The organism is Bacillus sp. PSXD-155 (assembly GCF_049310765.1).
In the GTDB taxonomy this organism is placed as follows: domain Bacteria; phylum Bacillota; class Bacilli; order Bacillales; family Bacillaceae_G; genus Bacillus_A; species Bacillus_A cereus.
In genome coordinates this window covers 288,358-345,813 of sequence record NZ_JBMOWC010000004.1, presented here as the reverse complement: position 1 = coordinate 345,813, position 57,456 = coordinate 288,358, and the positions used below count along the sequence as shown (strand labels likewise).

Sequence of the window (57,456 nt, the reverse complement as noted above, 5' to 3'; positions counted from 1 at the left end):
AATTAGGGAAACAAAAAAGTTGGCATTTTGCTCATAAAAAAGTGGATTCATGTCTTGCCTTTTATGAAGCGGAATCAACGTATCATATGCACGGTAAAGAATTGTTATATAGATGGTTCAAACGTCAAAACTTTCAGGTGGATATTGAGTACTACCTTCCGGAAATTAAGCAACGACCAGATATTTTTGTAGAGAGGGCGGGCAGAAAAATTGCAATTGAATACCAATGTGCAAACCTTGCTATAGAGCAGCTGTACAAAAGAACCTATTCATATTGGCGAGCTGGTATACAGGTCATTTGGATCGTTGGTGGAAATCAATTGAAAAAGCAATCGGCATATTGGATGAAATTCTCCTCACTTATGGCTTTCTCCTTACAATCTTATCCTCAACCATTTCTTATTTTCTTCTGTTCGAAAGAGAAATCATTTATGAAATGTGCATTTGTCACTCCATTTTCTACAAACATCTTTTTCGCGCATACTGTATATTTACCAATCGATAAAACTACTTTTGAAATGCTTTTTTCTCCCGTTCCTTTCGAGAAAGAGATACTAAGGGAAGAGTGGAAGAAGAGAAAGAACTACTTCCGCAAAAATGCCCTGCCGATTTGGAATTATAATTATAAGTCATTATTACGCCTCTTATATCAATTTAAATGTACCCCAGCGAGTTTTCCTTCTGAAATTGGTGTTCCACTCCCTTCTGGATTTGCTTTTCAAACAAACCCATTTATATGGCAAGCTTTTCTATATATGAAGTGTATAGGGGGGTTTGCAGTAGGAGAGTGTATTTCTCTTCAATATGTGTGTAGTTATGTAAAAAGGTATACGAAAAGGCGGATACTTCCGTACTTTTCACAGCACACATGGAAAGTGGCAGTTACTGAATATATGACATTTTTATGCTATATAGGTGTATTGCATAAAGCGGGAAGTTATACGTACCGAAAAATAAGGGATGTAGTGATGTTAAAAACAGAGGAGGAAATTATGAAACATGATGAGATTTGCTTAATACATGCGCTATCTTTATTTGAGGCAAATTTTAACATGAGAGGAGGAAAAGGGGATATAATAAAGAATGATTGTGAAGGAATTACATAAGAAAAAACGAATTGTACTTAAGTAGAGATATTTAAAGGAGGGCTTAAAGAATGTCTGAACAAAACAAAGCGAAAGCATTACCAGATCGCAACGAGATTGAAGAAGCAAGTACGTGGCGATTAGAAGATATTTTCCAAACGGATGCAGAATGGGAAAAAGAATTCCAGGCTATTAAAGAGCTATTACCGAAGTTAACTGAATTTAAAGGGAAACTTGGTGACTCTGCGGACAATTTACTTGAGGCATTGCAATATGAAGATGAAATTTCAATGCGATTAGGTAAGCTATATACATATGCTCATATGCGTTACGATCAAGATACAACAAACTCTGTATATCAAGCATTAAATGATCGTGCAACAAATTTATATTCACAAGTATCTAGTAGCACAGCGTATATTGTGCCTGAAATTTTATCAATTTCAGCAGATACACTGCAAACATTCTTGAAGGAAAATAGAGATTTAAGTGTATATGAACATGCATTAGAAGAAATTACACGTCAACGCCCGCACGTATTATCAGAAGCTGAGGAGGCTTTATTAGCGGAAGCATCTGAAGTAATGAGTTCATCAAGCAATACATTCGGTATGTTGAATAACGCGGATTTAAAATTCCCATCTATTAAAGGTGAAGACGGAGAAGAAATAGAAATTACACATGGCCGTTACATTCAGTTTTTAGAAAGTGATGATCCTCGTGTTCGCGAAGATGCATTTAAAGCTGTATATGAAACGTATGGGAAATTTAAAAATACATTCGCAAGTACGTTAAGTGGAGCAGTAAAACGTAATAATTTCAATGCGCGTGTTCGTAAATATGATTCTGCTCGCCAAGCTGCACTGAGCAATAATAATATTCCGGAAGCAGTATACGATCAACTCGTTGAAACGGTAAATGATAACTTACATTTATTACACCGTTACATCGATATTCGTAAGCGTGCACTAGGACTTGATGAGCTTCATATGTATGATTTATATACACCACTTGTACCAGAAGTGAAAATGAATGTGAAATACGAAGAAGCGCAAGACCTTTTATTAAAATCTTTAAACGTACTTGGTGATGAATATGTTGATATTTTGAAAGAGGCATATGAAAATCGCTGGGTAGATGTGTATGAGAATAAAGGAAAACGAAGCGGGGCATACTCATCTGGTGCATATGGAACAAATCCGTATATTTTAATGAACTGGCATGATAATGTAAATAACTTATTTACACTTGCTCATGAGTTTGGTCATTCGGTGCATAGTTACTATACAAGAAAAACACAACCACACGTATATGGTGATTATTCCATCTTCGTAGCAGAAGTGGCATCTACTTGTAATGAAGCGCTTCTAAATGATTATTTATTAAAAACGACAGAAGATAAGAAAGAGCGTCTATATTTATTAAATCATTATTTAGAAGGATTCCGTGGTACTGTATTCCGTCAAACGATGTTTGCAGAGTTTGAACATATTATTCATAAGAAAGTACAAGAAGGACATGCTGTTACGCCAGATATGCTAACGGAAATCTACTATGATTTAAATAAGAAATATTTCGGTGACGCTTTAGTAATCGACGAAGAGATTGGTTTAGAATGGTCTCGTATTCCACACTTCTACTACAACTATTACGTATATCAATACGCAACAGGATTTAGTGCAGCGACAGCTCTATCTAAACAGATTTTAGAAGAAGGACAACCAGCAGTAGAACGTTATATTAACGAGTTCTTAAAAGCAGGAAGCTCTGATTATCCAATTGAAGTGCTGAAAAAAGCAGGAGTAGATATGGCATCTCCTGAACCAGTAAAAGAGGCGCTACAAGTATTTGAAGAGAAATTAAATGAATTAGAAGCATTATTATTTGAAGAAAAGTAATGAAAAAAGACGAGGGATTGTATCCTCGTCTTTTTTTTGAATAGATTAAATGTCGATATATGTCGAAAAAACAAGGTGGATTTCTTTGTTTTTCTAACTGAAAGGATAGTTTTACGGCTGATTTTTGAAATTAAAACCCTTTGAATCGTTTTTTATGATTGAAATAAGAGAGAGTGATAACAATGATTCCGAATAAAAGAGGTAAGGCAATAATTTTAGGAAAAGCTTGTAGTAGAGAGAGGATGTACAAGAAAAAAGAAACGATGACAGCTAGAAAGAGAAGAGCAATATAAGATTTTTTCATAAATAAACCCCCTAAATGACCTTTTTTATAGCTTATTCAAAAATGAAAACGTTTAGAATGTGACAAAAGTGTGAAATTCGACAAAAGGGGTTGTCATCTGACGTCGAATCTTGTAATATAATAAGCGTGAACGAATTCACATACAAACATATACCCCTTTGTTTGAACGTGAAAATTTCTCCCATCCCCTTTAATATTTTTATAAGCCGTAAAGAAGAAGACCTGGTGTTTACACCAGGTCTTTTTCTTTTGCTATCCATTTCCAATAACGTTCGCATTTTACTTCAATCATTTGTACTTTTCGTTTCAGTTGTAATTTTTTAAGTTCGCGCTCAATTTCTTGTTGCGGACAGTCATAAATAAATGCTACTTCTTTTGAAGATATAAATTGTGTTGCTTCTAGTAGTACTTCTAAAGGTGGTAATGGTTCTGGCTCAATTTCACATTTTACAAGTTCTTTCAATAATTGTACGTATACATCGTAGGAATAATTTCCAGCGATTTTAATACCTTCTTCATCTGAGTTCGCATGAAAAAAGACGAGGGAGGGTATTTCTGTAATATGCATTTCATTCGTGAATTTCAAGTCACATTGGAAAGCTTTTTTTGCACTAGCAGAATGTAGATCTTTTTTAAATTCTTCTACATCAATATTGCTATCTTTCGCACATGCAAGTAATAGTTCGCAGTCAGGGTTTGATACATTTTCAAGGAAAATGTATTCTTGGAGTTTTCGCAAAAACTTCGAACCTGCTTTTCGGCCTTGCAACTCCGCTGCCTTAATTGCCATCGAAACTAAATATGGTGTTGACGATGCTTCTTGCATATGTACCTTTCCATCACATGAAAAACCTTGTAAACTTGTTGTCTTTTCCCACACAAATCGAATATTAGCAGGTTTATTCCATTTGTGTGAGGAAGCGTTCGTTCCATCCACTTTTCCTGTTACGATATGACGAATAGAGAAGTATTTCCCGTATTCAAGCCATAGTTTAATAATAAAAGGCTCAATTTCCCAGCAATCTTTACAAAGTGGATCAATAAATAAATATGCTTCTACAGACTTATGCTCACATGCGGAAGGAGATGGCATATTTATATGCTTTGCTTCCTGCTTATCCATTACACTTCACCTGTTTCGTTTGGAGTATTAACCATATGCTGAGCGGTTAATGCTAAACGTTCAAAGACAAACTCTCTTATATGACCATGCACTCCAGTATCATCCATTGCTTGCTCCATGCATGATAGCCAAGCCTCTGCTCGTTTTGGAGTAATCTCAAACGGAAGATGGCGTGCTCTTAACATAGGATGACCATGTTCTTCAGTGTACAAATTAGGACCACCTAAATATTGTGTTAAAAATTGCTTCTGCTTCCTAGCGGTTTCTGTTAAATCTTCCGGGAAGATGGGAGATAAGTCAGGGTGTTTACTGACATAGGAATAAAATGTATCTACTAATATTGCAATGCATTGTTCACCGCCAATTGCTTCAAATGGTGTCATCGGTTGCTTGCTCATCCTTTATAAACTCCTTTTTCCATGAAATGTATATCTATTGTAGCAATGGAATGTTCGAGAGGGCAAATAAACAGCCTTCTCAAAGATTCTTTGCTTATTCAACGGGTGTAAACTTTTTTAGTCAGATGTATCCACTAGTGAAACATATTCACTAGTGGAATTTTCACTTTAGCGTGCTTTGTTTTGTTTGGCAAGGAAAAAGCGTTTTACTTTGTTATTTGTATGGCGAACAGGTATGTTATGTTGCGTTAATAAATGAATAAATGCAGCTTTTCCTGTTTCTTCATCTTGTACTTCAAATTCAATTTCATAATCATCGTGATTGTAATAGAAACTATGATCAAAGACAAGCGTTCCGCCTTTAAATAATGTTTCTGCTCTTTCTGTTGTTAAACTACCCATATATGTTAAAGCAGAAACAGGAATTTGTAATTTGTGTAATTGATCTACTACTGCTCCTTGAATGATTGTGTTTGTTTCCATCATCATTTTTGCTTCGTCTTCTGTTACGACTTGATGCGTTTCTAATAAACCGATTTCTGCAGGTTGTTTCAACGTTAACGTATAAGTTTCTCCTTTATGACGAATACGAAGTGCAGAGCCAGCTTCTTTTAACGAGAAGTCAGGTGTTTCAAAGTAGTGATTCACTTGTTTCGTAAATGCTTCAATAGAAAACGATTTACATAATGTATCGAATTCTTCTTTTGTAACGATATTTTTGAATTCAATTTCAATTTCTTGTGTCATTGTATAATCTCCTTTTGAAAAATAATTCTTTACACATTATCGCTTTTTCATAAATTTGGTTCAATGTTTTATTTGTTTGCGTCCATGTTATGATACAATAATACTGTTAAGTAAGACAGGAAGTTGAGATGGAGGAGTTAGAGCATGCAAAATAAAATCCAAGTTAAGAGCGTAGAAAAGAGAGAGAATGCTCTTATTTTTTGTGCGGAAAATAGTGAAATAGAGGTAAAGGAGTTAAGTGCACGTAATCATGTACTTGTAGACTCAGACAATTTATCATTTTTATATATCTTAGAAAATGAATCATCTTTCATTTATGTAAGTATTCCGCACACATGCTGGGAAGCAATGCATGAAGCGATGAATAACGATGTGGTTATGTTCGTTAGCGTGAATGACATTGAAATGGAATTAGAAGGATTAAAAGAAGAAGTAGAATATTTAGTTGAAAATATTGAAGGTAATGCAAATTACGGAGAAGAATTAGTAACTGCTGTAGAAAAAGTATTTCTATAAGCAAATGGATTGATTTTGGTGGTGGTTGAAATGAATCGAAATTGGGAAGAATTTTTAGCACCTTACCACCAAGCGGTGGCAGAGCTGAAAGTGAAACTAAAAGGAATGCGTACTCAATTTGCAATGTTAACAGAGCATTCTCCAATTGAGTTTGTAACAGGAAGGGTAAAGTCGGTTGCAAGTATTATTGATAAAGCGGAGAAGAGAAATGTACCGCTAGACCGATTGAGAGAAGATATGCAGGATATTGCTGGGCTTAGAATGATGTGTCAATTTGTTGATGAGATTAAGCCTGTTGTAGAATATCTTCGAAAACGAAATGACTTTGAAATCGTGGAAGAACGTGATTATGTCACGCAAAAGAAAGATAGCGGTTATCGTTCTTATCATGTTGTCATTAGTTATCCTGTTCAAACGATTCAGGGTGAACAAAAAGTATTGGTAGAAATCCAAATACGCACGCTAGCAATGAACTTTTGGGCAACAATTGAGCATTCTTTAAATTATAAATATAGTGGACGTTTTCCTGAAGATATTAAAATACGCTTGCAACGTGCAGCTGAAGCGGCGTTTTTATTAGATGAAGAAATGTCTTCTATTCGTCTTGAAATTCAAGAAGCGCAAAAGGCTTTTTCAAGAAAGCAAGAAACGAAAGATTCCGAATCATAAACTAAAGGGTGTTGGGCGATGAAATTTACAATTATGTCAAAGGGAGATCAATCATCAGATACACTGGCAAGCACGATGAAAGAGTACTTGCTAGATTTTGGATTTATAATGGATGAAAAGGAACCCGATATTGTAATTTCTGTTGGGGGAGATGGAACGCTTTTGTATGCGTTTCATCGTTATTATAATCGATTGGATGAAACAGCATTTGTTGGTGTACATACAGGACATTTAGGTTTCTATGCAGATTGGTTACCGACAGAAGTAGAGAAATTAGTAATTGCGATTGCAAAAACACCATTCCAAGTGGTGGAATATCCGCTTTTAGAAGTTATTATTCGCTATGTGAATGGAAGTAAAGAGTCACAGTATTTAGCGATGAATGAGGCGACTGTAAAAAGTGCAGAAGGTACATTAGTAACAGAAGTAGAAATACGCGGAGAATATTTTGAAACATTCCGCGGGGACGGCCTTTGTATTTCTACTCCTTCAGGAAGTACTGCGTATAATAAAGCGCTTGGCGGAGCAATTATTCACCCATCTATTGAAGCGATTCAAATTGCAGAAATGGCGTCCATTAACAATCGTGTGTTTCGTACTGTAGGATCGCCACTCGTATTGCCGAAGCATCATACATGTGTGTTAAAGCCGGCTGCAGGAATGAACTTACAAATTACAGTGGATCATTTAACAATGGTCCATCAAGATGTGAAATCAATCCAGTATCGCGTAGCAAACGAGAAAGTACGATTTGTTCGTTTCCGCCCGTTCCCGTTCTGGAAACGAGTTCGTGACTCGTTTGTTGCAGATAAATAGAAAGGGTTATATATTTGAACAGATTTACATTGAAATGGGATATAGGGCTGGCTGAAGAGGGAACTTTAGTTAGGGAATTTTTGAAAACGAAAGGTATTTCTAAAGCCGCTTTAACGGATATAAAGTTTCACGGCGGGGCAATTGAAGTAAATAGTCAACATGCGAGTGTTCGTCATCAGTTGCGCGCTGGTGAAGAATTAAGTGTCTTTTTTCCAGTGGAGGAAAGAAGTGAAGGGATGATGGCAGAAGATATCCCTTTATGCATTGTATATGAAGATGATGCGGTTCTTATCATTGATAAAGAGGCGAACATGTCAACGATTCCGTCTAGAGAACATCCGACAGGGAGTGTTGCCAATGCGATTTTATCTCATTATGATAAGCAGCATCTGGCAAGTACAGTGCACATTGTAACACGGTTAGATCGTGATACTTCAGGGCTTATGCTTATTGCAAAAAATCGTTTCGTGCATCATCTTTTATCTAAGCAGCATCAACAAAAAGCTGTGAAACGAACGTATGAAGCAATTGTTCACGGTGAGATGGTAGAACGAGAAGGAATGATTGATGCACCAATTGGTCGGAAATCTGATAGCATTATTGAGCGAACGGTTTGTGAGGATGGACAAAGGGCGGTTACTCATTTTAAAGTAATTGATAGTACATATGATAAGACACATGTAGCGCTGGAGCTTGAGACAGGAAGAACGCATCAAATTCGTGTGCATATGGCTCATATAGGACATCCATTACTTGGTGATAACTTATATGGAGGAAGAAGGGATGAAATGAAACGGCAAGCACTTCATAGTAAATCTTTGACGTTTTATCATCCTATTTTAGAGAAAGAAATGTCTTTCACTATAAAAATTCCAAGCGATATGCAAGAGTTACTTAGGGATGCTTAAAAAGGGAACAAAATTCTTATATTATAAAGAATTTTGTTCCCTTTTTTCTTAGCGGAATAATATTAAAATTTGGTTTTCACCCGTACGCTTTATAACGAAAAATCCACTTTCGGCTTTTGTAGCAATGCCATTGTCATTTGGACGACAATATCCATGAGTTTCGCAAGTGTTGTCATCACGTACTAACATTTGCCCAATTAATCCGACAGGAAGCCACTCGGCGCGATCTTTTCTTGCTACATATTTGCAAGCTGGATCCCATTCTGTATTTAAAAGAGGTTGTATTTCTTCTGTTTCCGTCCATACATATTGGCGTTTCCCAAAGTTATCTGTTTTATAGCGTTTTTGCCAACTTAAAGCCCCGCTATTTCCTATAAGTGCAGGGGTTGCACTAGATATTCCTAAAATGAATGAATCGTGTGAAGTAGCTATCCGAATTTTTTCTTCGCTACTAAATGTAACGAAATAACCGATATCAATAGGTTTATAGTCTTCTGTTTCAAACATTTGTGCAAAATCCGTTCCGCTTGCATTGTAAGACGCGCCCTCAATGTACATTTCTCCATTATGGGCAAGCCATTTAGCACCGATATTATGGTCGGTGTCGTTTACACCATTTGCAATAAACCAAGAATAAGCTTCTTCTGCAGTGCCGAAGCGCCCCATAATATGGCTACCTGCAAAATGAGCTGTTGATGTATGATGACCTTCCGCATGAGAAGAGGAGCCGTTAGCGATAGTTGCGGTTCCTTCTGCGTGTGCTGCTTCGCCTAAAGCAGTCGTCTGTTTACCCTCTGCATGAGAATAAGCACCGCCTGCTGTCGTTTCACTTCCCTCACTATGCGAACTATGTCCAGTTGCTTTTGAGTTTGATCCTTCTGCATGAGAGAAAGAACCTTTTGCGTGCGTTAATAAGCCTTCCGCATGTGCTGCCATGCCTTCCGCATGAGAGTGAAGCCCCTCCGCATATGCATATCGGCCGCCCCTTTTAACTTTTGTATTTTCAGGTGTAGGTGTCTCAATTATGAGTGGTTTTTCAGTTTGTATATCATTCGATGAAGCTAATGCTTCTTTTATTTTTTTTACTTTGTTTATAATAGCAGCTGGAATTTCTGGTTCCACTTTTTTATTTATTGCTACAGAAATATTTTCTTCCGCCTTTTCTTCTGTTTGGTTAGAATGTAGTACCTGTTCATCTTGATTTGAGAGCTGTTTATTTTTTTGTTGCATCTTTATTTTTTTACGATCGATTATGCGGCTCATCACAGCATTTTCTAAAGAGACATATGTTGGTTTTACTTTGCTTTTTTTTGATGACTCTTGTTCTTCCAGTTCTTCTATCGCTGCAGCTCGAATACTACACCAGTTGTTAATTCCGTACATGGGCAGATATAAAGGGGGAAATTTTCTTTTTTGTTTAGAAGATTTTTTCTTCATTCTGTCACCTCCTGCGACATTATATGTAGGGTAATTAAAAAAAGATGCACTTTATTGCATCTTTTTTTAATTACTTTACCTAGTTTTATATGAGATCTGCCTAAATAATGCTAAGTAAGGTAGTTATGAAATTGGACGGAATTTCTCAGCGACAAAAGGTAACGAAGAAGGGACAGAGATAGTCTCCATTTCAGGATAACGTAATCCGGTTAATTTGCCACCAAATACAGCACCAGTATCAATATTGACTGTCTGATTGACGAATCGAGGTTCTGCTACTGGTGTATGTCCATATACAATCCAAGCTTGCCCCTTGTATTCTTGCGCCCAATCACGACGGACAGGTGAGCCATCGGCATGCTTTTCTCCTGTAATATCGCCATATAATACAAAGGTTTGTACTTTTTTATCTCGTCTTCCTATGTAATCTTGCCGAATCCCAGCGTGACATACGATTACTCTTTTTTCATCTAGTATGTGGTAGAGCGGTGATTGTTCATAAAGAGTGGTAAACTTTTCTTTTATAATGTTTTGCTTATGAGAAGGAAGTGCTTCATATTCAGCAACAGTTGTTTCAAGTCCGTGAGCGACTGTTACATTACGTCCAAGGAAAAATCGATATAGTTTATTACAGTGATTTCCAGGAGCGTAATAAGCTTCTTTTTTATGTATGACAAGTTCCCATACAATTTCGATCATACGTAATGAATGAGGACCACGGTCTGTAATATCGCCAACGAATGCAAGTTTACGTTGGTCAGGGTGAACCGGTAGACCGCTACTCCAGTTATATCCTAGCTTCTCTGTTAAATTTTGAAACTCTTGGAAGCATCCATGAATATCTCCTATAATGTCATATTTCATATTTAAACCTCCATCGTATTTTTCATTAGTATATCTAAAAAAGGATAGAGATAAAAATATAGCGTTTTTTTGTTGTTCATTTAAACATAAAGATTTTCGTTCTTGAGCGAACATTTAAAATGAATCCAATCGCAATCATGTATGTAAGTAGTGAACTTCCTCCGTAGCTCATAAGAGGTAATGTTATCCCTGTAATGGGAAGTAATCCGATTGTCATCCCGATATTTTGGAATACTTGGAAAGTAAACATTCCGATTGTACCAGCGCAAATGTAACTACCGAAAGGGTCATTACTTTCTAAAGCGATATGAATCATTCGAAAAATGAGTAAGAAAAAAAGTGAAATAATGACACTTGCGCCTAGAAATCCAAATTGTTCAGCGACATTAGTGAAAATAAAATCTGTATGTGGTTCTGGAAAATATACTTGTCCATTTTCCCACCCTTTTCCTTGCATTTCTCCGGATCCAGTCGCTAAGAATGCTTGTCTTAATTGATAGCCTTGTGCATCATATTTGTAAGGTGCTAACCATCCGTAGAAGCGATTTAGTTGATATTCTTTTAAAATGTGTGCTTTAAAGAAATCTGTGTAAGTAAAAAAAATATATATTAATGTAGATCCAGCGACGAAAGTACCTGAAACTAATCCGAAAATAAAACGCCATCGTATGCCAGAAACTAGTATCATTGCTGCAAGCATCGCTGAAATGACCATTGTGTTTCCTAAATCTGGTTCTTTTGCAATAAGTAGTAGTGGTGGCAAACTTGTCGCAAATATTTTTCCAAGTAATAAAAAATCCTCACGCACTGTTCTGGAAAAATATTTCTCATTATGATTTGCTATAATTCGTCCAATGACGATAATTAAAAATAATTTCATAATTTCAGAAGGCTGAAAATTTCCGATGCCTGAGAGCCTGTACCAAGCAGTAGCGCCTTTAATTGTAACGGCACCTGGTACTTGAAGTTCTAGTCCTATAAGTAGTACCATTGCAAAGCTATACAAATACCAAGCAATTTTTTGATAACGATCGAAATCGATAATCATAATAACACCAATGGCTATAAATCCAATGAAGTACCATTGGATTTGCTTTAGTACAAAATTGACGTTTTGTAAAAATGGTGGTAAAGAGGCTTGCGCACTTGCAATAGCACAACAACTAACAATCCCAATGGCAAATAAAATAAATAGTAATACGTAGTCTATTTGATATTGAGAATTTGGATCTTTCAATGTAGGTATTCCTTTCTACTGCTCTTTATAGTAATGGATTTTATAGTATGAGAAAGAATGTATGAACTATACGAATGATTCGCATATAGCCCATACACTTTTGATTTTGCAGAGTAGATTAATTGTTTAACTCTTTAATAATTATATCCAAACAATGGGAAAGACGTACATGTGCGTCAGGAAAAATATCTAGTTGATGAAGATAGTATTTTAAGGAACTTTTACACCATTGGTAAGCACTAAGTAGAGCTGCTCTATAGTCCATAGTATTTTGTAAAAAGCCATATTCTTTTGCTGTTATAACAAGGTGTGTGAAATCTTCACAACCTTGAAGGAGCTTATTGTGTATTTGTTGTCCTGCATGGTAGCGAAATTGACTTAAAGGCTCAGAAATGTATATTGCATTTCCTTTAGAAAGTAAAGAAATCCATGAGGCCATATCAACACTACAAGAATATTGTCGCTCTTTAAGGGTACCAAAAGGATCCGTGAGCAATTCTTTTCGAAACAAAGTAGTTGTAGGCTCACCGATAATGTTGTGCCCGCCCTTTAACATCCAATTACCTAAAAATATTCCGTTTAATGGAGTGTCTTCACTATATAACCTTTGGGTTGGATGGGAATCACCTATTAGATTTCCATGATCATCAATACGTACTCGATAAGAAGTAACAAGAGCAAGATTTTTATTGAGATCTTGCTCAAAATAGGCCATCATTTTTTGTATTTTATGCTTATAAAACACGTCATCGTCCATTAAAAAATTTATATACTCACCATTTGATTTTTCTATGAGCATAAGGTCATTGTGAAATTGTCCTAGAGTAGGGATATTTCGAATGTATGTTATATTTTTATAATTTGGTAAGTATTGTTCGCGTATTAAAGTTTCTGTTTCATCATTTGTGCTGTCATCTCCGATGATGATTTCAATATTTGAATAAGTTTGTGCCAATGCACTTTCTAGAGCGATTTTAAAATAATGAGGCCGATTATAAGTGGGAATAAGGATGGAAACGAGAGGTGGATTTTTTTCATTCATCATACATAACTTCCTTTCAGAAGCTTTTTTTTGTAAGAACAATATCTTGGTAACTTGTATATTCATTTCTGCCGCACCATAAACCGTAATGCGGCTTATTAATTATTTCTAGGCCGTACTTATTCAATAGATTGCAAATATCTGTCTCAGGATAAGCAACTGCAAAATTCGGAATATCTTTATTCACAACGTAGCAATTTTCAATTCGATGATAAAAACCTAATGTACTTTGTCCTGCATTTAAATAATAGGACGATTCAGGATTTATAAGAAAGAATGTAATGAAACATCTCCCGTCTTTTTTTAATACACGTACAATTTCAGATACGTAATGTTCTAATTCTTTTGGGAGAAGATGCGTAAATACAGAAGTTAAAAAGATAAAATCGAATGTCCCGTCTTCATAGGGAAAACGATATTGAGAGGCATCTTCTTTTCCTTCTGGATTATAGAATTGATTGTATATGTCAACATGTTCAAAGTGAAAATTATTACGCATAGTTGAAATGTTATTTTGACACCAAGTAATTCCATCTTTAAACAAATCAAATCCATAATACGCTCCATCATCATTTAAGTAATTCAATAATGGTACAGCCATTCGGCCGACGCCGCAGCCTACATCTAATACTTTTTCATTTGATTTTAAAGCGCCAATTTGAATAAAATGCTTTAGGAACTCTTTTCCAACTTTTTTGAAGTCACCACCTACATATTGGACGAGTTCAGGAGGGGGGAGTAAAGTCATTTCTTTGTTAAGTTCGCTCATGAGTATACCCCTTTCTTGTATGAGAAGATGCAGTAAATCTATTAATAAAATTTTCAATTTTTAGTGAGAGAACACAGGAAAACAATTGTTATATGTAAGGAGATTCCGAAAAAGAATACTTAATTGGATTAGAAGTGAGAGAAGGATGAGTGAAAATAGAATCCCCTATAGATTAAATCTTTTTTTATTCTTTTCTCCAATAAACGCCAAATACATCAATTTTAGTAATAGGGGCTTTTAAATTTCGTTGGTTTCTAAAGTCTGTCACAGCCTCAGCGCATGGCGGTAGCCCGTAGTCATCGATAATTATATAGCCACCTTTAGAAACTTTATCATATAAGTTCACGAGACCATCCATTGTGGATTCGTACATATCACCATCAAGCCGTGCAATTGCTATTTTTTCAATTGGTGCTGTTGGTAAAGTATCTTTAAACCAGCCTTTTAAAAATTTTACTTGATCATTTAGTAAATCATATTTTTTAAAATTCTCTTGTACTTGTTCCAAAGAGACGCGTAAGTAATCGAATGTGTGTAAATAATCACCGTAATCTTTTGGATATTGTTCTAGATTCGGTGCTGGCAAACCTTCAAATGAATCTGCGACCCACACATTACGATTCGTAATGTTGTTTGCTTGTAAAAAACCATTCATAAAAATGCATGATCCTCCGCGCCATACACCTGTTTCAATAAAATCTCCTTCTATATTTTCACGAACAACGGTTTCCATTGCCTCTTGTAATTGGTTCATACGTTCTCGACCAATCATGCTATGTGCTGCTCTTGGCCAATCCATTCCATCATGACGTTCACTTTTTGAAACATTTGGTTTTACAATTTTTAAGTTATGGTTTTCAGCATATTGCTTAATGAATAAAGGGAGGGGGACTGTAACTGGTTCGAATTCTAGTTCTTTCGAAATATGTAGAGATGCGGGTAAGTATGCCTCATATTCCAACCAGATTTCAAATAAAATTGTCTTCTTTAGCAATTCGAGATAAAGCTGAACAGCAGATTTACTTTCCATATTTGTGCCTCCTGCAAAATGTCATACAACAATATGATTATGTAGATAGTGAATGTTTCATGATTGAATTTAAAATTGAAAAAGCAGTAAAACTGATAACAGTTCTACTGCTAAGTAAAAAATTAAGCAACTTTTTCAATAATAATGGATGCACTCGTGCCAAGAGCTAATGATAGCCCAAGCCCTGTAACAATTACTTCAACTAATGATGGAGTTGTCGTAATTTGCGTAATTGCTTGAATAACGATAGGTGCTCCGAGTGAGATTAAACTTGATCCAGTACCTGGTACAGGTACTCCATTCACTTGGATTGTAAGACCTCCTAATAGACTTGCTGTTGCAGTGTTAGCGATAACGGTGATTTTATAGAATCCAGTTTCACTAATTACGAAAGTATCAGCATCTAATTGAGAAATTGCTGTACCAAACTGAGATCCAACAGTATTAAATGGTACTGGATCATTAATTCCTAGATCTAAAGAAATCCCACCGGAGTTAAATGCGTATAGTCCTGCTGGAAGTCCTAGTCCGGATGGTCCAGTAGGTCCAGTCGGTCCAGTAGCCCCAGTCGGCCCCGTAGGTCCAGTCGGTCCAGTAGCCCCAGTGTCACCAGTTGGCCCCGTCGGTCCAGTAGCCCCAGTGTCACCAGTCGGCCCCGTCGGTCCAGTAGCCCCAGTGTCACCAGTAGGTCCAGTAGCCCCAGTGTCACCAGTCGGCCCCGTAGGTCCAGTCGGCCCCGTAGGTCCCGTAGGTCCAGTCGGTCCCGTAGGTCCAGTCGGTCCAGTTGGCCCGGTAGGTACAGTCGGCCCAGTCGGTCCAGTCGGTCCAGTTGGCCCGGTCGGACCAGTTGGAAGGGTAAACGGTGGTATCGGTGGTAATGTAGGTCCTACAAGATTAGGGTCAAATGCACTAGCTGATAAAGATTCATCGGGATTTAATCCATTTGAATAATTATTATTTGACATAAATTCACCTCCATAAAGCGTTCATTATATAGTAGATGCAAAACCGAAAGAAAATGACACGGACATTTGAATTATTGAAAAGAAATCTAAAACTACTTGAACAATTTAAAAAAATGGAAAGTTTAGTATGTGTATAACATATGATTGATTTGGAAGAGGGTGATTATGTTGAACAAGCAAGGAATTACAATTAGTTTATGTATGATTGTTCGAGATGAGGAGGAGACAATAGCACGTTGTTTAGACACAGTTGAAAAAATTGTGGATGAAATTATAGTAGTTGATACAGGTTCCGTCGATCGAACGAAAGAAATCGTAGAGAAATACACTTCTAACATATATGATTTCCAGTGGATCGATGATTTTGCAGCAGCAAGAAATTATTCTTTTTCAAAAGCGACGCAAGAGTATATATTGTGGCTAGATGCAGATGACGTATTATTAGAAGATGCTCAAGAAGCATTGAAACTTTTAAAAAGAGAATTAGATCCTAAAATTGATGCTGTTTCGATGCCTTATCACCTTGCAATGGATTCTAATGGGAAACCTTTATATTGTACAAAAAGAAATCGACTTGTAAAGCGTGAAAAACAATTTCAATGGTTTGGAAAGGTTCATGAGTATTTAGCTATTTCTGGAGAGATTTTTAGTAGTAATGTTGCTATTACACACAAAAAAGAAAAAAAAGTAACAGATCGTAATTTGAAAATTTTTCAAAATACTGTAGCTGCAGGTGAAGAATTAAGTCCGAGAGATTTATTTTATTACGCAAATGAATCTACGGATAACCAAAAATATGATGATGCAGTTCTTCTTTATGAAACATTTCTTAATCAAGACGAAGGATGGTATGAAGAAAAAATTTATGCATGTGGTAAGTTAGGAGATTGCTATGCGAAGCTCGGAATGTGGGAGAAGGCAATCGAATCTTGTGTGAAGTCGTTTCGGTATGACGTCCCTAGAGGAGAAAATTGTACAAGAATAGGATATATATATATGGAACAAGAAAAATATAATGAAGCGATATTTTGGTTTAAACTTGCAACAGAAGTACCGATGGCAACGGAAAGTCCTTTCCATAGTCCAGCTAGCTACACATGGCTACCCTATTTACAAATGTGTATTTGTTATAGCAGGTTAGGAGAGCAAGATAAAGCGTATTATTACAATGAATTAGCTGCTTCTTATGTTCCGAATAATGCTGCAATTGAATATAACCGTAAATATTTTCGGGGGGTTTTTGATAAACCATATAAAGAGTAATGGGTTTCGTTTTTTAGAAATGATTTATCTTTATTCTAACTCTAATAGATTGGTTATATATTAGAGTATCGGTAACGTAACCAATATAAATAAAAGATTTTATACTGCTATTTGTGGGCTAATAATCAGTAGGGGATGAACAAAATCTGCACTTTATAGAATTCATATGAGATTTATATTTCAAATTCAAATTGCATAAGGAGTGTGTGAAATGAATCGTGAAAAAAGCTCTTTATATGAAGAAAAATCCGAACATTATTATAATGCAGCAAATCCGAATTTATTGAAGCATATAAAAAAGGAATGGAAAGAAGTTCTTGATATTGGTTGCTCGGGTGGTGCATTGGGAGCAGCTATTAAAGAAAACGGCACACGTGTATCAGGAATTGAGGCATTTCCAGAGGCAGCAGAACAAGCGAAAGAAAGACTTGATCATGTTATTTTAGGGGATATAGAAAAAATAGAACTTCCTTATGAGGAGGGGCAATTTGATTGCGTCATATTTGGAGATGTATTAGAGCATTTATTTGATCCGTGGGCTGTGATTGAAAAGGTTAAGCCATATATAAAGCAAAATGGTGTAATTTTAGCAAGTATACCGAATGTTGCTCATATTTCAGTATTAGCGCCTTTACTTGCGGGAAATTGGACGTATACAGAATATGGTTTATTAGATAAAACACATATTCGTTTCTTTACATTTAATGAAATGCTAAGAATGTTTTTAAAAGCAGGATATGTTATTAGTAAAGTAGATCGTGTATATGTTGATCATAAAATGTATGAACCGCTTATTGAGGAGCTATATGGAATTTGTAAAAAATATCGTCTTGGAAGTGGCTTCATGGCTGAGACAGTTGTATTTCAGTATATTATTGAAGCTGAAAAATCACAATTATGAGTGCTGCAGACAAAACAATATTATTTGTTACATGTATAAATGATCGGAAATTGTATGCAAACTGCGTGCGACATATATTGCAATTGTTAGTACCACCAGGGTATATTGTCCAATTCATGCCGATTCGGAATGCGAAAAGTATGACGAGTGGATACAATCAAGCCATTTCGCATCCAGCGAAGTATAAAGTTTATTTACATCAAGATGTTTTTATTATAAATAGGGCTTTTTTATATGGATTACTTCAATTATTTGAGGAACATGAACACCTTGGGATGATCGGGATGGTTGGAGCGCAATATGTTCCTCCGACTGGTGTATGGAACGAAGGGCGTGGCATTGTAGGAAAGGTCATTGGTTATATGAATGATTTGTTTTATATGGCAAGTTTAGAACAACCGTATCATGAATCAAAAACATTTATTCCTGTAGAATGTATTGATGGTTTATTAATGGCGACACAATATGATGTTCCGTGGCGAGAAGACTTATTTGACGGATTTGATTTTTATGATGTATCTCAATCATTTGAATTTAAAAAAGCAGGATATACAGTTGGTGTACCTGTACAGCGCGATGCTTGGTGTATCCATTATCATTTTGATGTGAATATGACGAACTATGAAAAGTATCGGAAAATATTTGTGGAACACTATATGTCAGATGTAAATAAGGAAGAATAAAAGGGGGGACAAAAATGAGAGATCATACAATATTAGTCGTTGTTTGTGTAAATAATGAGGAGCTTTTCAAACAATGTGAGAGCCAAATAAGAAACATTTTTGTTCCCCCAGGTTATGTCGTGCAAATTTTTCCGATACGAGATGCACAAAGTATGGCAAGTGCATACAACCGAGCCCTTTCATATCCAGCGAAATACAAAGTGTATATACATCAAGATACATATCTTATTAATCGAGACATGTTTTCTACACTTATATCTCTTTTTAAAGAAAATGAAAAGCTTGGTTTAATAGGAGTCGCTGGAGCTCAGTTTTTACCGAATAACGGGATATGGTGGGAAGGAAAAAATTTAGTAGGGAAAGTGATTGAGTATAGAAGACAGAATTATCAATTATTAAATTTAGATCAGGTTTTTTATGGTAATCAACCATTTTTGTCAGTTCAGGCAATTGATGGTTTATTCATGGCAACGCAGTATGATATTCCGTGGCGAGAAGATTTGTTTCAAGGGTTTCACTTTTATGATGTGTCACAGTCTTTAGAGTTTCAAAGGGCTGGTTATTTAATCGGTATCCCAAATCAAGCAAATTTATGGTGTATTCATTACAACGGGGATGAGTTTGATGCGGATACATATGAGAAGTACCGGAAAGTGTTTGTAGAACATTACAAAGATATATTATCTCCATCATAAAGGAGAGATGCAAAGTGAAAGGAATTATTTTAGCAGGTGGTACTGGATCTAGATTATATCCAATAACGAAAGTAACGAATAAACATTTACTTCCTGTTGGTCGGTATCCGATGATTTATCATGCGGTATATAAGCTAAAACAATGTGATATTACAGATATTATGATTATTACAGGTAAAGAGCATATGGGGGATGTTGTTAGCTTTTTAGGAAGTGGTCATGAATTTGGAGTGTCCTTTACGTATCGTGTGCAAGATAAAGCAGGCGGTATTGCACAGGCGTTAGGGCTTTGTGAAGATTTCGTCGGGAATGATCGTATGGTAGTTATATTAGGGGATAATATTTTTTCAGATGATATTCTTCCGTATGTTGAAGAGTTTGCAAATCAAAAAGAAGGTGCGAAAGTGCTATTGCAATCTGTAGAAGATCCCGAAAGATTTGGCGTAGCACATATTCAAAACCGAAAAATAGTTGAAATTGAAGAAAAGCCGAAAGAGCCGAAAAGTTCTTATGCGGTTACGGGAATTTATTTGTATGATTCGAAAGTCTTTTCTTATATTAAAGAATTAAAACCTTCTGCACGGGGAGAACTTGAAATTACAGATATAAATAATTGGTATTTAAAACGAGGGGTACTTACTTATAATGAAATGAGCGGCTGGTGGACTGATGCGGGAACTCATGCTTCGCTTCAAAAGGCGAATACGTTAGCACGGGGTATTAATTTTGGGAAACAGTTTAACGGAGAATAGGTGAGAATATGAAAGTTGTAGAAACAAATTTTACCGATGCAAAATTGTTAGAACCGAGGTTGTTTGGAGACGAGCGTGGCTTTTTTTCAGAGAGCTATAATAAGCAGGTGCTAGAAACATTAGGGATAACGTATTCATTTGTACAGGATAACGTATCTTATTCGGCTAAGGCAGGAACGATTCGGGGACTACACTTTCAAAAAAAACCGAAAGCACAAACGAAACTCATTCAAGTTATGCAAGGGGCAATTTATGATGTTATCGTTGATTTACGAAAAAAATCACCAACATTTAAACAATGGAAAGGATATATTTTAAGTGCAGATAACCATCGGCAGTTACTAGTGCCAAAAGGATTTGCGCATGGATTTTGCACGCTTGTCCCGCATACTATCGTTATGTATAAAGTAGATGAATATTATAGCGCAAAGCACGACTCTGGATTACTTTGGGAAGATAAAGATTTAGCAATTCCTTGGCCAGTAACAGATCCTATATTGTCCGATAAGGATCAGATATTGCCATTACTAGAGGAATATGAAGATAGTTTTTAAGTAGGAGAGTTGTTTATGAATATATTAGTAACAGGTGGGGCTGGATTTATTGGAAGTAATTTCGTTCATTACATGCTACAAAGTTATGAATCATATAAAATTATTAATTACGATGCATTAACATATAGCGGGAATTTAAATAACGTAAAACCTCTTCAGGATCATCCGAATTACTCTTTTGTAAAAGGAGAAATTCAAAATGGAGAGCTATTAGAACACGTTATAAAAGAGCGAGACGTACAAGTAATTGTAAATTTTGCAGCTGAATCACATGTGGACCGTAGTATTGAAAATCCGATTCCTTTTTATGATACAAATGTAATTGGGACGGTCACTTTATTAGAACTAGTTAAAAAATATTCGCATATAAAACTTGTGCAAGTATCAACGGATGAAGTGTATGGCTCTTTAGGGAAAACAGGGAAGTTCACAGAGACAACGCCGTTAGCTCCAAATAGTCCGTATTCTTCAAGTAAGGCGAGCGCGGACATGATAGCTTTATCTTACTATAAAACATATCAATTACCGGTTATAGTAACGCGTTGTTCTAATAATTATGGGCCGTACCAGTATCCCGAAAAATTAATTCCGTTAATGGTTACGAATGCACTGGAAGGAAAAAAACTACCGTTATATGGTGATGGTTTAAATATAAGAGATTGGTTACATGTAACGGATCATTGCAGTGCGATTGACGTTGTGCTGCATAAGGGACGTGTAGGAGAAGTATATAATATAGGTGGCAATAATGAAAAAACAAATGTAGAAGTTGTGGAACAAATTATCACTCTTTTAGGAAAAACAAAAAAAGACATTGAATATGTTACAGATCGTTTAGGGCACGATCGTCGTTATGCGATTGATGCAGAGAAAATGAAGACTGAATTTGATTGGGAACCGAAATATACGTTTGAACAAGGATTACAAGAGACGGTGAAATGGTATGAAAAGAATAAGGAATGGTGGAAACCACTAAAAGACCAGTAAGGGGCATGTTACATGAAAGAGAGGGTTATCATAACAGGAGCAAACGGTCAATTAGGAAAGCAACTATTTGAAGAGTTAAACTCTGAAGAATATGATATATATCCATTTGATAAAAAGTTATTAGATGTGACAAATATATCCCGAATACAACAAGTAGTACAAGAAATAAAACCACATATAATTATTCATTGTGCTGCCTATACGAAAGTAGATCATGCGGAGAAAGAACAGGATCTTGCATATAGAATAAATGCAATCGGAGCTAGAAATGTAGCGGTTGCTTCACAATTAGTAGGGGCGAAGCTAGTTTATATTAGTACTGATTATGTATTTCAAGGCGCTAGACCAGATGGATACGACGAATTTCATAGTCCAGCGCCGATAAATATATATGGAGCCTCTAAGTATGCGGGGGAGCAGTTCGTCAAAGAGTTACATAATAAATATTTTATCGTTCGCACATCGTGGCTATATGGTAAATATGGAAATAATTTCGTGAAAACGATGATGCGATTAGGAAAAGAAAGAGATGAAATATCTGTTGTAGCGGATCAAGTTGGCTCGCCTACGTATGTGGCGGATTTAAATATGGTTATTAATAAGCTCATTCATACTTCTTTATACGGTACATACCACGTATCAAACAGAGGCTCATGCTCTTGGTTTGAATTTGCACAAAAGATATTTTCGTATGCAAATATGAAAGTGAATGTATTACCTGTTTCAACGGAAGAATTCGGGGCTGCAGCTGCGAGGCCCAAATATTCTATTTTTCAACACAACATGCTACGATTAAATGGTTTTTCACAAATGCCTTCTTGGGAAGAAGGATTAGAGCGGTTTTTTATAGAAACCAAAAGTCATTAACAACTTTCTGTTAATGACTTTTTTGTTTGCCTTTAAGCGGTTTTATGGTACTATAATTATAGTATCAGGTACTAATAACAAGTATAAGTATTTCTGGGAGGATATATCATGGAACTATTACAAGGGAAAACATTTGTTGTTATGGGCGTTGCGAACCAAAGAAGTATTGCATGGGGAATTGCTCGCTCTTTGCATAATGCAGGTGCAAAATTAATATTCACATATGCAGGAGAACGTTTAGAAAGAAACGTTCGTGAATTAGCGGACACATTAGAAGGACAAGAATCACTTGTATTACCTTGTGATGTAACGAATGACGAGGAACTTACAGCTTGCTTTGAAACAATTAAACAAGAAGTAGGTACTATTCACGGTGTAGCACATTGTATTGCTTTTGCAAATCGCGATGACTTAAAAGGTGAATTTGTAGATACTTCTCGCGATGGATTTTTACTTGCACAAAATATTAGTGCATTCTCTTTAACAGCTGTAGCAAGAGAAGCAAAAAAAGTAATGACAGAAGGCGGAAATATTTTAACGTTAACATACCTTGGCGGCGAGCGCGTTGTGAAAAATTATAACGTTATGGGTGTTGCGAAAGCTTCATTAGAAGCGAGCGTGAAATATTTAGCGAACGATTTAGGTCAACACGGTATTCGTGTTAACGCTATTTCTGCAGGACCAATTCGTACGTTATCTGCAAAAGGTGTAGGCGATTTCAACTCAATCTTAAGAGAAATTGAGGAGCGCGCACCACTTCGTCGTACAACAACTCCAGAAGAAGTTGGCGATACAGCAGTATTCCTATTCAGTGATTTAGCACGTGGAGTAACAGGAGAAAACATTCACGTTGATTCAGGGTATCATATCCTAGGATAAATATAATATTAATTTTTAAAGGACAATCTCTAAATGCTGAGATTGTCCTTTTTATTTGTTCTGAGAAAGAACGATTTTTAACGAAAGTTCTTACCACGTGATGAATATAACTATAATAGTACACGATTTATTCAGCTACGTATGGAAGTGGGAGGGACGAGTGTGAAGAATAAAAATAAAAGTTCAACAGTTGGAAAACCGTTGTTATATATCACGCAAGTAAGTTTAGAACTTACTGCACCGAAAATAAAAAGGATTATCCTGACAAACTTTGAAAATGAAGATCAAAAAGAGCAAAGTGATAGACAAGAAAATATTGTAAGCAGTGCTGTGGAAGAGGTAACAGAACAAGAACAACAAGAAGAGCAGCAAGTGGAAGAAAAAATAGAAGAAGAAAAAGAAGAACACGCAGAACAAGAAGAGCAAGAACAACAAGAACAACAAGAACCAGTAAGAACTGTCCCGTATAATAAATCATTTAAGGATATGAATAATGATGAAAAAATTCATTTTTTATTAAACCGCCCTCATTATATTCCGAAAGTAAGGTGCAGAATAAAAACAACTACAGTTTCTTATGTTGGATCGATCATATCGTATCGTAATGGCATTGTATCTATTATGCCGCAAAATAGTATGAGAGATATTAGGTTGTCTATAGATGATATCCAATCGATTAGTATGGCTGGCTTTTAAATATGTAAAGGTGGTAGAAAGCTTCTACCACCCCAATAGTTTTTTAGTTTACTTAACGATAGAAACGTCGCGTAAGCATTGAATCGCACAGAAACAGCTTAAATCAACAGTAATGCAAGTAGTTGTAGATATTAATCTTGCATTTGGTACAGCTAAAAACGTACAAATTGGATCGTCACCAGGTGGTACCGGAGAACTGTCACCTAAAACTACAGTTAATACACGTAGTACAGCACAGCTATCGTCATCTACACTTTCCACACGGAAAATTGGAGATCGGCAGCTAGTAAGGCTTGCAGATGGTGCGAATGCTTCAAAAGGTTCTCCAGTTTTTGTGTATAAAATAAAAGGGCGTGTATTAGCTACTGATGCAGTATTGTGTGCACCTAAGAATGGGATTTCACAACCAGATCCACATGTTGTTGTAGAACAATCTTGTAATTCATTGATGAATTTTACAACGTCAACTACACAATGAGAAGAGCCATGGTGTTTATTTTCGTTACAACTCATTAATGTCACTCCTTATCTTCTTGTTTGTATTTACATTAATAAGATATTGGAGTCGAGGAGATTTGGTCACAATCTCAAGACCTTTTTTTTTAAATAGGCGAAAGAGGATAAGGGAAGGTGGAATTATGCTGTTTACAAGCTGGCTTTTATTTTTTATTTTTGCGTTAGCTGCTTTTAGGCTCACTCGTTTAATTGTATATGATAAAATAACAGCTTTTTTGCGAAGACCATTTATTGATGAATTAGAGATTACGGAGCCGGATGGAAGTGTATCAACATTTACAAAAGTAAAAGGTAAAGGATTAAGAAAGTGGATTGGTGAATTGTTAAGCTGTTATTGGTGTACAGGTGTATGGGTTAGTGCTTTTTTATTAGTTTTATATAATTGGATTCCTATCGTTGCGGAGCCGTTACTTGCATTATTAGCCATTGCAGGTGCAGCAGCAATCATTGAAACGGTTACAGGATATTTTATGGGAGAATAATATATTTTCATAATAAGAGAAAAAGCGGAGTTTAAAAGAATGAGGGAACGGAAATAAAGAGTTGTTCATATAGTAAATAGACAGAATTGACAGTAGAGGAGATGTTTGCTGTGAGCAATAATCCAAGGCAAAATTCATATGACCTGCAGCAGTGGTATCAAATACAGCAACAGCACCATGCACAACAACAGGCATATCAAGAACAATTGCAACAACAAGGATTTGTGAAGAAAAAAGGATGTAATTGTGGGAAAAAGAAGAACACAATAAAACACTATGAAGAATGAAACACTCATGTTACTGTGAGTGTTTTTATTATATATAAAAAGCGGTATTTCTGTATTAGAAATACCGCTTTTTACTAGCTAATTTGTGCAACTGTTAATGCTGCTGCACGGATGTCTACAGTTCCAATCAGTTCAACTGGTACAATTTGAATTAAGTCACCAGGGTTTAAGTTAATAAGAATAACACCGCTAGATACATCTACTTCACCAGTACCAATAACGTTAGAACGAACGGCTGTACCTGATCCAGGAATAATGTTAGCTGGCGTACCTAATGATAAGAAGAAACGACCAGCTTCTGGTGCTACAGGTGAGTTATCAAGACTAATCGTTAATGTATAACTGATTTGATAAATACCAGCTCGTAGAATTCGAATGCCATCTCCAACACTTACTGTATCATTTATTACAGGAACAGTAATATTTGGGTTTGGACTTACGCTAGGTAATAATAGTGGTGTAAATAGTGAAGCGAACTGAGGTGCAGACGCGTTGAAAGCAAAACCGAAGGCAGGTAGTGTACTAGCTGGTTTTGCCTCGCAATCAATTTTAGTAAATTCGCAATCAGAAGAGAACATGTTTTTCACTCCTTTATCTGTTTCTACTTTCAGTTAATGAAAAGGACAGGTTCTATGTTCTAGACAAGTTCCCAATTTTAAGAAATTTACATAATAATACTCTTTAAGCATGGATTGGGTGGCAGAATTATCTGCCACCCAATCCATGCTTAACTCATTATTTAGTTTTAAATAGAAACATCTCGTAAGCATTGAATAGCGCAGAAGCAACTTAAATCAACAGTAATGCAAGTGGAGGTTGATATTAGTCTTGCATTTGGTACAGCTAAAAACGTACAGATTGGGTCGTCACCAGGTGGTACAGCGGTACCATCACCTAAAACTACAGTTAATACACGCAATACAGCACAGTCATCATCATCTATACTTTCTACGCGGAAAATGGGAGATCGGCAGCTAGTAAGGCTTGAAGATGGTGCAAATGCTTCAAAAGGTTCTCCAGTTTTTGTGTATAAAATAAAAGGACGTGTATTCGCTACTGATGCATTGTTATGTGCACCTAAAAAGGGAACTTCGCAACCAGATCCACATGTTGTCGTTGCACATTCTTGTAGTTCATGTATAAAACGAACGACATTCGATACACAGTTGAAATCACACTCATGTTGATGATCTTCACAATTGCAGCTCATTATGTTCACTCCTTCTCGTGAGTTCTGACATACACTATTACAATATGAGTGGGATATGGCTGATATTACGTTAATTCTCACGATAAAAACAAGGAATTTATATAGGAGGGATGTACATAACGTGATATAAAAAAAGACACCCTTATTTAGTGGATGTCTTTTCAGGTAAATCTTTTCGCACAGTATATAAAAAACGAGATATTTCTAATTTCTTTCCTCTGAAAAATTGCGGAGAAGAAATGTAAAGTTCTTCTTTCGCACGTGTAATGGCGACATAAAGTAATCGGCGTTCTTCTTCTAACGCTTCAGAAGTTTCCGTAACACGATCATTTGCATCTTTTAAAGAAGAAGTATGAGGCAGGATCCCATCACTCGCTCCAAGTAAAAAGACACATGGAAATTCAAGGCCTTTTGCGTTATGAATTGACATAAGTGAAACGGCATCTTTTTGCGGCATTGTTTTTAATGCTTCCATTTCTTTTTGACCTTGAATCGCCTCGTCAATAAATTGTAAATAAGCTGGAATATCGGTGAAACGAGTTGCAGACTCCATTAATTCTTCCAACATTTCTTCTTGTATGTCTTTATGCATCGTAAAGGAAGAACGATCGTTACTTTGTAAGTACTCTAAATATTTTCCTTTACCATGAATGATTTCTTTTAATGCTTTTTTCGGTTCTAATTCTTTAATAAATTTAATAAAATCGATGCGCTCATTTACCTTTTTCACTTGAAAAGGTTTTAAGCTTGGATTTAATAGTAAGAAATGAAGAAGAGAAGGGAAGCGCCCCTCACCATATTTCCATTGTTCACGTTCAATAAATGAAATACAATCATCACGTCCGATATACATCGTCGGCAATATGTTTGAAAGTGATTCTAGTCGAAACGGCTCAATCACGAGTCTTAAATGATCTAATACAGGCTTGATTAAAGAATGTTCATAAAATGATTGGCTCGCCCCGTGTTTAATAAACGGGACTTTATGAATGGTAAGTTGATCAAGTAACGAACGACTTACAGAATGTGTGCGATACAGTAAACAAAAATCTTTATAGTTTCGGTCACCGCTATCTACTTTTTCTTGAATGAGCTGTAAAATTTGATTTGCTTCATCAAGAGTCGTAGCAGGTCTTGCATAAAAAGGTTGTACACCTTCCTCACGAACGGAGTATAGCTCTTTATCAAAACGTTCTTGATTTAATTTTATAACTTCATTTCCAAGCCCGACGATAAAGGGATTAGATCGATAATTCGTATTTAGTGCAATGATTGTTGTGTTATCAAATTCTTTTGGAAAAGATAAAATAATTTGGTGACTTGCCCCTCGCCAGCCGTAGATAGCTTGATCATCATCACCTGCGATGAATAAATTATTTCTTGGTGTGGCTAACAATTTTACAATTTCATATTGTGCATACGATGTATCTTGAAACTCATCTACTTCAATGTAGTGAAAACGTTGTTGTAATTGAGTTAGTAAAGGAGCATTATTTTCTAACATATAATATGTTTCCAATAAGATGTCATCGAAATCAATATAATTGTATCGTTGTTTTACTTCTTCAAAACGTTCATATACTTCTTTAAATTCTTGTTCCACTGGTGTTTTCGCTTTTACATCTTTCGGACGATTTAATTTGTTTTTCTCAAGTGAAATCATCGCGAGTATCGTTTCCGCATCATAATCGTCTTTTAAACGCAATTCTTTTAAGATTTTCTTTATCATAATTTGTTTATGTTTTTCATTTGCTAAAATTTGCTGATTATACCCTTGACTACGAAGCAATTTTAAGAAAACAGAGTGGAATGTACCAGCAACAACATAGCTACTTGCTGCATGATTCATACCTGGTAACTTCGCAACACGACTTCGGATTTCTTCAGCTGCTTTTTGTGTAAATGTAAGTAATAAAATATTTCGTGGATGAACTTGTTTTACATTTACTAAATAACCAACGCGAGTTGTTAAAACAGATGTTTTCCCGCTTCCAGCACCAGCTAGTGTGAGAACAGGACCTTCTGTTGTGCGCACGGCTTCTAATTGTTTTTCGTTTAAAAAAACATTTTGTTGTTCGAGAGCGCGGAAATAAGCCACATCTACATCTTCTTCCATAATTAAATGGGTAGATGTTTTCGGAATATGATATGTCGCACGCGGAATATCAGCGTGTGTTAATGATTTTTGTGAAAATTTTTCTTGTGTCATATGTTCACCTTCAAAACTATAGCATCAACATTTAACTTTAGCGGAAGAAAAAGAAAATAGCAATGTAAAAAACAGGAGGGGTCACCTCCTGTTTTCAAATTACAATTCTTTTATCATTACAACGTGCGGGATATTTGCTTCCATAAATACATCAGAACTTGTTACATATCCAAGTTTTTTATAGAAATCTTCAGCATGTGTTTGAGCGTGAAGTTTCAATTTTTGTAGCGAATTTTCTTTTGCATACGCTTCAAGAGAATCCATAACAATTTTTCCAATCCCTTTTTTGCGATGGGAATTTAGCACGCAAATGCGTTCCATTTTTCCTATACCATCAAGGATGCGAAAACGTCCAGCACCAACTGGAACATCATTGTCATATATAACAACGTGTGTTGAAGTTTCTTCAAACTCATCGTACTCTTCTTCAGCAGAGACACGTTGTTCATTTACAAACACTTGTTTACGTACAGAGAATGCATCTCTTAGTTGTTCGTCCGTTTGTACAATCTGTGCGTGCAAATTAGTTGTTCCCCTTTCCAAGACGGAATGTTTCGTGTACAGTCCATGTTCCATTTTCTAATTGATATAGAAGATGGAAACGATCAATTGGTTGTTCGTAATAGAAATCTTTCATACGTAATCGGCCCAACACATCAGCATGCTCTGCATCTGATAAGCCTTGTCCGATTGTTAAGTGAGGTACGAAAGCATATTCGCGTTCTTGCGTGAATAACCCGCCATGCATTTCTTCATTTAAGAAAGTAAGTTCAGGTGTTTTTTCTACTTTAAAGTAAAGGACGTTATTAACAGGTGCGAATGAACCAACTTTCCCAACATGAAGGGTGAAAGGGTTCGTTTTACTTGCGATTGTATGTAGCTCGTTTACAATCGATTCTAATTGTTCATCTTGCGCCTCAAAGGGTGTTTTCAATGTAATATGTGGCGGAACTAATGCGTAGTGCGGGTCATAACGTTTACGCAATCCGTTCGCTTTATCTTGAATCATTTTAGATGGAAAAATTACAATGCCTAATTTCATGTTCCAATTCCTCCCTTTGTAAGTCTAGTTAGATTTTGAGATAAATAAATCTCTTTATCTATTATATCAAATTATTCTGAATACTGCTCTCTATTATTTCATTGATAGAATATGAGAGAAGGCTTTCGGTAAATCAGTCTGCCAATATTTCCAAGTATGATTACCTTCAAACTCCTCGTAATGCGTAATGAAATTTCTATCTGTGAGAAGTGTATTTAACTCACGGTTTGGTTCTACGAAATCAGATACTTGTCCATCAGTACGCTTTACAGCCGTTTCTTCTGTACCAATGACGTGATACAGTTCTAATGCTTGTGGATCTTTGAAGTCTTTTGCTAAGTTCATCACTGTCTCATCCACAAATGGTGATTGCATAACGACTTTACCGAATGTATGCGGATACATAAGTGCAGTCATAAAGGAAACTGTTCCGCCAAGAGAATCACCAATTAAAACACGACCTTTTCCCATTTGGTACGTTGGATAATTTTCATCAATATATGGTGCAAGTTCATGAGCAAGGAAACGAATATATGCAGCATTTTTCACTTCACTTGGGAAATATTTTTCTTTACGATCCTGTACATTTTTATATGGAATACCGACAATAATTGTACGGTCAATTTCTTCAGTTTCACGAAGGCGCTCAATTACACGGTGCGCTTTACCAAGCTGAAAATAATCTCTACCATCTTGTGCAATTACAACTGTATGTTTGTGCAGTGGTGTGTAATTTACTGGCAAATAAACGAGAAGCGTAACGTCTTCTTGAAGTGATGCGCTATAAAATGAAATTTCTTCAATTCTCCCTATTGTTTGACTCATGTAGATCCCCCTAAATAAAAATTTACTGTAACGATTGTAAGAGCGACGCTTGTAGTGAAAAAGGAAATAAATATTCACTAATTGGTGCCTTAATTTCTATTTTACCATAATGGTACGAAGAATCTAAAAAATTAGTATTTAAGTTACGAAAGAAAACGGATATAATGAAGTGGGATTTTTGACAGGTGAGAGGGGAGACAGGATTTGAAACAAGAAAAATCAATCGCACTACCATTGGCTATTTCTATAATTGCTATTTCCTTTGCAGCAGTTTTTGTAAAGATGTCCTCAGCACCATCTTCAATATTAAGTATGTACCGCTTATGGATTATCGTACTTATTATGCTGCCTATCGTATGGAAAAAAAGAGAGGAATTTAATAGGATTCAAATGAAAGATTGGTGCTTTTTAATTGGATCTGGTTTCTTTTTAGCACTTCATTTTCTTTTATGGTTTGAATCTTTAAAGCATACAACAGTTGCTAGTTCAACAATTATTTTGGCACTTCAACCGATCGTATCTTTAGTTGGAGGTTTTTTTCTGTTTAAAGAAAGAACAACATATTCAGCCATTGCAACGATGGGAATCGCTATTCTAGGCGTAATGTGCATTGGTTGGGGAGATTTAGGTTTAAGTAAGCAAGCAATTTATGGAGACATATTATCCTTTCTAAGTGTAATAGCAGTTGTCGGTTATTTATTTATCGGGCAAACGACAGTAAAGAAAGTATCACACTGGATTTATAGCTTTACAGTCTTTGCATTCGCAGGTCTTTTTATGTGGATTTATAATGTCATATTGCAAGTACCCTTTACAGGTTATACGAAGTGGGATTGGACCGTTTTTCTTTTACTTGCGGTTGTGCCGACAGTGTCACATGTAATTAATAACTGGCTATTAAATTATGTAAATGCAACGACAATTTCAATGAGTATTTTAGGAGAACCTGTTGGAGCATCTATACTTGCGTTCTTCTTACTTGGAGAAAAATTAAATGCAATGCAAATTATCGGTAGCATGCTCGTATTGTTTGGTGTATCTGTTTTCTTACTGCAGCAACAAAAGCGAACAGCAAAAAATGTCGTAAACGAGCCGGTGTACACACAGGAATTATAGTGTTAGGGGAGAAAAGAGAAGTTGTGATACTTCTCTTTTGTTTTATAGAAATACGGGCGTAGAAGGGGAAGGGAAATGGAGTTTCCATCAAAAAAAGATACATGGTTATATCCAATTTTTTTTATTGTTTTGGGTGCTTGTTTTGCACCAATTTTTGTAGGGAGAGAATATTTTCTTTTGCTTTTTACAATTCCATTAGCAATGTTGTTTAGCTGGAGTTGTTTTTTGGCAAAATATATTGCCCGGGAAGAAATAATTACGATTAGATCGGGTCTCGTTACAAAACGTATTTTTATACGAGATATAAAACAAATTTCAAATACGAAAAATCCAATAGCAGCCCATGCATTATCATTTGACCGACTTGAAATTGTTTACGATACACATAAAACAGAAAGTATTTCTCCAAGAAATAAAGAACAATTTATTAATCTTGTAAAAAGTAAAAACTCAAATATTGAAATCAAGTAAAAGAGTGGCTACAAAGCCACTCTTTTACTTTGGATTTGTCATATAAGGTTGTACATGAATGACACATAGGTCACGGAATTTGCCTTCAGCAGTTGTGACAATTACGACTGCTCTACCTGCGTTTTTTCCAGTAATTATCACGGTGTCGTCTTTTGGATATATGGTGATGATATCAGAATTCATATTTGACCAAATAAGCTCTTTATGCGTTGCTTGTATTGGCAAAATGGAAGCTGATAACACAATGTTTTGTCCCGTTTTTATTTTTAATTTATGTTTTTCCATATGAACACCGATGACTGAAATAACAGAAGGAGCAATTGAAATTTTAAGCGGGTTAGGTTGCATGTTTAAACAAGACGCAGAAGTATTTGTGATAGGTGAAAATTTTCGTGTTTGTTGTTGCTGGAAAGCTGCTAACATGTTGGAGTCCCCTTTCTGTATAAGTGCTGATACTCATACTATAAAGGAGTAGTGTTATGTTAAATTTAACGAAACATAAAGAATTTGTTAAATTTGATAAGAAGATTGTCGAACTGTAAAAAATCTCTGCTGTTATCGTAACAGCAGAGATTTTTTTATAAATTATGACGATGTTGTTTTTCGAAATCCTCAAATTGCTCTTCAACTTCTTTTGAAGGTTGTGTTAGTAAACTAACAATTACGATGGCTAGTAAACTAATAGCGAAACCTGGAATCATTTCATATAAGAAATCTTTTAAGAATTTGAATTGAGTCCATATAATAACAGTAGCGGCACCAGAAATCATACCAGCAAGCGCGCCCCATTTCGTCATACGTTTCCAATATAAGCTTAATAAAATAGCAGGTCCAAATGAAGATCCAAAACCAGCCCAAGCGTACCCAACAAGAGCTAAAATCGTATCATTTTGTTTAAACGCTAAAGCGCACCCAACTAAGGCAATAACAAGCACAGCCATACGACCGACAAATACAAGTTCTTTATCAGATGCAGAACGTTTGAAGAATGTACGATATAAGTCTTCCGTTACGGCACTAGAAGTAACGAGTAACTGAGATGAGATTGTACTCATGATCGCTGCTAAAATAGCGGCTAATAAAAATCCAGTAATAAGTGGGTGGAATAAAATTTTTCCAAGTTCAAGGAAAATTGTTTCTGGGTTAGATAATGTTAACTCTTGTTGTGAATAGTAAGCAATACCAATAAGACCAGTAAACATAGCTCCAACAACAGAGAAAATCATCCAGCTCATACCAATTCTTCGTGCACTTTTAAGTTCTTTTACAGAAGAAATTGCCATAAAGCGTACGATAATATGAGGTTGTCCGACATAACCAAGGCCCCATGCGAATAGAGAAATCATTCCTAAAGTAGAGGCACCTTTAAAAATATCTAGACGTGTTGGATCTACAGATCGAATTGTATCAAATGCAGGTCCAAGTCCGTTCGAATTCATAATTGTTACGATAGGAACAAGAATAAGAGCGACCACCATAATGATTCCTTGTACGAAGTCTGTCCAACTTACTGCTAAGAAACCACCAAATAATGTGTAAGCGACAACAACGCCTGCAACAATGAATAATCCAACATGATAGTTCATGCCAAATGAATTTTCAAATAATACAGCGCCTGAAACTAATCCTGAAGCTACATAAAAAGTAAAGAAAATCATAATAACAAGTCCGGATACTAAGCGTAGCATATGAGATTTGTCGTGGAAACGGTGTTCCAAAAATTCTGGAATAGTAATAGAGTTGTTTGCAATTTCTGAGTAGGTACGTAAGCGAGGAGCGACATAAAGCCAGTTTGCGTATGCGCCTAGTGTTAGGCCGATCGCAATCCAACTACTACTTAATCCAACGCTAAACATTGCACCGGGTAATCCCATTAAAAGCCAACCACTCATATCGGATGCTCCAGCACTTAATGCTGTTACTGCGGGGCCTAGTGTACGCCCGCCAAGCATATAATCTGTTAAGTTGGACGTTCGTTTGTAGGCGAAATAGCCGATTACTAACATCCCGAGCATGTAAATAGAGATAGAAGTTAAAGTTAACATCTGCGTACTCATGTAGTTCCCCTTTCTTTTGTCAGGTCTTTTGATGCGTTATGCATATTTATCCCGCATTAACGGGTAGCAAAACTCCCACCTTAAAATTGGCTGGGCAAGGAAGTTAGGTGGGAGATCAACTGTCCGTAAATGCCCGAATGGTTCAACTAATAATCAGTGGGGATGAACACCCTCTACTGATTAAAGTTTCACTTTATAATCTATCATGATTATTCTGAAAAATCCATATAGAAATACGAATTTTCAGAAATGTAAGCGTTTTTTGATGTCATTTTACTTTTTTAATATATAATATTCATACAAAAAACCTTATTTTTAATAGAGTATTTATTATATTTACATAAAAAGAGGTTGTTTTGTCAATATAATATTGAAAGGAAAGAAAAATAAAATTTTTAAAAAAGTATTGACTTGTGAAAAAAGTCAGGTCTATAATGAGTGCAACTTAAAAAAATGCAAGCGTTGATGAAGAAGAGTACACATGATGAACATGTCAGAGAGCTGATGGTTGGTGCGAATCAGTATGGAATTGATGTGGAATGGGCTTCGGAGCTTCCAAACCGAAACGAAAGAAGTAGGCTTTGGCGACATGATCTCATCGATACAAGAGACACGTATTGTTTTTGATACGGTAAAGTGCGTTACATTTGTAACGAATTAAGGTGGCACCACGGGAGTACCCGTCCTTTCTATAGGATGAGTACTCCCTTTTTGTGTATAAAAAATTAAATAAATGAAATCGTTTAAGTAAGAAGAGTACGTATATTGGAGACGTTACAGAGAGCCGGGAATAGGTGGGAGCCCGGTACGGTGCCATATACGGAATGGGCTTACGAGAGGTATGCTGAACAATTATTTTTAGTAGGCAACCCGGGTTCCGCCGTTACAAGGATAAGGTATAAAATTTGTACCTGAACAAAGCGGGATGCTTTTGCATCCAACACGAGGTGGTACCGCGGTATATTTATCGTCCTCTACATATTTTCGATATGTAGGGGACTTTTTTATTTTTCAGAGTGAGGTGAAGGACATGATGACGAAAGAAGAATTTATAAAACAAAAAAGAGAGAGAAAGACATTTTTAGTAATTACTGAAGAAGAAGGAGATAGCATTACGCCAATTTCTTTATATAGACGTATGAAAGGAAAGAAGAAATTTTTATTAGAAAGTTCACAGCTTCATCAAGATAAAGGGCGTTATTCTTACTTAGGATGTAATCCTTATGGAGAAGTAAAAAGCGTTGGTACGGAAGTAGAACGAACGATTTTCGGGCGAACAGAAAAGTTACAAGGTAACGTACTACAAGTGTTAGAAGAAATAATCGCACCATCACAAGTAGACAGCCCATTTCCATTTTGCGGAGGAGCAGTTGGTTATATGGGATATGATGTCATTCGGCAGTATGAAAACATTGGAGCGGATTTACACGACCCATTAAATATTCCGGAAGTACACCTCTTACTATATCGTGAGTTTATCGTTTACGATCATTTACGCCAAAGGTTGTCGTTTGTATATGTATGCAGGGAAGATGATTCAGCAGATTATGAGGAAGTATACGAAAGGCTACGAGTATACAAAGAGGAAGTGCTACAAGGAGAAGAAACTGAAGTAAATGCAATACAATCCACATTATCATTCACTTCTTCTATAACGGAAAAAGAGTTTTGTGGGATGGTAGAAATGGCGAAAGAACATATAAGAGCTGGAGACATATTCCAAGTCGTACTGTCACAGCGTTTACAAAGTGAATGTATTGGTGATCCATTCGCGTTATACCGAAAACTTCGAATTGCAAATCCATCACCATATATGTTCTATATCGATTTTCAAGATTATGTTGTACTCGGTTCTTCACCGGAAAGTTTGCTATCAGTAAGAGAGAATAAAGTGATGACGAATCCAATTGCTGGTACAAGGCCGAGGGGGAAAACGAAAAGGGAAGATGAGGAAATCGAAAAAGAACTGTTAGGCAATGAGAAAGAGCGAGCAGAGCATATGATGCTTGTAGATCTTGGGCGAAACGATATTGGTAGAGTGAGCGAAATCGGCTCGGTTACGATAGATAAATATATGAAAGTAGAAAAATACTCTCACGTTATGCACATTGTATCTGAAGTTTACGGAATATTGCGGAAACAAATGAGAGGATTTGATGCATTAGCGTATTGCCTACCAGCAGGAACAGTGTCGGGAGCTCCGAAAATTAGAGCGATGGAAATTATAAATGAGCTAGAGAATGAAAAAAGAAATGTATACGCCGGAGCAGTTGGATACGTTAGTTTTTCAGGAAATCTTGATATGGCGCTCGCCATTCGAACGATGGTCGTAAAGGATGAAAAAGCATACGTTCAAGCAGGAGCAGGAGTCGTTTACGATTCAGATCCAGTAGCTGAATATGAAGAAACATTAAATAAAGCGAGAGCGCTTTTGGAGGTTATGAAATGATTGTACTTATCGATAATTACGATTCGTTCACATATAACTTGTACCAACTGTTAGGCGAACATGAAGAAGAAATTGTAGTTGTAAGAAATGATGAAATAACGATAGAACAGTTAGAAGAGATGAATCCAAGAGGAATTGTACTTTCACCAGGACCAGGAAAACCAGAGGATGCTGGCATTTGTATCGACGTCATCCGCCATTTTTATAAGAACGTTCCCATATTAGGGATTTGTCTAGGCCACCAAGCGATCATAGCTGCATTTGGAGGAGACATTGTTAGAGCAGAACGTATTAAACACGGAAAAACATCGCGTGTGAAACATAACGGAACGTCAATCTTTTCATACGCTACACAGCCGCTAACGGCGATGCGCTATCATTCCCTTGTTGCAGAGCACACGAGCTTGCCAAAGTGTTTTGACATATTAGCGACAGCGATGGACGATGGAGAAATAATGGCAGTCCGTCACAATTATTATCCGCTCTTCGGATTACAGTTTCATCCGGAATCAATCGCAACAGAAGAAGGCGGAAAGTTAATACGTGCCTTTTTAACAGAAGTAAAAGAGGAGGAAAGAGTATGAATAGCTATCTTCGTAAATTAGTGGAGGGTCAACATTTAACAGAAGAGGAAATGTATAAAGCAGGACTACTTTTATTAAGTGAAAACATATTAGAAAGTGAAATTGCAGCTTTCTTAGTCTTACTGAAAGCGAAAGGTGAAACTGCAGAAGAAATATACGGTCTCGTTCGGGCTCTTCGCGAAAAGGCATTGCCGTTTTCGAACCATATACAAGGAGCAATGGACAATTGCGGAACGGGTGGTGACGGTGCTCAAACGTTTAATATTAGCACAACTTCAGCATTCGTACTGGCAGGAGCTGGCGTAAAGGTTGCAAAACATGGTAATCGTGCTGTTTCTAGTAAAACAGGAAGTGCGGACTTATTAGAAGAATTAGGTGTAAATATTAGCAGTACGCCAAGCGAAATTGATTATTTACTAGAGCATGTGGGCATTGCATTTTTATTTGCACCAGCGATGCATCCAGCACTAAGGCGCATTATGAAAATAAGAAAAGAGTTAAACGTGCCGACGATCTTTAATTTAATTGGCCCTTTAACAAATCCAGTGAATTTAGAAACACAATTTGTCGGTATTTATAAACGAGATATGTTATTACCAGTTGCGCAAGTATTACAAAAGTTAGGCCGGAAACAAGCACTTGTCGTAAATGGAAGTGGTTTTTTAGATGAAGCATCATTACAAGGGGAAAATCACGTAGTCCTTTTAAAAGATAATGAAATAGTGGAAATGATTATTGATCCAGAAAAGTATGGTTTTTCAAGAGTGAAAAATGAAGAAATTAGAGGGGGGAATTCAAAAGAAAATGCAAAGATTACAGTCGGCGTATTGAGCGGAGAAAAGAGTGTTTATCGCGATACAGTTTTATTAAATGCAGGTCTAGCTCTTTTCGCAAATGGAAAAACGGAAACGATTGAAGAAGGAATTAAACTCGCAGCACATAGCATTGACTCTGGAAAAGCATTAGCCAAATTAAACTTATTAATTGTAGCAAGCAACGAAAAATTAGAAAGGGTGAACTAAAGTGGGGACGATTTTAGATAAAATTGTAGAACAGAAGAAAAAGGAAGTTGCGGAGTTATATGAAATATATACACCAGTAAAAACAAAAAGAAAGACACATTCACTTGTAGAAGCGTTACAGCAGTTTACTGTCATTGCAGAAGTAAAGCGAGCATCACCATCAAAAGGAGATATCAATTTACACGTTGACGTACGAAAACAAGTGGGAACATATGAGAAATGTGGTGCAGGAGCAGTATCTGTTTTAACAGATGGTCAATTTTTTAAAGGATCGTTTCACGATTTACAAACAGCAAGAGAAGAAAGTAACATTCCGCTTTTATGTAAAGATTTCATAATCGATAAGATTCAAATCGATAGAGCGTATGAAGCGGGAGCAGATATTATTTTACTAATCGTAGCAGCGTTAACGAAAGAGAAGTTAAAAGAGCTGTATAGCTACGTGTTAGAAAAAGGATTAGAAGCGATTGTTGAAGTTCATGATGAACAGGAATTAGAAACTGCGATTGTATTAAATCCGCACGTTATTGGCATTAATAATCGTAATTTAAAAACGTTCGAAGTAGATTTAAGCCAAACTGAAAAGCTTGGAAAAAGATTGAATGAGGAGAAACTACTTTGGATTAGTGAAAGTGGCATTCATTCAAAAGAAGATATTATTCGTGTTAAAAGAGCTGGAGCCAAAGGTGTATTAGTTGGAGAGGCGCTTATGACATCATCTTCTATTAGTAGTTTTTTTGAAGATTGTAAGGTGAATATATGAAAGTGAAAATTTGCGGCATCACTGATGTGGAAACAGCGAAAAGTGCGTGCGAATATGGCGCAGATGCACTCGGATTTGTTTTTGCAGAAAGTAAGCGGGAAATCACTCCAAAGAGAGCGGAAGAAATCATTCAGGAGCTTCCAGCCAACGTGTTAAAAATCGGTGTTTTCGTAAATGAATCAGTAGAAGTGATCCAGAAAATTGCAGATGAGTGCGGGTTAACACATGTACAACTACATGGGGATGAAGACAATTATCAAATTAGAAGATTGAATATTCCGTCTATAAAGTCACTAGGAGTAACTTCAGAGAGTGATATGAAAAACGCCCAAGGGTATGAAGCGGATTATATATTATTTGATAGCCCGAAAGAAAAGTTTTATGGAGGAAATGGAAAGACATTTTCATGGGAGCTACTTAGAGATATGCCAAAAGAATTGCGAAAGAAAATGATATTAGCTGGTGGATTAAACGCTCTTAATATAGAAGAAGCAATTCGAACTGTTCGGCCTTATATGGTTGATGTGAGCAGCGGAGTAGAGACAGAAGGAAAGAAAGATGTAGAGAAAATAAAACAATTTATTATAAAAGCGAAGGAGTGTTCCAAATGAACTACGCATATCCAGATGAAAAAGGACATTACGGTATATACGGAGGACGATACGTTCCAGAAACGTTAATGCAATCTGTACTAGAACTAGAAGAAGCATATAAAGAAGCGATGCAAGATGAAGCATTTCAAAAGGAATTAAATCATTATTTAAAAACGTACGTCGGAAGAGAAACACCGCTATATTATGCTGAAAATATGACGAAGTATTGCGGTGGTGCAAAGATTTATTTAAAACGTGAAGATTTGAATCATACAGGAGCTCATAAAATTAACAATACAATCGGTCAGGCACTACTTGCAGTGCGAATGGGCAAGAAAAAAGTTGTCGCTGAAACAGGAGCTGGACAACACGGAGTTGCAACAGCTACTGTATGTGCTCTTCTCGGATTAGAATGCGTCATTTTTATGGGAGAAGAAGATGTAAGACGTCAAAAATTAAATGTGTTCCGAATGGAATTACTCGGAGCGAAAGTAGAAAGTGTAGCGGCAGGTAGCGGTACATTAAAAGATGCGGTAAACGAGGCGCTTCGTTACTGGGTTTCACATGTGCATGATACGCACTACATTATGGGATCTGTTCTCGGACCACATCCATTCCCGCAAATTGTCCGTGATTTCCAAAGTGTAATTGGAAATGAAACGAAAAAACAATATGAGGCGTTAGAAGGAAAGTTACCAGAAGCAGTCGTTGCTTGTATTGGCGGTGGTAGTAATGCGATGGGGATGTTTTATCCGTTCGTACACGATGAAGAAGTTGCTCTTTACGGCGTAGAAGCAGCTGGAAAAGGCGTTCATACAGAAAAGCATGCAGCAACTTTAACGAAAGGAAGCGTCGGTGTTTTACACGGATCAATGATGTATCTTCTGCAAAATGAAGAAGGGCAAATTCAAGAAGCACACTCTATTTCAGCAGGACTTGATTATCCAGGTGTTGGTCCAGAACATAGTTTGCTAAAAGATATTGGCCGCGTTTCTTATCAGTCGATAACAGACGAAGAAGCATTAGAAGCATTTCAATTATTAACGAAAAAAGAAGGCATTATCCCGGCGTTAGAAAGTTCACATGCTGTCGCATACGCATTAAAATTAGCGCCGCAAATGAAGACAGACGAAGGGCTCGTCATTTGTTTATCTGGCCGCGGGGATAAAGATGTAGAGAGTATAAAACGTTATATGGAAGAGGTGTAAAAAATGGGAGTAGAAAAAATTAAAGCAGCGTTTGAAAATGGTAAGAAAGCATTTATTCCGTACGTAATGGGCGGAGATGGTGGCTTTGAAAAATTAAAAGAAAGAATTCGTTTTTTAGATGAAGCAGGAGCGAGCATCGTTGAAATCGGCATTCCGTTTTCGGATCCAGTCGCAGACGGTCCAACGATTCAAAGAGCAGGGAAACGAGCGCTAGATAGCGGTGTAACAGTAAAAGGTATTTTTCAAGCATTAATAGAGGTAAGGAAAGAAGTGCAAATTCCGTTTGTACTCATGACATATTTAAATCCAGTACTCGCATTCGGAAAAGAACGATTTGTAGAGAAGTGCTTAGAGGCCGGTGTGGATGGTATTATCGTTCCAGACTTACCGTATGAAGAACAAAATATTATTGCGCCGTTACTTCGAGAGGCAAACATTGCGCTCATTCCACTCGTTACCGTAACGAGCCCTATTGAAAGAATTGAAAAAATCACGAGTGAATCAGAAGGGTTCGTTTATGCTGTTACAGTAGCGGGCGTAACGGGAGTACGTCAAAACTTTAAAGAGGAGATTCATAGTTACTTAGAAAAAGTAAAATTACACGTCAACTTACCAGTAGTCGCTGGATTCGGCATTTCAACAAAAGAACATGTAGAAGAAATGGTTACAATATGTGACGGTGTTGTCGTTGGAAGTAAAGTGATTGAGCTATTAGAAAATGAAAAACGAGAAGAAATATGTGAATTAATACAGGCAACAAAACAAAAAGAAGAGGCGTAGTCTCTTCTTTTTGTTTTGCGTAATAAATGTTAAAATATACAGAAAATACATATAATTTAGAGGGTGAGAAGACATGCTAAGACGGAAATTACTATATCTTCTTTTAACTGTACCACTATACGCTTGGCTCATTAGCATGACGAAAATAGAGTTGATGGCTCTATTTTTAGGATATGTATTTATCTTTTCCAACTTAAATCGCATTCAAGAACAGTCTATTTTAGAAATATGTCTATTTTCGATTAGTATAGAATTATTTAGTATCGTTTCGATTGTATTATTAAACGAATTATTTCTACGGATTCATTCATTTACATTAATGAAATTTTGGAATATTGTATTGCAAGCAATATGTACTTACATTGTGTTTGTTGTGTTGAAAAAAATAATCGGACAGCAGACAGTTTTTCAGGATAATAGAAAATGGGAGTGAATGAAAAGGGACCGCTTGGCTCCTTTTTTAAATCTGTTTTAAAAACAATTGAAAATCACAACATCTGTTATATAATAGTTAAAAATTGTATTTTAAACGAAATGAGATGATAACATGGCCATATTGTTGGCACTTATCCCAATTATGATGATTTTCATTTGTTTATTTTTATTTAAACAAACGTCATTAAGGTCTTCGTTAATTTCTTATGCTGTATGTGTTGGAATCGTTTTACTCTCGCCAACGTTTCAATTAGGGATAAGTGAAACTGTGCACGCAACGATTAAAGGGTGGTTAATTTGTTTTATTGTCGGGTACGTTTTATTTTTCGGTATTTTTTTATTTCACCTCATGAACAAAATGGGGTACATCGATCAAGTAGCACGTTTTCTAGAAGAAGTTACTCAGGATCGCTTATTACAAATGCTGCTTATGTGTTTTGGCATTTGCCCGCTTATTGAATCAGTAAGTGGATTCGGTATCGGCTTCATGGTTGCAGCACCTATTTTTCTTTCACTAGGATATAAACCATTTCAAGCTGTACTGCTCTCATTTATCGGCTTACTAGCTAGTTCATGGGGCGCAATGGCAACTGGTACGATTATCGGTTCGCAGCTAATAAATATGCCTCTTACAACACTTGGTACAAATACAGCGCTATTAAGTATTCCGATGTTTGCTTACTTTGTTATTCTTTCTTTACACGTTGTTGGCGGCTGGCAAGCGGTTATAGAAAAGTGGAAAGAAGGGGTAGGATTCTTTCTATTATTTTCTCTCGGAATCTATCTTTCTAATGCGTACGTAAGTGTTGAACTAGCAGGGATATTAAGTTCTATCGTTACGATTACATTTGGCTTTCTTATCATTAAATTAAAAGGAAAAAGTGGGCAAAATCTTATAACAGAACATGCCGCTGCAACGGAGAGAGAAGTATCCATTATAAAAATTATTAGCCCTTATATATTTCTAACAGTTTGTATTTTACTTTCTCGCCTCGTTCCAGCATTACATGATTTGTTCAGATCATATGCGGTTCTTGATTTGAAATCATACTCTTACAAACTAGAGTTACTATATTCACCAGGATTTTGGCTCGGTATGACTTGCTTATTTACTATTATTTTCTTCCGCATCCCGTCTAATATTATTAAACAATCACTCTCGCAAACGATCAAACAATGGATTCCTTTTGCTATTACTACGACAATGTTTATCGCCATTTCAGAATTAATGGGTGCATCAGGCATGCATTTATTACTCGCAAAGACAGCTGGTGAAACATTTGGAACCTTTTTCGTTTTCGTTGCGCCGTTTATTGGTGCTATTGGTGGATTTTTAACAGGTAGTAACGCAGGATCAAATGCAATGTTTATAAAACTACAAATGCAAACCGCACAAAACGTAGCACTCCCGTGGCAATACGTCACAACACTGCAAAACACTGCATCATCAGTAGCGACAATCGCTTGCCCGTCACGGATTACACTAGGTGCGTACTTATGTAATATACCGTATCGTGAAAATGAACTATTAAAGAAGACGACGTTAATGATTTTGGGTGCAATTTTGCTCGTAGTAGTAGAGGTTATTGTTTGGTATATGTTGAGAAATTAAAAACCCTCCTAACATAGGAGGATTTTTTTTATGAGTGGATAATGATTTAAATATGAATAGCTTCTACTAAATGAATAGGAGATGAAATGTATGCCCCTAAAAAACTACGGTGTGTTAAAAGGTACAGTTATACAATCAAAGATTGGAAAAGGGAAAACACCTCATTATCAAGTTCATTTACAGGGCGAGACTGGAGTAGATTATCGTATTGCTATTAACGTAAAGTCGCAAAGTTATCCGTCAGAAGTTTTATATTTTGCGAGTAACAATATTAGGTCAGAGGCGATTCATATTTTACCGACATTACCATTTGGTTTTACGGAAGTAAAAAATAATGAACCGAAAGTAGCTTTAGATTATGTAAGAGGAAATCTATTTGACTCAAAACAAATGATTCCTTTGCCTCCCGAAAAAGCAGGAGCAGATAATGATTTAAACGAAAAAATAGAACGTTATATAAAGCGAGCGATGGAAGAAAAAGCAATTATTTACGCGTTTGGCGAAAGATGGGGACCAGAAGAAAATACACCAGATTCCTATTTTCATTTCAAACCAGGAAACGGTATACATGATATTCACATGAATCAAGGGAATGTAGAGAAATGGAAAGGAGATAATGGTATATGGCAAGACGGAGGAATACTCATTCACTTTGAAAAGGAAGAAGAATGGATTGGTATCTTTCTTGCCTTCCAATCACAGTCATGGTGTACCGATGAAGAGGGGCATGCTCGTGTTCGGGTTGAACATTGTGATTATAAGAGAAGTAATTAAAGGGAAGAGCTAGTTCGTAATGAACTAGCTCTTCTCATTATGAACAAGATATATGTTGTTTAATGGTGAAATTGTGTTTGCAATATGAAAAACAGTGATAGGGTTATTGTTTTTCATTCGTATTAGAAAGTAGATACCAATTAGCAGTACAAGGAGGTCTACCTTTGAAGATAACGGAAGAAAATGTTGTAAAACAAATTAAAAAACGTAATGAGAAAAGCATTACGTTTATTATTCAAACATATGGAGGATTACTCAGCGCTATTATTAAAAAATATGTACAGAGCAATCAGCAAGATTATGAAGAATGCTTAGATGATGTATTATTAGCGATTTGGTTTCATATCGATTCATTTGATTCAAGTAAAAATACGTTTAAACAATGGATAGCAGCCATTGCAAAATATCGGGCAATTGATTATCAGCGGAAAAATGTGAGAAATCAGCAACAAACTGTCTGTACGGAGATTAATGATCGTCTGTATCAAGAACAAAGAAAACAAAATGACTTCTTAGACGTACAGGAACTGCTTAGTGAGTTGTCAGCAACAGATCGTAACATTTTTGAAAAGTATTATTTAGAAGGTGTACCGTCTCGTGAAATTGCATCCCATCTTAACGTGAAGGAGTCATGGATTCATAACAAACTGTCACGCGGACGAAAAAAGCTCAAACAGATTTTTATTTTTAAAAATGGAGTGTGAGGGCATGTCTATTTATAAAGAGTTAAATGATATTCAGTTGGATATCACAGAGTTTGAGGAGACTCCCTTAACCAAACTAGAGGAAAAGCAGTGGGAAAAACGTGTGAAAAATAAGCTCCGTAAAAACAAACATTCAAAAAAATGGTTCGGAGTCGCAGCAGCTTGCATGCTAATTGTCAGCATTACAGTGCCGCTTGGACAAACATCTTTAGCAAATATGCCATTTATAGCGGGATTAATTGAAAAATATATTGATAAACAGCAACCACTTGACTATTCTCCCTATAAAACGGCTATTGGGAAAACCGCTGAAAATAAATACGGTAAACTGACTTTAAATGAGGTACTAGTGGATGAAAATAAATTATTTATCAGTTCAACATTTGAGCCAGCGAAAGGTGTGAAATTTGATTACCAAACATATTTAATTCCACAGGTACGAATAAATGGGCGTGACTTTTCTAATGCAAAGGATGCACAATCAATTGGAGTAAATGATTCTATGTTTACAATTTACGGTGGTGTTGAGTTAAGTGAAATGCCACAAACTGATGAACTTCAAATCGAAATTACTTATGATACATTCAACAAGGATACTGTAATTGAGCAACCATGGATATTTGATATAGAAGTATCACAAGCTCAGTTGATGAAAGAGAAGCAGACGTTTGATTTAAATGAAACAATTGCTTTATACGATGGCAATAAAGTAATTGTTAAAAAAGTAGTTTCTACGCCGATTTCCACAACAATTTATTATGATGTGCCACAAAGTGCAAATGAAGATATTTATTTTAAAATCGAATCAGAATCTGGAAAAACATATATATTTAAAGAGGCATTTGTATCGAATAAAGGCGGAGACATTTCTTTTAGTAGATTTGATGGAATTAATGTAGCGGCGGGAAAATATTCACTTGTACCGTATTCGGGGAAAGAAAACGAAGTGATTGGACCATCTATTCCCATTCAATAACTTATTAAATCTGATAAATAATTATTTAAAGATAGAAGAGGGCGTTCAAAAAGAACGCCCTCTTCTTATTTTATAAAACGAAAAACTAACGAGTGTAGAAAGACAAGAGAACAGCAATGCCACACTAGAAAACGCAATGAGATACATATTATATTTCATAACCTGTCCAATTAGCTGATTACTGTCGTATTGAAACAGTCCTGCTATTATGTTGAATAAAAATAACACGATAAACATGACGACAACACCGTCTATTGATCCTTTAATGTCTGGTTTACTTAAAGCGATATGTGCGGAAATGCAAATGGCGATAAATAAAAATAACCAAAAGGAAGGATTCAATAAATTGCCGATTGTAAATAAGCTTTTCAATAATACAAACGTCGACAAGAGCATGTTTTGAATCATTTCTACATTAATAGAAGTAGAAGCAATCGTTTTTTCGAGAGTTGTATTAAATAAAAAATATGATTCTGGTACGAAATAGCGCATTAAAAGGATTAATGCAGTAATACCAGAAATAATAGGCCCAATGCCGATAAAGAAATTCCCAATTCGTTGATACACACTTTTTTGATTGTATTGATGTTGTATATAACCTAAAGCCCCTTGACTTGTATCTGTTGGGAAGAACTGAGTCGCCACAATTTTATGACGGAACAGTACGCACATAATGGCATGTCCAAGTTCGTGAATCGGAACACCGATCCAAGCCGTTAATAGGAATCCTTTTCTTCCAAAAGCTCTCGACCAATACATGCGTGTGAGAGATTCTAAATAGCCTAATAGAAATCCAATTACAATGATAACGCCAATTAAAGATAATAATTGGATTACGCTTGTAAGGAGTATTTGAAAAATTGAGTTTACCAATTCCATTTTCTTTCATCCAATCTGTTAAAAATATTATTTATTCTGTTTCATAATAGCATTTTTTTTCAAGATTGCTAGCACATATATTTTCTTTCGGAAGAAGGATTTCAGAATCTTTTTCTTGTAGTCATGTTTTATGTACAAATTCATATATTGAACTTGTAACACCCTATAAGGTATATGCTTAAGGAGGGATAAGAGAATGAAATGTCCGTCATGTCATACAGAAAATGCAGTAGAGGCAAAGTTTTGCGGGAATTGTGGACATTCGTTAACGGAAGAAGTAGTGGCAAGTAGTGGCCAAGAAGAAGGGCTGGAACAAGCACGTGCGGCACAAGCAAAGGAAGCTCGGCCAAATGAAACGGTAGAGCAAGCGAAGCGGTTTGCGAGCGGCTATTTTCAATTTTTTAAACATGCATTACAAGCACCGACAGCGATTATGAAAAGCGGCGCTATTGAAGTGCGAAATGGAATTGTAAGTCTTGTTCTTATTTGTTTTTTAGGAGCATGTATTTTTTATAGAATGATGAGTGCAGCATCAGCAGTTACGAGAACATTTGCACCAGATATATCTACTCCCACGTTTTTTGGAGAATCTATAACGGTCTTTTTCTTTTTATTAATTTTAACTTTATTTGTCGGATTTATTATTTTTGTAAGTGGTAAGATGATGAAATCATCTTTTTCATTTCTTGAAGTATTTGGTATATGGGGAACGATAGCGACGCCGGCTATTGTCATATTAGTCCTTTCTTTTCTTTTTAGTTTCTTATTAATCTTTTTCTTACCGATATTATTATCGGTAGTTGCAACTTATATAGGCATTAGTATAACTGTAGCCGTATTAAAGCTAGACAATGGCGGATTAGATCTCGTTTACACACTTATTATTGCAAATGTTTTAATTGGAATTGCAACATTCATTGTACTTTGGTCTTACATTAGCACGATAATTCAAGCCTTAACACAGGGAATAACTGGCTTCTAATGAAAAGGTGGTTGACTGGATGAATGTATGTACAAAGTGCGGAATTCAGTTTGAAGATGGTGTGCAATTTTGTCAAAACTGCGGGACGAAGAGGGGACGTCCTGTAGTAAAGAAGAACATGAGCGGTGGTGCAAAAGTTGGCATTACACTGTTAGCACTATTTGTTATAGTGATTATTGGATTGTATTTGTACGGATCGTCGTATTATACGCAGGTAGCACAAGTAGACCGGATGATTACGATTTTACAAGAGCGGGACGGAGAGAAATTAGCTGAGATCGTTACGGCAGATGATCCATCGGTTATGATAACGAGAGAGAGTATAACGCCTCTATTTTCATATATAAAAGAAAATCCATCATACGTGAATGAATTAAAAGAATATTTGAGACAAGGTGAAAAACAATGGGACGGAATAGAAAGAACTGATTTTTCATTAACGAAAGACGGAAAGTATTTCTTTATATTTGATCGGTATAAATTGAAAGTGAAGACGTACTATACAACTTTGCTTACAAATGAAAAAGGCGTATCGTTAAAAATGAACGGAAAAGAAATTGATAAGACAGATGACAAAAAGTTTGAGAAGCAATATGGGCCATTTCTTCCAGGTAATCAAGTATTTCAATCAGAATATAAAAATGACTATGTAAAACTATCGCGTGAGGAAAAGGTTGTACTTATGAAACAAAGCCAAAATAACGTAACGATAGATTTGACGCTGCAAGGTCAATATATTACAGTTCAAACGAACGCGCCTGGTGCAACATTGTACGTAAATCAAAAACCGGTTACAGCGCTGGTAGGAGAAGAAATTACATGGGGGCCAGTAGCGACTGATGGAAGTGCGACGATTTATTTAGAACGAAATGGAGAAAGCGGACGAGAAACGACACAAGTAGAGACGGTAACGGCACTTTCGTCTTATAATCTTTCATTCCAAAAGAAAAGTACAGAAAAAACAGTTGTTTATAATGTTACCCCGCCACCTACGACTGGGTATGTATATAATGGTTTCATCTTTCCTGATAGTGATATTCGAAAATTAACGAGCGCAGATTTAACATATTTATCGAAAGAGCAGTTGAAAATTGCTAGAAATGAAATATATGCAAGGCATGGACATATTTTTCAAACGAAAGATATGCAAGTGTATTTTGCAAAACAGTCTTGGTATAGAGAAAATCCTTATTTTAAAGGAACGTTAACAGATATTGAAACTTATAATATTGAACTAATCAAATCAAGAGAATAGAGCACTTGAAAAAGGTACAGTGTATATTGCTGTACCTTTTCTATCGTTATTTAGCTGGACCAGGATCCCTTGAGAAAAAGATATGAAAGAGAAATGTGACTTTACTTGATCCTCCTGATGTACTAGCTTGTATATGTGATAAAGGACCAGACGTTAGAGCAGCCTCGGAATGGGGTGGTACGACTATTTTGAGCGCATGATCTGATTCTGGTGAAGCAGTAACAGTAATTGTATCATCAGAGAAGTTTATAATTTTAACAGAACCGACTGGAAAGATGGACTTGCCAGCATGTGATGCTGAAGCGAATTGGGTAGCTTTCCAAATATCTTGCGCAAACGTATCATCGTTAGATAACCAAGCACGAGCGCTATATATTGTTGCATTAATGGAAAATTCTTGGTCAAGTGAGACGGCGGGTTTCGGTTCTTTTGGTTCTTGCGGTTCATCTGGAAGCTGGGCGAGAAGGCCGGCGCACATACATTTCACCTACTTTCAATAGTAACTGTTATAGCATATTAAACATTTTGTTTATAAGACACGACAGTTACCTATTCATACATAAGTTTGTGCACCAAATTTGAAGATGAAATTCTCTTTCTTTACAATGGAAGTAGGTGTTATTTCTATAAAATATGGAAAACGTAAAGAGTATGTAAAAAAGAAGGAGTGGTAAAGTGAACTATGTCATTATTGGCGGAGATGCAGCTGGTATGAGTGCAGCTATGCAAATTGTTAGAAACGATGAAAATGCAAATGTTGTAACTTTAGAAAAAGGTGAAATTTATTCATACGCTCAGTGTGGATTACCGTATGTCATTAGTGGTGCTATCGCTTCAACTGAAAAGTTAATCGCGCGCAATGTAAAGACGTTTCGTGAGAAATATGGAATTGATGCGAAAGTGCGTCATGAAGTAACGAAAGTAGATACGGAAAAGAAAATGGTGTACGCAGAGCATACGAAGACGAAGGATGTCTTTGAATTTCCATATGATCGATTATTAATTGCGACTGGAGTACGTCCTGTTATGCCAGAATGGGAAGGAAGGGAATTACAAGGCGTTCATCTTTTAAAAACAATTCCGGATGCTGAGCGCATATTAAAAACGTTAGAAACGAATAAAGTTGAAGATGTAACCATTATTGGCGGCGGTGCGATTGGACTGGAGATGGCAGAAACATTCGTCGAACTTGGTAAGAAAGTAAGAATGATTGAGCGAAATGATCATATCGGTACGATTTATGATGCAGATATGGCTGAATATATACATAAAGAAGCAGATAAACACAATATTGAAATTTTAACGAATGAAAATGTAAAAGCATTTAAAGGAAATGAACGAGTAGAAGCAATCGAAACGGATAAAGGTACGTATAAAGCAGATCTTATTTTAGTGTCGGTTGGAGTGAAGCCAAATACTGATTTTCTTGAAGGGACAAATATACGTAAGAATCATAAAGGAGCAATCGAAGTAAATGCATATATGCAAACGAATGTACAAGACGTATATGCAGCCGGTGATTGCGCAACACATTACCACGTTATAAAGGAAATTCATGATCATATCCCGCTCGGAACGACTGCCAATAAACAAGGGCGACTTGCTGGACTAAATATGCTTGATAAACGAAGAGCATTTAAAGGTACGTTAGGTACAGGCATTATTAAATTTATGGATTTGACACTCGCAAGAACAGGATTAAATGAAAAAGAAGCAAAAGGGCTACATATCCCGTATAAAACGGTCAAAGTAGATTCTACAAATATGGCGGGCTATTATCCAAATGCAAAACGACTTTACTTGAAATTACTATATCGCTCCGATACGAAACAATTGTTGGGCGGACAAGTAATTGGAGAAGAAGGCGTAGATAAACGTATTGATGTGATTGCAATGGCGCTTTTCAATAAAATGAGCATTCATGATTTAGAAGATGTCGACTTAAGTTACGCACCACCATATAACAGTGTTTGGGATCCAATTCAGCAAGCGGCAAGGAGAGCGGAATAGCACTTTTTAAAGTGCTATTTTTTTGTTAAAGGGGAATTATCATTTTTTTCGAATGAAGAGGGTTGGGAAATAGTTACATATGAGGAAGGAGAGTTTTTTATGATTGTAGCACTTCAAAAAGTTCAAGAATCAGAAAAAGAAATATTACGTAATCTGTACGCTTTATATCTTCATGACCTTTCTAAGTTCACTATGAATATAACTATAGGAGCGAACGGATTTTTTGAATACGAAGATTTGCATATGTTTTGGAAAAATGACGGAATCACGCCGTATTTTATAAAAGTTGATCATAGTATTGTAGGATTCTTATTACTACTGGAACGTCCGTTTTTGAAGAAGGAAAATGATTTTGGTATTAATGATATTTTCATATTGAATCAATATAAAGGAAAAGGAATCGGTAAACAAGCTGTTGAGAATTTACTAGAAGAGAAAAGAGGACAATATTTCGTTATCGAACTTCTAAAAAATGTACCAGCAGTGTCGTTTTGGAAGAACGTATATAAAAAACTGAACATTGAATTTGATGAGAAAGAGCAGTTAATTGATGATGAAGAATGTCTCGTTCAAACGTTTAAAATTTAATGAAATTGGTGTTCCTTTTATATTACTTTGAAATTTAACTTTATCCCGCTATTTGCGGACAGTAAGACCCCCACCTCAAAATCCAGTGAAAGCAAAGAAGTTAGGTGGGGGATCAAGAAAAACCCCACTGATTAAAGTTTCACTTTATTTTGAATATACCGTTCCCCCTTGAAAACATATTACTAATCGCTTATATTTTCATATAGTATTTATTTTTTAAACGAAGCAATGAACGAACCAGGGGGCACAGTATGGCAATTAATATGAAAACAATCGAAGAATGGATTGTTGAATCAAATACAAGACATGAAGAAGACTTTGGACACGTTGTGGAAGAAATGAAAGAAGTATGTGTCGGACTTGATAACGCGACATTAATTTATACGAAAAATGTATTTTGTTTCGGTAAAAAAGTAGAAGTATTTTTCTTCTTCCAAGACCATGTCGTGATTGGACAAGAAAAAGACGAATATATTGAGATTGAAAAATTAAAGTATGATGACATTATAAATAATAATTTAAAAACAAATGACAAAAATACAACGTTAGAATTAAAGTTTGCTAACGGACAATCTATTAATTTAGATAGTTTAAATGATAACTACGGTACGAAAAATTGGTTATTTGCTAGACAAATTAAGAGTATTTTTAAGTTAATCTAGTAAAAAGCAGACCTCAAAGGGTCTGCTTTTTACTTAATTCCTATTACACAAAGGCAACCTCTTTCTTCATAGCATTTCACACTTGTAAATCCTGTTTTATAAAATAGGTTTATTAATTCTTCATTCGTTTTCCATTTCTCCATATGATATTGAATTTTGAAAGTTTCAGCTACTAATAAAAAAGATCCATTCGGTTGTAAGACGCGAAATATTTCTTTTATATCTTGTTCCACATCGGGCCAAAAGTAGTGTGTTTGAAAAGCGGTTATGAGATCGAAGAAGTTTGTATTGTAAGGAATAGAGGAGACACTTGCCTGATGAATGATTACTTTTCCTTTTTTTACGTCCTGTATATTGGCTTTCTTTGAGTTTTCAACAGCTTGATCTGAATAATCAATTCCATATATTTTCCCAAATGGAATTCGTTTTGAAAGAGTATGTATTGTTTTGCCGCCGCCACAACCAATATCTAAAGTAATTGCATCTTTACGTATATGTATTTTTTGTAATCCCCAATTTGTTAGTCTCATATGTGCAGCGTTCATAATACAAAGCATGGAAGAACCAATTGTCCCGCGAGGTTTTTTTGCTTGCTGAATTAATCGTTGTAAAATGTTCAAGTTACATTCTCCTTTTATGTAAGAATATATACTCATTTCGCTTTTTATAAATTAAGTCCTTTAAAAAAAGCACGCCGTCTACCGGCGTGCTTCTAATTATGCAAAGCCCCTTTTAACCAATCCCGCGCCCGATACGCCCCAACAGGAATTTGAATGAGAGACGTTTCATTTCCAGCATCAATTCCGTACAATTGATCACATGAATTTGTATCAAAACTTAGTAAAGGATGCCCGCCCATCCCCATAGCAGTTGCAGCAAAAACGAGTTTATGAACGAGGATACCAGCTTCCATTTGGTGAATACGGTATCCTCTATAGCCTAATGCACGTGTATAGTAATCTTTCTTTCCGACTACATGTAAGCAAAGTGGTACTTGAAAAAGGTTTACGTTATCCATCGTCATACTAGATTGAAGGAGATAACGAAGGTCCCCATATCGAAGTGGTTGTATGGAATGTGTTTTACTGTTATAAGTGTAAGCACCGTTTTCTATATCTTTTACGTTATAGAAACATCCATATAATGAGACGCGTGCATTTTCATTTACATACTTACCATCAAGGTCGCTGTAATAGGGGAAGGAGAGGCTCGCTTCTTGTAATAAAGTAGCGAGCTCAGCTGCATCCCATTTCGTTAAAATAAAGTCCGCATCAGGAGAATATCGTTTTTTACAAAGTTGTAGGAAATCATACGATAACCGTTCTACTTTAGGTAGCTGTACAGCGTACGTATTATGTTGATAGTGCTCTTCATGATGTAGTGTTTGGAAGTGTTCTGTCGATTCAATCATAGAAGCTTCATTTATTTTTGTTATCATCGGATGTTCATTTACATGTTTTGAGCGAACGAAATGTTCATGTGCTAACGGCGGAATTTGTTGCAACAACTCATGAGAAGTAACTGTTTTATTTTCACGGTAATCATTGTGAAACCAATTAGTTTCTGGCTCTGTACTTAAAGGAATAACGGCATACACACTTTCTTCACCTTCTGACAATCCGAGTAAATGGTTCAGTGCACGGTCTAGAAATTGAAAGTATACGCCGTTCGTATAACCGAACTGTTTTGCACATTCTAGTAATTGTCCAATGAGAACCCCGCTATCTAATCCTTGAAGGCGATATGAAAAATTATTGTATTTAAAGAAGTTTTTCCAAAACATAGTGGATACGAATGCGGCACCGAAACAATCATGTATATTACAGCGATTACCGAGTGCGTCTGCTAAATAAGAATCGAAATTTCCTTCGCGAAGTAAAATAAGTCGGTGATGCGCGGCGTCATAATGGTAAATGCCGTCTGGATAATCGTCAATCTTTAAATAGATATACAATTCATTCGGATATAAAGCACCGCCTGAAGGAATGGATCTGCGTAATACATTTCTCTCGCTATTTAGCTGACATAATTGTGTTACACCAAATGAATACCAAAGGTAGTGACCAATCTCATTTAGAGTAGGTGTAGTAGAAGAGTTCGATAAAGATAACGGGATTTCTAAGGAGAGCGGGATGGTAGGTACATTTCGATATAATTTATAAGGAAGCGGTGCGTCTTTCCAGTCCACCTCATGATTCGGCATAATTTCATCAATAGAGAAATGGAGATGATGTAAAAAAGTATCTAGCTGCATGAAATCCCTCCTTTACTATGGAAACGGGTGCGGATGTGGATTTAATTGTTCATTTGTTAACGGTTCAGTGCTATATCCAAGTGTCATCGGTACGGTATAGACTCTATCTAATCCTGTAACACGAGTAAGGTGATGGCCGAATGTCATCGGTAACATGCCTGGAATAATGACTTTTACACAGTGTAGTCCGTTCTTTTCTATAAGGGGAACGGTTTGATCTACAACGATTATTTCAAGATTAGATTGATGCAAACGATTTAAAAGTTGGTGGAGATCGGATGTTAAATCCATATCAAATGATTGTGATACATTCATTTCTTGGAACGTTTGTACCGGTGCATCTTCTCGTAAAAGGAAGTGAAGACGTTCTTCCGTTTCTTTCAATCCGTACAGCATACTGTGGTCTTCCATTTTATTAACGAAATAAGGATCTTGTAAGCATTTTTCATAGTATTCTCTTTTGTGCTCGAGCTCATCGTCTGTTATAAGTAACATGCCTGCGATTTCTTGAATGGCACTTTTTAAAGCTCGAATAGGATCTAAATGAGCGCCTCCCGCACAAACAACGTTCATTCCATTTTCACGTGTATTTTTTGCAATTACCCATAAGCTCGGGATGCCGTGTTCCATCGTCGCATTAAAAGCGTGTAATTCATATCCGGTAATCGTACGTAACCGCTGAATCATTAATTGTAATTCTGTATCATTTGCTGAACTCAGATCAAGGCGGGGAAGAGGTAATTCGGCATACCAAGTGAGTAAGAAGGCATCACGCTCTACAATTTCTAAAATGCCGTGAAAAATCGCTTCTTCTAAACTACCGCCAATTGCACATCCATTTGATGTTTCATACACGAAAGCATCTCGATGACCGAGGCTATAATAAGCAATTGATTCAGGAACTAAAAGCGGTCTGTTTTGTGATAAAGAATATCCCCATACCCAGTTTTGCTCATAATCAGGATCAAACGGCTTAAATGGAAAATTATCACGATTGTAATGTTCATTTGTATGTACACCGAGTGTGAGGGGATTTAGTGCATGTTCCTCTAAATCATGAAAACTACCATGCACATTTGTCTTTTTCCCGCGAGGCGACATACCGCAATATCGTTCTAAACCTTCTAAAATAGCAGTTGCTTCACTCACTGCAAATGAATGAGTTCGGCCTGCAACACCTTCATTTCCAAACATTAATGGCATGTTTATAATGACGTCAGCGAATGGCAATAAAGAATGCTGCATTTTGCCGTTCAACATACCGACCCGATAATCTAAATAGTCTCGCGTTAAAAATGTGTTTAATTCATGAATGGAACGGCAGCGATACGTTTCGGTGCTTACTTTTAAACTCGGTTGTAAAGAAAGTTCCGCCGCATCCGCAGTATCATCAGGTAAATTACTACATATAGGACAGAGAGGATCTGGAAGAAAAGAATGCCGCGTACATTGTAATGTTTGTAAGTTGAGTAAAATAAGTTCATTTTCTAAAGAAGAATGGTTATGAGTTAATATTTTCTCTGTTTCTACGCGAATAAGATGGCACATTTGTAACATTCCATTTTGGGTGGCGCGTACATCACGCCTCGTTACATTGTCGGCTTTAAAGGCGTATTTCCGCTGTAGTTCCCACATTTCTTGTTGATCGAAGCCAGCGATAAATCGGCGTCCATCAGAACAATGAGAACAGCCAGATGAAAGAGGATGAATGTAAGGACCGATAATACCTTCGCCAAATGAAGTGAAACCGCGAAGCCACGGAATATGATTTGAGCGAAAAATAAGTTCAGCATCATGATGAATAGTAGAAGGAGATCCGTCATGTAATACGAGAGCGAGGTGAATATTTTCAGGGAGTTCTTCTGTAATGGTATGTTGGCGAATGATGGAATATTGTTCGCATAATTGATCATGTACATAGTCTGCAAGTAGGCCATCTCCTATAAGCAATATATTTCGAGTCATAGACCATCCTCCTTTGCAATTAATACCCCATACACACCGTCTAAGTTTTCTTTCAAAAATGGTTCGATTGCTAAATCAAACACGAAAGGATAAAAATTATGTTCTTCTAAATGCTGTAAGGCAAGCTGTAAAGATTGCACATTTGGAATTTCTTCTTCTGGTTGTATTTCCACTCTAAAAGAATCAGTGTCATATAAAATAATAGATGAGTCATACAAAATATTAGCTCTGTAAGGAATCTCTTCATTTTGAATGTGAAAGAGTGCCAGTTGTAGTGCGTTTCGTAACGCTAACGTCATATTTATATTAGATGCACCGTACCATCTATCATTTATACCAATCCAAACGACAGGAAAACTAAGAATCTCTTCACTCATTGCTATTGTAGGTGTTTCATGGATTGTAGAGAGAGCATCGTAATAAAATCTACAATGCTTATCGTGAATGTCAGTTAAATCAATTGTTGTAAGTTCTTCTAGCGTATGTGACTGCCGTTCATACAGTTTATTGTTTAAATGTTGTTGTAGTGCGCGGTAAAAACCTTCTGTCATCGTTTCTCCAGCACCGATACCGATATCGTTATGTTCAGGAATAAGGCGGTGAATGATTTCTGCTACATATGTTTCAATTCCTGTTAAACCAGCTTCTCGGCGTGCCTCAT

General features: G+C 36.3%; 63 protein-coding genes and 2 other annotated features (2 of these 65 cut by a window edge). Of the genes, 37 read left to right on the top strand and 26 right to left on the bottom strand.

Annotated elements, in window-relative coordinates; genetic code table 11:
- A protein-coding gene (locus tag ACO6VI_RS06525; protein ID WP_098818469.1) for a competence protein CoiA crosses the window boundary here: on the top strand, positions 1–1,106 show its 3' portion. Its footprint begins 139 nt before the window's first position; 1,106 of the gene's 1,245 nt are visible here — the last part of the coding sequence; the start codon falls outside the window, past its left edge; its stop codon occupies positions 1,104–1,106.
- Between the two features lie 50 nt (positions 1,107–1,156).
- The gene (pepF, locus tag ACO6VI_RS06520; RefSeq protein WP_053565016.1) at positions 1,157–2,983 is read left to right on the top strand and encodes an oligoendopeptidase F; all 1,827 of its coding nucleotides are present in this window, start codon (positions 1,157–1,159) and stop codon (positions 2,981–2,983) included.
- A gap of 130 nt (positions 2,984–3,113) precedes the next feature.
- Here the strand turns inward: pepF and ACO6VI_RS06515 are convergent, their stop codons facing one another.
- From ACO6VI_RS06515 to ACO6VI_RS06500, 4 genes are all read right to left on the bottom strand, one after another.
- Positions 3,114–3,287: a hypothetical protein gene (locus tag ACO6VI_RS06515; protein WP_000750354.1), complete on the bottom strand. Its 174-nt coding sequence runs from the start codon at positions 3,285–3,287 to the stop codon at positions 3,114–3,116.
- 229 nt (positions 3,288–3,516) lie between these two features.
- The gene (locus ACO6VI_RS06510) at positions 3,517–4,410 is read right to left on the bottom strand and encodes a ClpXP adapter SpxH family protein (protein ID WP_000360645.1); all 894 of its coding nucleotides are present in this window, start codon (positions 4,408–4,410) and stop codon (positions 3,517–3,519) included.
- Positions 4,410–4,808, bottom strand: coding sequence for a hypothetical protein (locus tag ACO6VI_RS06505; protein WP_000043386.1), 399 nt, complete (start codon positions 4,806–4,808; stop codon positions 4,410–4,412). Before ACO6VI_RS06505 ends, ACO6VI_RS06510 begins: the two co-directional genes overlap by 1 nt.
- Before the next feature lie 168 nt (positions 4,809–4,976).
- A complete protein-coding gene (locus ACO6VI_RS06500; RefSeq protein WP_000191122.1) occupies positions 4,977–5,555 on the bottom strand; it encodes a CYTH domain-containing protein in 579 nt (192 codons plus the stop codon).
- Between the two features lie 144 nt (positions 5,556–5,699).
- Here ACO6VI_RS06500 and ACO6VI_RS06495 point away from each other — a divergent pair, with 144 nt between their 5' ends.
- The 4 genes from ACO6VI_RS06495 to ACO6VI_RS06480 are packed head-to-tail and all read left to right on the top strand — an operon-like array spanning position 5,700 to position 8,464.
- Positions 5,700–6,071, top strand: a complete 372-nt coding sequence (locus ACO6VI_RS06495) for a hypothetical protein (RefSeq protein WP_001180005.1) — start codon at positions 5,700–5,702, stop codon at positions 6,069–6,071.
- Between the two features lie 30 nt (positions 6,072–6,101).
- The gene (locus ACO6VI_RS06490) at positions 6,102–6,740 is read left to right on the top strand and encodes a GTP pyrophosphokinase (protein ID WP_001081482.1); all 639 of its coding nucleotides are present in this window, start codon (positions 6,102–6,104) and stop codon (positions 6,738–6,740) included.
- Positions 6,741–6,758: 18 nt separating this feature from the next.
- On the top strand, positions 6,759–7,556 hold the full coding sequence (locus ACO6VI_RS06485) for an NAD kinase (RefSeq protein WP_000673190.1): 798 nt from the start codon (positions 6,759–6,761) through the stop codon (positions 7,554–7,556).
- Between the two features lie 14 nt (positions 7,557–7,570).
- Positions 7,571–8,464 carry an RluA family pseudouridine synthase gene (locus ACO6VI_RS06480; RefSeq protein WP_161519977.1) on the top strand — a complete coding sequence of 298 codons (894 nt, stop codon included), beginning with the start codon at positions 7,571–7,573 and terminating at the stop codon, positions 8,462–8,464.
- Between the two features lie 48 nt (positions 8,465–8,512).
- On the opposite strand, the gene ACO6VI_RS06475 is transcribed toward ACO6VI_RS06480, so the two are convergent.
- The 7 genes from ACO6VI_RS06475 to ACO6VI_RS06445 form a co-directional block, all read right to left on the bottom strand.
- Positions 8,513–9,901 (bottom strand): peptidase G2 autoproteolytic cleavage domain-containing protein, encoded by a 1,389-nt coding sequence (locus ACO6VI_RS06475; RefSeq protein ID WP_161519978.1) that lies wholly within the window; start codon positions 9,899–9,901, stop codon positions 8,513–8,515.
- A gap of 123 nt (positions 9,902–10,024) precedes the next feature.
- A complete protein-coding gene (gene prpE, locus ACO6VI_RS06470; protein ID WP_063546802.1) occupies positions 10,025–10,765 on the bottom strand; it encodes a bis(5'-nucleosyl)-tetraphosphatase PrpE in 741 nt (246 codons plus the stop codon).
- Between the two features lie 76 nt (positions 10,766–10,841).
- A complete protein-coding gene (locus ACO6VI_RS06465; protein ID WP_161519979.1) occupies positions 10,842–12,002 on the bottom strand; it encodes an FtsW/RodA/SpoVE family cell cycle protein in 1,161 nt (386 codons plus the stop codon).
- A 118-nt stretch (positions 12,003–12,120) separates the two neighbouring features.
- Positions 12,121–13,047: a glycosyltransferase family 2 protein gene (locus tag ACO6VI_RS06460; RefSeq protein WP_161519980.1), complete on the bottom strand. Its 927-nt coding sequence runs from the start codon at positions 13,045–13,047 to the stop codon at positions 12,121–12,123.
- 13 nt (positions 13,048–13,060) lie between these two features.
- Positions 13,061–13,813: a class I SAM-dependent methyltransferase gene (locus ACO6VI_RS06455; RefSeq protein WP_001292839.1), complete on the bottom strand. Its 753-nt coding sequence runs from the start codon at positions 13,811–13,813 to the stop codon at positions 13,061–13,063.
- A 184-nt stretch (positions 13,814–13,997) separates the two neighbouring features.
- On the bottom strand, positions 13,998–14,843 hold the full coding sequence (locus tag ACO6VI_RS06450; RefSeq protein ID WP_000444386.1) for a TylF/MycF family methyltransferase: 846 nt from the start codon (positions 14,841–14,843) through the stop codon (positions 13,998–14,000).
- Between the two features lie 122 nt (positions 14,844–14,965).
- Positions 14,966–15,808, bottom strand: coding sequence for a BclA C-terminal domain-containing protein (locus ACO6VI_RS06445; RefSeq protein ID WP_422423012.1), 843 nt, complete (start codon positions 15,806–15,808; stop codon positions 14,966–14,968).
- 165 nt (positions 15,809–15,973) lie between these two features.
- Between ACO6VI_RS06445 and ACO6VI_RS06440 the strand changes: the two genes are divergently transcribed.
- From ACO6VI_RS06440 to ACO6VI_RS06395, 10 genes are all read left to right on the top strand, one after another.
- The gene (locus tag ACO6VI_RS06440; protein ID WP_161519982.1) at positions 15,974–17,071 is read left to right on the top strand and encodes a glycosyltransferase; all 1,098 of its coding nucleotides are present in this window, start codon (positions 15,974–15,976) and stop codon (positions 17,069–17,071) included.
- A 211-nt stretch (positions 17,072–17,282) separates the two neighbouring features.
- On the top strand, positions 17,283–17,972 hold the full coding sequence (locus tag ACO6VI_RS06435; protein WP_001078428.1) for a class I SAM-dependent methyltransferase: 690 nt from the start codon (positions 17,283–17,285) through the stop codon (positions 17,970–17,972).
- The gene (locus tag ACO6VI_RS06430) at positions 17,969–18,655 is read left to right on the top strand and encodes a glycosyltransferase family protein (protein ID WP_001271183.1); all 687 of its coding nucleotides are present in this window, start codon (positions 17,969–17,971) and stop codon (positions 18,653–18,655) included. The genes ACO6VI_RS06435 and ACO6VI_RS06430 overlap by 4 nt, the downstream gene beginning before the upstream one ends.
- Positions 18,656–18,669: 14 nt before the next feature.
- On the top strand, positions 18,670–19,350 hold the full coding sequence (locus ACO6VI_RS06425; protein WP_161519983.1) for a glycosyltransferase family protein: 681 nt from the start codon (positions 18,670–18,672) through the stop codon (positions 19,348–19,350).
- A 14-nt stretch (positions 19,351–19,364) separates the two neighbouring features.
- Positions 19,365–20,102, top strand: a complete 738-nt coding sequence (locus ACO6VI_RS06420) for a sugar phosphate nucleotidyltransferase (RefSeq protein WP_053565006.1) — start codon at positions 19,365–19,367, stop codon at positions 20,100–20,102.
- An 8-nt stretch (positions 20,103–20,110) separates the two neighbouring features.
- A complete protein-coding gene (rfbC, locus tag ACO6VI_RS06415) occupies positions 20,111–20,656 on the top strand; it encodes a dTDP-4-dehydrorhamnose 3,5-epimerase (protein WP_000869417.1) in 546 nt (181 codons plus the stop codon).
- Between the two features lie 15 nt (positions 20,657–20,671).
- Positions 20,672–21,643, top strand: coding sequence for a dTDP-glucose 4,6-dehydratase (gene rfbB / locus ACO6VI_RS06410; protein ID WP_161519984.1), 972 nt, complete (start codon positions 20,672–20,674; stop codon positions 21,641–21,643).
- A 12-nt stretch (positions 21,644–21,655) separates the two neighbouring features.
- On the top strand, positions 21,656–22,510 hold the full coding sequence (gene rfbD, locus ACO6VI_RS06405) for a dTDP-4-dehydrorhamnose reductase (RefSeq protein ID WP_000664659.1): 855 nt from the start codon (positions 21,656–21,658) through the stop codon (positions 22,508–22,510).
- Between the two features lie 108 nt (positions 22,511–22,618).
- On the top strand, positions 22,619–23,389 hold the full coding sequence (gene fabI, locus ACO6VI_RS06400; RefSeq protein WP_000421885.1) for an enoyl-ACP reductase FabI: 771 nt from the start codon (positions 22,619–22,621) through the stop codon (positions 23,387–23,389).
- A gap of 141 nt (positions 23,390–23,530) precedes the next feature.
- The gene (locus ACO6VI_RS06395) at positions 23,531–24,085 is read left to right on the top strand and encodes a spore coat CotO family protein (RefSeq protein ID WP_098818471.1); all 555 of its coding nucleotides are present in this window, start codon (positions 23,531–23,533) and stop codon (positions 24,083–24,085) included.
- Between the two features lie 48 nt (positions 24,086–24,133).
- On the opposite strand, the gene exsY is transcribed toward ACO6VI_RS06395, so the two are convergent.
- Positions 24,134–24,598, bottom strand: a complete 465-nt coding sequence (gene exsY / locus ACO6VI_RS06390; RefSeq protein ID WP_001277740.1) for an exosporium assembly protein ExsY — start codon at positions 24,596–24,598, stop codon at positions 24,134–24,136.
- A 125-nt stretch (positions 24,599–24,723) separates the two neighbouring features.
- Here exsY and ACO6VI_RS06385 point away from each other — a divergent pair, with 125 nt between their 5' ends.
- Together ACO6VI_RS06385 and ACO6VI_RS06380 are read left to right on the top strand one after the other, a co-directional pair.
- Positions 24,724–25,083, top strand: coding sequence for a DUF1360 domain-containing protein (locus ACO6VI_RS06385; protein WP_063546828.1), 360 nt, complete (start codon positions 24,724–24,726; stop codon positions 25,081–25,083).
- A gap of 101 nt (positions 25,084–25,184) precedes the next feature.
- The gene (locus ACO6VI_RS06380) at positions 25,185–25,370 is read left to right on the top strand and encodes a hypothetical protein (RefSeq protein WP_014894818.1); all 186 of its coding nucleotides are present in this window, start codon (positions 25,185–25,187) and stop codon (positions 25,368–25,370) included.
- A 74-nt stretch (positions 25,371–25,444) separates the two neighbouring features.
- Here the strand turns inward: ACO6VI_RS06380 and exsF are convergent, their stop codons facing one another.
- From exsF to ACO6VI_RS06350, 6 genes are all read right to left on the bottom strand, one after another.
- The gene (exsF, locus tag ACO6VI_RS06375; RefSeq protein ID WP_000492937.1) at positions 25,445–25,948 is read right to left on the bottom strand and encodes an exosporium protein ExsF; all 504 of its coding nucleotides are present in this window, start codon (positions 25,946–25,948) and stop codon (positions 25,445–25,447) included.
- Between the two features lie 167 nt (positions 25,949–26,115).
- Complete coding sequence (cotY, locus tag ACO6VI_RS06370; protein WP_063546830.1) at positions 26,116–26,580, bottom strand: spore coat protein CotY; 465 nt, start codon at positions 26,578–26,580, stop codon at positions 26,116–26,118.
- A gap of 142 nt (positions 26,581–26,722) precedes the next feature.
- Positions 26,723–28,789, bottom strand: a complete 2,067-nt coding sequence (locus ACO6VI_RS06365; protein WP_063546832.1) for an ATP-dependent helicase — start codon at positions 28,787–28,789, stop codon at positions 26,723–26,725.
- Between the two features lie 99 nt (positions 28,790–28,888).
- Positions 28,889–29,311 carry a GNAT family N-acetyltransferase gene (locus ACO6VI_RS06360; protein WP_063546834.1) on the bottom strand — a complete coding sequence of 141 codons (423 nt, stop codon included), beginning with the start codon at positions 29,309–29,311 and terminating at the stop codon, positions 28,889–28,891.
- A 1-nt stretch (position 29,312) separates the two neighbouring features.
- Positions 29,313–29,831 (bottom strand): YjcG family protein, encoded by a 519-nt coding sequence (locus ACO6VI_RS06355; protein ID WP_000765862.1) that lies wholly within the window; start codon positions 29,829–29,831, stop codon positions 29,313–29,315.
- Positions 29,832–29,924: 93 nt separating this feature from the next.
- Positions 29,925–30,656, bottom strand: a complete 732-nt coding sequence (locus ACO6VI_RS06350; RefSeq protein ID WP_000084015.1) for an alpha/beta hydrolase — start codon at positions 30,654–30,656, stop codon at positions 29,925–29,927.
- A gap of 204 nt (positions 30,657–30,860) precedes the next feature.
- Here ACO6VI_RS06350 and ACO6VI_RS06345 point away from each other — a divergent pair, with 204 nt between their 5' ends.
- Both ACO6VI_RS06345 and ACO6VI_RS06340 read left to right on the top strand, forming a co-directional pair.
- Entirely contained in the window at positions 30,861–31,772 is a 912-nt protein-coding gene (locus ACO6VI_RS06345; protein ID WP_098818474.1) for a DMT family transporter, read from the top strand.
- 75 nt (positions 31,773–31,847) lie between these two features.
- Complete coding sequence (locus ACO6VI_RS06340; RefSeq protein WP_016513133.1) at positions 31,848–32,243, top strand: PH domain-containing protein; 396 nt, start codon at positions 31,848–31,850, stop codon at positions 32,241–32,243.
- A gap of 24 nt (positions 32,244–32,267) precedes the next feature.
- Here ACO6VI_RS06340 and ACO6VI_RS06335 read toward each other — a convergent pair whose 3' ends face one another.
- A complete protein-coding gene (locus ACO6VI_RS06335; protein ID WP_088020513.1) occupies positions 32,268–32,666 on the bottom strand; it encodes an Ig-like domain-containing protein in 399 nt (132 codons plus the stop codon).
- 155 nt (positions 32,667–32,821) lie between these two features.
- Positions 32,822–34,300 carry a sodium/proline symporter PutP gene (gene putP / locus ACO6VI_RS06330; protein WP_000107210.1) on the bottom strand — a complete coding sequence of 493 codons (1,479 nt, stop codon included), beginning with the start codon at positions 34,298–34,300 and terminating at the stop codon, positions 32,822–32,824.
- A gap of 453 nt (positions 34,301–34,753) precedes the next feature.
- Positions 34,754–34,991 (top strand) — a binding site (T-box leader).
- 42 nt (positions 34,992–35,033) lie between these two features.
- Positions 35,034–35,278 (top strand) — a binding site (T-box leader).
- Positions 35,279–35,330: 52 nt separating this feature from the next.
- Here putP and trpE point away from each other — a divergent pair.
- The 12 genes from trpE to ACO6VI_RS06270 all read left to right on the top strand — a co-directional run bounded on the left by trpE (position 35,331) and on the right by ACO6VI_RS06270 (position 46,200).
- Positions 35,331–36,749 (top strand): anthranilate synthase component I, encoded by a 1,419-nt coding sequence (gene trpE, locus ACO6VI_RS06325; protein ID WP_140157269.1) that lies wholly within the window; start codon positions 35,331–35,333, stop codon positions 36,747–36,749.
- Entirely contained in the window at positions 36,746–37,333 is a 588-nt protein-coding gene (locus tag ACO6VI_RS06320; protein ID WP_000636319.1) for an aminodeoxychorismate/anthranilate synthase component II, read from the top strand. The genes trpE and ACO6VI_RS06320 overlap by 4 nt, the downstream gene beginning before the upstream one ends.
- The gene (gene trpD, locus ACO6VI_RS06315; RefSeq protein ID WP_001089856.1) at positions 37,330–38,355 is read left to right on the top strand and encodes an anthranilate phosphoribosyltransferase; all 1,026 of its coding nucleotides are present in this window, start codon (positions 37,330–37,332) and stop codon (positions 38,353–38,355) included. The genes ACO6VI_RS06320 and trpD overlap by 4 nt, the downstream gene beginning before the upstream one ends.
- 1 nt (position 38,356) lies before the next feature.
- Positions 38,357–39,118, top strand: coding sequence for an indole-3-glycerol phosphate synthase TrpC (trpC, locus tag ACO6VI_RS06310; RefSeq protein WP_000536699.1), 762 nt, complete (start codon positions 38,357–38,359; stop codon positions 39,116–39,118).
- Entirely contained in the window at positions 39,115–39,729 is a 615-nt protein-coding gene (locus tag ACO6VI_RS06305) for a phosphoribosylanthranilate isomerase (protein ID WP_000865142.1), read from the top strand. The genes trpC and ACO6VI_RS06305 overlap by 4 nt, the downstream gene beginning before the upstream one ends.
- Complete coding sequence (trpB, locus tag ACO6VI_RS06300) at positions 39,726–40,919, top strand: tryptophan synthase subunit beta (protein ID WP_001105036.1); 1,194 nt, start codon at positions 39,726–39,728, stop codon at positions 40,917–40,919. The genes ACO6VI_RS06305 and trpB overlap by 4 nt, the downstream gene beginning before the upstream one ends.
- A 3-nt stretch (positions 40,920–40,922) precedes the next feature.
- The gene (gene trpA, locus ACO6VI_RS06295) at positions 40,923–41,699 is read left to right on the top strand and encodes a tryptophan synthase subunit alpha (RefSeq protein WP_063546850.1); all 777 of its coding nucleotides are present in this window, start codon (positions 40,923–40,925) and stop codon (positions 41,697–41,699) included.
- Between the two features lie 73 nt (positions 41,700–41,772).
- A complete protein-coding gene (locus ACO6VI_RS06290; RefSeq protein ID WP_161519986.1) occupies positions 41,773–42,132 on the top strand; it encodes a DUF4029 domain-containing protein in 360 nt (119 codons plus the stop codon).
- A gap of 114 nt (positions 42,133–42,246) precedes the next feature.
- Positions 42,247–43,746 carry an L-lactate permease gene (locus ACO6VI_RS06285; RefSeq protein ID WP_161519987.1) on the top strand — a complete coding sequence of 500 codons (1,500 nt, stop codon included), beginning with the start codon at positions 42,247–42,249 and terminating at the stop codon, positions 43,744–43,746.
- Positions 43,747–43,836: 90 nt separating this feature from the next.
- Positions 43,837–44,520 carry a DUF2278 family protein gene (locus ACO6VI_RS06280; protein ID WP_161519988.1) on the top strand — a complete coding sequence of 228 codons (684 nt, stop codon included), beginning with the start codon at positions 43,837–43,839 and terminating at the stop codon, positions 44,518–44,520.
- A 164-nt stretch (positions 44,521–44,684) separates the two neighbouring features.
- The gene (locus ACO6VI_RS06275; RefSeq protein WP_063546863.1) at positions 44,685–45,224 is read left to right on the top strand and encodes a sigma-70 family RNA polymerase sigma factor; all 540 of its coding nucleotides are present in this window, start codon (positions 44,685–44,687) and stop codon (positions 45,222–45,224) included.
- Positions 45,225–45,228: 4 nt separating this feature from the next.
- Entirely contained in the window at positions 45,229–46,200 is a 972-nt protein-coding gene (locus ACO6VI_RS06270) for a DUF4179 domain-containing protein (protein WP_063546865.1), read from the top strand.
- 45 nt (positions 46,201–46,245) lie between these two features.
- Here the strand turns inward: ACO6VI_RS06270 and ACO6VI_RS06265 are convergent, their stop codons facing one another.
- The gene (locus ACO6VI_RS06265; protein ID WP_000424522.1) at positions 46,246–47,079 is read right to left on the bottom strand and encodes a hypothetical protein; all 834 of its coding nucleotides are present in this window, start codon (positions 47,077–47,079) and stop codon (positions 46,246–46,248) included.
- A gap of 196 nt (positions 47,080–47,275) precedes the next feature.
- On the opposite strand from ACO6VI_RS06265, the gene ACO6VI_RS06260 reads away from it, so the two are divergent.
- Together ACO6VI_RS06260 and ACO6VI_RS06255 are read left to right on the top strand one after the other, a co-directional pair.
- The gene (locus ACO6VI_RS06260; protein ID WP_161519989.1) at positions 47,276–48,061 is read left to right on the top strand and encodes a zinc ribbon domain-containing protein; all 786 of its coding nucleotides are present in this window, start codon (positions 47,276–47,278) and stop codon (positions 48,059–48,061) included.
- A gap of 19 nt (positions 48,062–48,080) precedes the next feature.
- Positions 48,081–49,316 carry a TcaA 3rd/4th domain-containing protein gene (locus ACO6VI_RS06255; protein ID WP_161519990.1) on the top strand — a complete coding sequence of 412 codons (1,236 nt, stop codon included), beginning with the start codon at positions 48,081–48,083 and terminating at the stop codon, positions 49,314–49,316.
- A gap of 46 nt (positions 49,317–49,362) precedes the next feature.
- Here ACO6VI_RS06255 and ACO6VI_RS06250 read toward each other — a convergent pair whose 3' ends face one another.
- Positions 49,363–49,794 (bottom strand): hypothetical protein, encoded by a 432-nt coding sequence (locus ACO6VI_RS06250; protein WP_000332407.1) that lies wholly within the window; start codon positions 49,792–49,794, stop codon positions 49,363–49,365.
- 197 nt (positions 49,795–49,991) lie between these two features.
- Here ACO6VI_RS06250 and ACO6VI_RS06245 point away from each other — a divergent pair, with 197 nt between their 5' ends.
- The 3 genes from ACO6VI_RS06245 (at position 49,992) to ACO6VI_RS06235 (ending at position 52,576) form a co-directional block, all read left to right on the top strand.
- Entirely contained in the window at positions 49,992–51,326 is a 1,335-nt protein-coding gene (locus ACO6VI_RS06245; RefSeq protein WP_098032984.1) for a CoA-disulfide reductase, read from the top strand.
- 99 nt (positions 51,327–51,425) lie between these two features.
- Positions 51,426–51,914 (top strand): GNAT family N-acetyltransferase, encoded by a 489-nt coding sequence (locus ACO6VI_RS06240; RefSeq protein WP_098032983.1) that lies wholly within the window; start codon positions 51,426–51,428, stop codon positions 51,912–51,914.
- Positions 51,915–52,165: 251 nt separating this feature from the next.
- Entirely contained in the window at positions 52,166–52,576 is a 411-nt protein-coding gene (locus ACO6VI_RS06235) for a DUF3908 family protein (protein WP_098032982.1), read from the top strand.
- Positions 52,577–52,605: 29 nt separating this feature from the next.
- Here ACO6VI_RS06235 and ACO6VI_RS06230 read toward each other — a convergent pair whose 3' ends face one another.
- The 4 genes from ACO6VI_RS06230 to ACO6VI_RS06215 form a co-directional block, all read right to left on the bottom strand.
- A complete protein-coding gene (locus ACO6VI_RS06230; protein ID WP_098032981.1) occupies positions 52,606–53,196 on the bottom strand; it encodes a class I SAM-dependent methyltransferase in 591 nt (196 codons plus the stop codon).
- A gap of 92 nt (positions 53,197–53,288) precedes the next feature.
- Positions 53,289–54,830: a SagB family peptide dehydrogenase gene (locus ACO6VI_RS06225; RefSeq protein WP_078993533.1), complete on the bottom strand. Its 1,542-nt coding sequence runs from the start codon at positions 54,828–54,830 to the stop codon at positions 53,289–53,291.
- A gap of 15 nt (positions 54,831–54,845) precedes the next feature.
- A complete protein-coding gene (locus ACO6VI_RS06220) occupies positions 54,846–56,795 on the bottom strand; it encodes a TOMM precursor leader peptide-binding protein (RefSeq protein ID WP_071730668.1) in 1,950 nt (649 codons plus the stop codon).
- Positions 56,792–57,456, bottom strand: partial view of a putative thiazole-containing bacteriocin maturation protein gene (locus tag ACO6VI_RS06215; protein ID WP_001061546.1) — the end only. The gene runs 1,255 nt beyond the window's last position; only the last 665 of its 1,920 coding nucleotides appear in the window; its start codon lies beyond the right edge, outside the window — the gene reads right to left on this strand; its stop codon occupies positions 56,792–56,794. Before ACO6VI_RS06215 ends, ACO6VI_RS06220 begins: the two co-directional genes overlap by 4 nt.

Bases quoted from the DNA above. Each gene is read 5' to 3' on its own strand.
- pepF (WP_053565016.1), top strand. From the start codon at position 1,157: ATGTCTGAACAAAACAAAGCGAAAGCATTACCAGATCGCAACGAGATT.
- ACO6VI_RS06515 (WP_000750354.1), bottom strand. From the start codon at position 3,287: ATGAAAAAATCTTATATTGCTCTTCTCTTTCTAGCTGTCATCGTTTCT.
- ACO6VI_RS06510 (WP_000360645.1), bottom strand. From the start codon at position 4,410: ATGGATAAGCAGGAAGCAAAGCATATAAATATGCCATCTCCTTCCGCA.
- ACO6VI_RS06505 (WP_000043386.1), bottom strand. From the start codon at position 4,808: ATGAGCAAGCAACCGATGACACCATTTGAAGCAATTGGCGGTGAACAA.
- ACO6VI_RS06500 (WP_000191122.1), bottom strand. From the start codon at position 5,555: ATGACACAAGAAATTGAAATTGAATTCAAAAATATCGTTACAAAAGAA.
- ACO6VI_RS06495 (WP_001180005.1), top strand. From the start codon at position 5,700: ATGCAAAATAAAATCCAAGTTAAGAGCGTAGAAAAGAGAGAGAATGCT.
- ACO6VI_RS06490 (WP_001081482.1), top strand. From the start codon at position 6,102: ATGAATCGAAATTGGGAAGAATTTTTAGCACCTTACCACCAAGCGGTG.
- ACO6VI_RS06485 (WP_000673190.1), top strand. From the start codon at position 6,759: ATGAAATTTACAATTATGTCAAAGGGAGATCAATCATCAGATACACTG.
- ACO6VI_RS06475 (WP_161519978.1), bottom strand. From the start codon at position 9,901: ATGAAGAAAAAATCTTCTAAACAAAAAAGAAAATTTCCCCCTTTATAT.
- prpE (WP_063546802.1), bottom strand. From the start codon at position 10,765: ATGAAATATGACATTATAGGAGATATTCATGGATGCTTCCAAGAGTTT.
- ACO6VI_RS06460 (WP_161519980.1), bottom strand. From the start codon at position 13,047: ATGATGAATGAAAAAAATCCACCTCTCGTTTCCATCCTTATTCCCACT.
- ACO6VI_RS06455 (WP_001292839.1), bottom strand. From the start codon at position 13,813: ATGAGCGAACTTAACAAAGAAATGACTTTACTCCCCCCTCCTGAACTC.
- ACO6VI_RS06450 (WP_000444386.1), bottom strand. From the start codon at position 14,843: ATGGAAAGTAAATCTGCTGTTCAGCTTTATCTCGAATTGCTAAAGAAG.
- ACO6VI_RS06445 (WP_422423012.1), bottom strand. From the start codon at position 15,808: ATGTCAAATAATAATTATTCAAATGGATTAAATCCCGATGAATCTTTA.
- ACO6VI_RS06440 (WP_161519982.1), top strand. From the start codon at position 15,974: ATGTTGAACAAGCAAGGAATTACAATTAGTTTATGTATGATTGTTCGA.
- ACO6VI_RS06435 (WP_001078428.1), top strand. From the start codon at position 17,283: ATGAATCGTGAAAAAAGCTCTTTATATGAAGAAAAATCCGAACATTAT.
- ACO6VI_RS06430 (WP_001271183.1), top strand. From the start codon at position 17,969: ATGAGTGCTGCAGACAAAACAATATTATTTGTTACATGTATAAATGAT.
- ACO6VI_RS06425 (WP_161519983.1), top strand. From the start codon at position 18,670: ATGAGAGATCATACAATATTAGTCGTTGTTTGTGTAAATAATGAGGAG.
- rfbC (WP_000869417.1), top strand. From the start codon at position 20,111: ATGAAAGTTGTAGAAACAAATTTTACCGATGCAAAATTGTTAGAACCG.
- rfbB (WP_161519984.1), top strand. From the start codon at position 20,672: ATGAATATATTAGTAACAGGTGGGGCTGGATTTATTGGAAGTAATTTC.
- rfbD (WP_000664659.1), top strand. From the start codon at position 21,656: ATGAAAGAGAGGGTTATCATAACAGGAGCAAACGGTCAATTAGGAAAG.
- fabI (WP_000421885.1), top strand. From the start codon at position 22,619: ATGGAACTATTACAAGGGAAAACATTTGTTGTTATGGGCGTTGCGAAC.
- ACO6VI_RS06395 (WP_098818471.1), top strand. From the start codon at position 23,531: ATGGAAGTGGGAGGGACGAGTGTGAAGAATAAAAATAAAAGTTCAACA.
- exsY (WP_001277740.1), bottom strand. From the start codon at position 24,598: ATGAGTTGTAACGAAAATAAACACCATGGCTCTTCTCATTGTGTAGTT.
- ACO6VI_RS06385 (WP_063546828.1), top strand. From the start codon at position 24,724: ATGCTGTTTACAAGCTGGCTTTTATTTTTTATTTTTGCGTTAGCTGCT.
- ACO6VI_RS06380 (WP_014894818.1), top strand. From the start codon at position 25,185: ATGTTTGCTGTGAGCAATAATCCAAGGCAAAATTCATATGACCTGCAG.
- exsF (WP_000492937.1), bottom strand. From the start codon at position 25,948: ATGTTCTCTTCTGATTGCGAATTTACTAAAATTGATTGCGAGGCAAAA.
- cotY (WP_063546830.1), bottom strand. From the start codon at position 26,580: ATGAGCTGCAATTGTGAAGATCATCAACATGAGTGTGATTTCAACTGT.
- ACO6VI_RS06365 (WP_063546832.1), bottom strand. From the start codon at position 28,789: ATGACACAAGAAAAATTTTCACAAAAATCATTAACACACGCTGATATT.
- ACO6VI_RS06355 (WP_000765862.1), bottom strand. From the start codon at position 29,831: ATGAAATTAGGCATTGTAATTTTTCCATCTAAAATGATTCAAGATAAA.
- ACO6VI_RS06350 (WP_000084015.1), bottom strand. From the start codon at position 30,656: ATGAGTCAAACAATAGGGAGAATTGAAGAAATTTCATTTTATAGCGCA.
- ACO6VI_RS06340 (WP_016513133.1), top strand. From the start codon at position 31,848: ATGGAGTTTCCATCAAAAAAAGATACATGGTTATATCCAATTTTTTTT.
- ACO6VI_RS06335 (WP_088020513.1), bottom strand. From the start codon at position 32,666: ATGTTAGCAGCTTTCCAGCAACAACAAACACGAAAATTTTCACCTATC.
- putP (WP_000107210.1), bottom strand. From the start codon at position 34,300: ATGAGTACGCAGATGTTAACTTTAACTTCTATCTCTATTTACATGCTC.
- trpE (WP_140157269.1), top strand. From the start codon at position 35,331: ATGATGACGAAAGAAGAATTTATAAAACAAAAAAGAGAGAGAAAGACA.
- ACO6VI_RS06320 (WP_000636319.1), top strand. From the start codon at position 36,746: ATGATTGTACTTATCGATAATTACGATTCGTTCACATATAACTTGTAC.
- trpD (WP_001089856.1), top strand. From the start codon at position 37,330: ATGAATAGCTATCTTCGTAAATTAGTGGAGGGTCAACATTTAACAGAA.
- ACO6VI_RS06305 (WP_000865142.1), top strand. From the start codon at position 39,115: ATGAAAGTGAAAATTTGCGGCATCACTGATGTGGAAACAGCGAAAAGT.
- trpB (WP_001105036.1), top strand. From the start codon at position 39,726: ATGAACTACGCATATCCAGATGAAAAAGGACATTACGGTATATACGGA.
- trpA (WP_063546850.1), top strand. From the start codon at position 40,923: ATGGGAGTAGAAAAAATTAAAGCAGCGTTTGAAAATGGTAAGAAAGCA.
- ACO6VI_RS06290 (WP_161519986.1), top strand. From the start codon at position 41,773: ATGCTAAGACGGAAATTACTATATCTTCTTTTAACTGTACCACTATAC.
- ACO6VI_RS06285 (WP_161519987.1), top strand. From the start codon at position 42,247: ATGGCCATATTGTTGGCACTTATCCCAATTATGATGATTTTCATTTGT.
- ACO6VI_RS06280 (WP_161519988.1), top strand. From the start codon at position 43,837: ATGCCCCTAAAAAACTACGGTGTGTTAAAAGGTACAGTTATACAATCA.
- ACO6VI_RS06270 (WP_063546865.1), top strand. From the start codon at position 45,229: ATGTCTATTTATAAAGAGTTAAATGATATTCAGTTGGATATCACAGAG.
- ACO6VI_RS06265 (WP_000424522.1), bottom strand. From the start codon at position 47,079: ATGGAATTGGTAAACTCAATTTTTCAAATACTCCTTACAAGCGTAATC.
- ACO6VI_RS06260 (WP_161519989.1), top strand. From the start codon at position 47,276: ATGAAATGTCCGTCATGTCATACAGAAAATGCAGTAGAGGCAAAGTTT.
- ACO6VI_RS06255 (WP_161519990.1), top strand. From the start codon at position 48,081: ATGAATGTATGTACAAAGTGCGGAATTCAGTTTGAAGATGGTGTGCAA.
- ACO6VI_RS06250 (WP_000332407.1), bottom strand. From the start codon at position 49,794: ATGTGCGCCGGCCTTCTCGCCCAGCTTCCAGATGAACCGCAAGAACCA.
- ACO6VI_RS06240 (WP_098032983.1), top strand. From the start codon at position 51,426: ATGATTGTAGCACTTCAAAAAGTTCAAGAATCAGAAAAAGAAATATTA.
- ACO6VI_RS06235 (WP_098032982.1), top strand. From the start codon at position 52,166: ATGGCAATTAATATGAAAACAATCGAAGAATGGATTGTTGAATCAAAT.
- ACO6VI_RS06225 (WP_078993533.1), bottom strand. From the start codon at position 54,830: ATGCAGCTAGATACTTTTTTACATCATCTCCATTTCTCTATTGATGAA.
- ACO6VI_RS06220 (WP_071730668.1), bottom strand. From the start codon at position 56,795: ATGACTCGAAATATATTGCTTATAGGAGATGGCCTACTTGCAGACTAT.